The 57,671-nt window shown below is 72.7% G+C and carries 44 protein-coding genes (1 of these 44 running past the window's edge); 27 read left to right on the forward strand and 17 right to left on the reverse strand.

Annotation, left to right across the window (positions count from 1 at the left end; genetic code table 11):
• Positions 1-88: 88 nt before the first annotated feature.
• Positions 89-1,528 carry an NADP-dependent phosphogluconate dehydrogenase gene (gene gnd / locus JK361_RS04100; protein WP_201814266.1) on the reverse strand — a complete coding sequence of 480 codons (1,440 nt, stop codon included), beginning with the start codon at positions 1,526-1,528 and terminating at the stop codon, positions 89-91.
• 271 nt (positions 1,529-1,799) lie between these two features.
• On the opposite strand from gnd, the gene JK361_RS04105 reads away from it, so the two are divergent.
• On the forward strand, positions 1,800-2,969 hold the full coding sequence (locus JK361_RS04105; protein ID WP_201814267.1) for a transglycosylase family protein: 1,170 nt from the start codon (positions 1,800-1,802) through the stop codon (positions 2,967-2,969).
• Here JK361_RS04105 and JK361_RS04110 read toward each other — a convergent pair.
• Positions 2,959-4,212: a DMT family transporter gene (locus JK361_RS04110; RefSeq protein WP_201814268.1), complete on the reverse strand. Its 1,254-nt coding sequence runs from the start codon at positions 4,210-4,212 to the stop codon at positions 2,959-2,961. The genes JK361_RS04105 and JK361_RS04110 overlap by 11 nt on opposite strands.
• A gap of 228 nt (positions 4,213-4,440) precedes the next feature.
• Here JK361_RS04110 and JK361_RS04115 point away from each other — a divergent pair, with 228 nt between their 5' ends.
• The 6 genes from JK361_RS04115 to JK361_RS04140 all read left to right on the forward strand — a co-directional run bounded on the left by JK361_RS04115 (position 4,441) and on the right by JK361_RS04140 (position 13,472).
• Positions 4,441-5,193 carry a (2Fe-2S)-binding protein gene (locus tag JK361_RS04115; protein WP_201814269.1) on the forward strand — a complete coding sequence of 251 codons (753 nt, stop codon included), beginning with the start codon at positions 4,441-4,443 and terminating at the stop codon, positions 5,191-5,193.
• A gap of 40 nt (positions 5,194-5,233) precedes the next feature.
• Positions 5,234-6,424, forward strand: a complete 1,191-nt coding sequence (gene glgA / locus JK361_RS04120; protein WP_201814270.1) for a glycogen synthase — start codon at positions 5,234-5,236, stop codon at positions 6,422-6,424.
• 11 nt (positions 6,425-6,435) lie between these two features.
• A complete protein-coding gene (gene glgC, locus JK361_RS04125) occupies positions 6,436-7,656 on the forward strand; it encodes a glucose-1-phosphate adenylyltransferase (protein WP_201814271.1) in 1,221 nt (406 codons plus the stop codon).
• 125 nt (positions 7,657-7,781) lie between these two features.
• Positions 7,782-10,100 carry a GH92 family glycosyl hydrolase gene (locus tag JK361_RS04130; protein ID WP_201814272.1) on the forward strand — a complete coding sequence of 773 codons (2,319 nt, stop codon included), beginning with the start codon at positions 7,782-7,784 and terminating at the stop codon, positions 10,098-10,100.
• Positions 10,101-10,247: 147 nt separating this feature from the next.
• On the forward strand, positions 10,248-11,579 hold the full coding sequence (locus tag JK361_RS04135; RefSeq protein ID WP_201814273.1) for a wax ester/triacylglycerol synthase family O-acyltransferase: 1,332 nt from the start codon (positions 10,248-10,250) through the stop codon (positions 11,577-11,579).
• A gap of 399 nt (positions 11,580-11,978) precedes the next feature.
• Positions 11,979-13,472: an SDR family NAD(P)-dependent oxidoreductase gene (locus JK361_RS04140; protein ID WP_201814274.1), complete on the forward strand. Its 1,494-nt coding sequence runs from the start codon at positions 11,979-11,981 to the stop codon at positions 13,470-13,472.
• 151 nt (positions 13,473-13,623) lie between these two features.
• Here JK361_RS04140 and JK361_RS04145 read toward each other — a convergent pair whose 3' ends face one another.
• Positions 13,624-14,019: a hypothetical protein gene (locus JK361_RS04145; protein ID WP_201814275.1), complete on the reverse strand. Its 396-nt coding sequence runs from the start codon at positions 14,017-14,019 to the stop codon at positions 13,624-13,626.
• A 491-nt stretch (positions 14,020-14,510) separates the two neighbouring features.
• On the opposite strand from JK361_RS04145, the gene JK361_RS04150 reads away from it, so the two are divergent.
• On the forward strand, positions 14,511-14,684 hold the full coding sequence (locus JK361_RS04150; RefSeq protein WP_201814276.1) for a hypothetical protein: 174 nt from the start codon (positions 14,511-14,513) through the stop codon (positions 14,682-14,684).
• Positions 14,685-14,785: 101 nt separating this feature from the next.
• Here JK361_RS04150 and JK361_RS04155 read toward each other — a convergent pair whose 3' ends face one another.
• Both JK361_RS04155 and JK361_RS04160 read right to left on the reverse strand, forming a co-directional pair.
• Positions 14,786-16,123 carry an amidase gene (locus JK361_RS04155; RefSeq protein ID WP_201814277.1) on the reverse strand — a complete coding sequence of 446 codons (1,338 nt, stop codon included), beginning with the start codon at positions 16,121-16,123 and terminating at the stop codon, positions 14,786-14,788.
• 288 nt (positions 16,124-16,411) lie between these two features.
• Complete coding sequence (locus JK361_RS04160) at positions 16,412-17,422, reverse strand: LacI family DNA-binding transcriptional regulator (RefSeq protein ID WP_236052542.1); 1,011 nt, start codon at positions 17,420-17,422, stop codon at positions 16,412-16,414.
• Positions 17,423-17,677: 255 nt separating this feature from the next.
• Between JK361_RS04160 and JK361_RS04165 the strand changes: the two genes are divergently transcribed.
• The 7 genes from JK361_RS04165 to JK361_RS04195 all read left to right on the forward strand — a co-directional run bounded on the left by JK361_RS04165 (position 17,678) and on the right by JK361_RS04195 (position 27,379).
• Positions 17,678-18,964, forward strand: a complete 1,287-nt coding sequence (locus tag JK361_RS04165; RefSeq protein WP_201814966.1) for an ABC transporter substrate-binding protein — start codon at positions 17,678-17,680, stop codon at positions 18,962-18,964.
• A gap of 5 nt (positions 18,965-18,969) precedes the next feature.
• A complete protein-coding gene (locus JK361_RS04170) occupies positions 18,970-19,857 on the forward strand; it encodes a carbohydrate ABC transporter permease (protein ID WP_201814279.1) in 888 nt (295 codons plus the stop codon).
• Positions 19,854-20,762, forward strand: a complete 909-nt coding sequence (locus tag JK361_RS04175; protein ID WP_201814280.1) for a carbohydrate ABC transporter permease — start codon at positions 19,854-19,856, stop codon at positions 20,760-20,762. Before JK361_RS04170 ends, JK361_RS04175 begins: the two co-directional genes overlap by 4 nt.
• Positions 20,763-20,800: 38 nt before the next feature.
• Entirely contained in the window at positions 20,801-22,060 is a 1,260-nt protein-coding gene (locus JK361_RS04180; RefSeq protein ID WP_201814281.1) for a glycoside hydrolase 5 family protein, read from the forward strand.
• Positions 22,057-24,090 (forward strand): endo-beta-N-acetylglucosaminidase, encoded by a 2,034-nt coding sequence (locus JK361_RS04185; protein WP_201814282.1) that lies wholly within the window; start codon positions 22,057-22,059, stop codon positions 24,088-24,090. Before JK361_RS04180 ends, JK361_RS04185 begins: the two co-directional genes overlap by 4 nt.
• Before the next feature lie 87 nt (positions 24,091-24,177).
• A complete protein-coding gene (locus JK361_RS04190) occupies positions 24,178-27,198 on the forward strand; it encodes an alpha-mannosidase (RefSeq protein ID WP_201814283.1) in 3,021 nt (1,006 codons plus the stop codon).
• Between the two features lie 31 nt (positions 27,199-27,229).
• A complete protein-coding gene (locus tag JK361_RS04195) occupies positions 27,230-27,379 on the forward strand; it encodes a hypothetical protein (protein WP_201814284.1) in 150 nt (49 codons plus the stop codon).
• Between the two features lie 126 nt (positions 27,380-27,505).
• Here JK361_RS04195 and JK361_RS04200 read toward each other — a convergent pair whose 3' ends face one another.
• Complete coding sequence (locus JK361_RS04200) at positions 27,506-28,927, reverse strand: lipase maturation factor family protein (protein WP_201814285.1); 1,422 nt, start codon at positions 28,925-28,927, stop codon at positions 27,506-27,508.
• Between the two features lie 171 nt (positions 28,928-29,098).
• Here JK361_RS04200 and JK361_RS04205 point away from each other — a divergent pair, with 171 nt between their 5' ends.
• From JK361_RS04205 to JK361_RS04215, 3 genes are all read left to right on the forward strand, one after another.
• On the forward strand, positions 29,099-30,340 hold the full coding sequence (locus tag JK361_RS04205) for a DUF6777 domain-containing protein (RefSeq protein WP_201814286.1): 1,242 nt from the start codon (positions 29,099-29,101) through the stop codon (positions 30,338-30,340).
• Positions 30,341-30,592: 252 nt separating this feature from the next.
• Positions 30,593-32,677, forward strand: a complete 2,085-nt coding sequence (locus tag JK361_RS04210; RefSeq protein ID WP_201814287.1) for a SpoIIE family protein phosphatase — start codon at positions 30,593-30,595, stop codon at positions 32,675-32,677.
• A 120-nt stretch (positions 32,678-32,797) separates the two neighbouring features.
• Positions 32,798-33,661 carry an Fpg/Nei family DNA glycosylase gene (locus tag JK361_RS04215; protein ID WP_201814288.1) on the forward strand — a complete coding sequence of 288 codons (864 nt, stop codon included), beginning with the start codon at positions 32,798-32,800 and terminating at the stop codon, positions 33,659-33,661.
• A 16-nt stretch (positions 33,662-33,677) separates the two neighbouring features.
• Here JK361_RS04215 and JK361_RS04220 read toward each other — a convergent pair whose 3' ends face one another.
• The 3 genes from JK361_RS04220 to JK361_RS04230 all read right to left on the reverse strand — a co-directional run bounded on the left by JK361_RS04220 (position 33,678) and on the right by JK361_RS04230 (position 35,691).
• Complete coding sequence (locus JK361_RS04220) at positions 33,678-34,331, reverse strand: zf-HC2 domain-containing protein (protein WP_201814289.1); 654 nt, start codon at positions 34,329-34,331, stop codon at positions 33,678-33,680.
• A 151-nt stretch (positions 34,332-34,482) separates the two neighbouring features.
• Positions 34,483-34,989, reverse strand: a complete 507-nt coding sequence (locus JK361_RS04225) for a hypothetical protein (protein ID WP_201814290.1) — start codon at positions 34,987-34,989, stop codon at positions 34,483-34,485.
• Positions 34,990-35,142: 153 nt separating this feature from the next.
• Positions 35,143-35,691 (reverse strand): sigma-70 family RNA polymerase sigma factor, encoded by a 549-nt coding sequence (locus JK361_RS04230; RefSeq protein WP_201814291.1) that lies wholly within the window; start codon positions 35,689-35,691, stop codon positions 35,143-35,145.
• Positions 35,692-35,939: 248 nt separating this feature from the next.
• Between JK361_RS04230 and JK361_RS04235 the strand changes: the two genes are divergently transcribed.
• The gene (locus tag JK361_RS04235; protein ID WP_201814292.1) at positions 35,940-37,094 is read left to right on the forward strand and encodes a CapA family protein; all 1,155 of its coding nucleotides are present in this window, start codon (positions 35,940-35,942) and stop codon (positions 37,092-37,094) included.
• Here the strand turns inward: JK361_RS04235 and JK361_RS04240 are convergent, their stop codons facing one another.
• Both JK361_RS04240 and JK361_RS04245 read right to left on the reverse strand, forming a co-directional pair.
• The gene (locus JK361_RS04240; RefSeq protein WP_201814293.1) at positions 37,095-38,519 is read right to left on the reverse strand and encodes an amino acid permease; all 1,425 of its coding nucleotides are present in this window, start codon (positions 38,517-38,519) and stop codon (positions 37,095-37,097) included.
• Between the two features lie 109 nt (positions 38,520-38,628).
• Positions 38,629-39,099: a universal stress protein gene (locus tag JK361_RS04245; RefSeq protein WP_201814294.1), complete on the reverse strand. Its 471-nt coding sequence runs from the start codon at positions 39,097-39,099 to the stop codon at positions 38,629-38,631.
• A gap of 91 nt (positions 39,100-39,190) precedes the next feature.
• Between JK361_RS04245 and lysX the strand changes: the two genes are divergently transcribed.
• The gene (gene lysX / locus JK361_RS04250) at positions 39,191-42,466 is read left to right on the forward strand and encodes a bifunctional lysylphosphatidylglycerol synthetase/lysine--tRNA ligase LysX (RefSeq protein WP_201814295.1); all 3,276 of its coding nucleotides are present in this window, start codon (positions 39,191-39,193) and stop codon (positions 42,464-42,466) included.
• Between the two features lie 92 nt (positions 42,467-42,558).
• Complete coding sequence (locus JK361_RS04255; RefSeq protein ID WP_201814296.1) at positions 42,559-43,395, forward strand: polysaccharide deacetylase family protein; 837 nt, start codon at positions 42,559-42,561, stop codon at positions 43,393-43,395.
• 54 nt (positions 43,396-43,449) lie between these two features.
• Here the strand turns inward: JK361_RS04255 and JK361_RS04260 are convergent, their stop codons facing one another.
• Complete coding sequence (locus tag JK361_RS04260) at positions 43,450-44,121, reverse strand: class F sortase (RefSeq protein ID WP_201814297.1); 672 nt, start codon at positions 44,119-44,121, stop codon at positions 43,450-43,452.
• Between the two features lie 331 nt (positions 44,122-44,452).
• Here JK361_RS04260 and JK361_RS04265 point away from each other — a divergent pair, with 331 nt between their 5' ends.
• Entirely contained in the window at positions 44,453-45,325 is an 873-nt protein-coding gene (locus JK361_RS04265) for a hypothetical protein (RefSeq protein WP_201814298.1), read from the forward strand.
• 156 nt (positions 45,326-45,481) lie between these two features.
• Here JK361_RS04265 and JK361_RS04270 read toward each other — a convergent pair whose 3' ends face one another.
• Positions 45,482-46,246 (reverse strand): bestrophin-like domain, encoded by a 765-nt coding sequence (locus JK361_RS04270; protein WP_201814299.1) that lies wholly within the window; start codon positions 46,244-46,246, stop codon positions 45,482-45,484.
• A gap of 31 nt (positions 46,247-46,277) precedes the next feature.
• On the reverse strand, positions 46,278-46,406 hold the full coding sequence (locus tag JK361_RS41975) for a hypothetical protein (protein ID WP_262418603.1): 129 nt from the start codon (positions 46,404-46,406) through the stop codon (positions 46,278-46,280).
• 765 nt (positions 46,407-47,171) lie between these two features.
• Here JK361_RS41975 and JK361_RS04275 point away from each other — a divergent pair.
• From JK361_RS04275 to JK361_RS04285, 3 genes are all read left to right on the forward strand, one after another.
• Entirely contained in the window at positions 47,172-48,137 is a 966-nt protein-coding gene (locus JK361_RS04275; RefSeq protein ID WP_201814300.1) for an SCO0930 family lipoprotein, read from the forward strand.
• Positions 48,138-48,410: 273 nt separating this feature from the next.
• Positions 48,411-49,223 (forward strand): SAM-dependent methyltransferase, encoded by an 813-nt coding sequence (locus JK361_RS04280; protein ID WP_201814301.1) that lies wholly within the window; start codon positions 48,411-48,413, stop codon positions 49,221-49,223.
• Positions 49,220-51,364 carry a putative bifunctional diguanylate cyclase/phosphodiesterase gene (locus tag JK361_RS04285; RefSeq protein ID WP_201814302.1) on the forward strand — a complete coding sequence of 715 codons (2,145 nt, stop codon included), beginning with the start codon at positions 49,220-49,222 and terminating at the stop codon, positions 51,362-51,364. The genes JK361_RS04280 and JK361_RS04285 overlap by 4 nt, the downstream gene beginning before the upstream one ends.
• A 54-nt stretch (positions 51,365-51,418) precedes the next feature.
• On the opposite strand, the gene JK361_RS04290 is transcribed toward JK361_RS04285, so the two are convergent.
• The 3 genes from JK361_RS04290 to JK361_RS04300 all read right to left on the reverse strand — a co-directional run bounded on the left by JK361_RS04290 (position 51,419) and on the right by JK361_RS04300 (position 55,718).
• Positions 51,419-54,316 carry an NACHT domain-containing protein gene (locus JK361_RS04290; protein ID WP_201814303.1) on the reverse strand — a complete coding sequence of 966 codons (2,898 nt, stop codon included), beginning with the start codon at positions 54,314-54,316 and terminating at the stop codon, positions 51,419-51,421.
• A 27-nt stretch (positions 54,317-54,343) separates the two neighbouring features.
• Positions 54,344-54,697 carry a hypothetical protein gene (locus JK361_RS04295; RefSeq protein ID WP_201814304.1) on the reverse strand — a complete coding sequence of 118 codons (354 nt, stop codon included), beginning with the start codon at positions 54,695-54,697 and terminating at the stop codon, positions 54,344-54,346.
• Positions 54,698-54,833: 136 nt separating this feature from the next.
• Positions 54,834-55,718, reverse strand: a complete 885-nt coding sequence (locus tag JK361_RS04300; protein WP_201814305.1) for a LysR family transcriptional regulator — start codon at positions 55,716-55,718, stop codon at positions 54,834-54,836.
• Between the two features lie 119 nt (positions 55,719-55,837).
• On the opposite strand from JK361_RS04300, the gene JK361_RS04305 reads away from it, so the two are divergent.
• On the forward strand, positions 55,838-56,509 hold the full coding sequence (locus JK361_RS04305) for a succinate dehydrogenase (RefSeq protein WP_201814967.1): 672 nt from the start codon (positions 55,838-55,840) through the stop codon (positions 56,507-56,509).
• Positions 56,510-56,511: 2 nt separating this feature from the next.
• Positions 56,512-57,671, forward strand: the 5' portion of a protein-coding gene (locus JK361_RS04310; RefSeq protein WP_201814306.1) for a fumarate reductase/succinate dehydrogenase flavoprotein subunit. 787 nt of this gene lie beyond the right edge of the window; the window shows 1,160 of its 1,947 coding nt (coding positions 1-1,160); its start codon is at positions 56,512-56,514; its stop codon lies off the right edge, out of view.

Below are 57,671 nucleotides of genomic sequence, written 5' to 3' on the forward strand. Positions count from 1 at the left end.
CCACGCACCCGCACCCACGCACCCCCGCCGACACCGGCTTCCCTCGACACCGCCCCCGCCGACATCTAGCCCCCCCGACACCTACCCCCTACGCCGACACCTCCCCCCGGTCCCCGCCCCACAGCGTGTGGAACGCCCCGTCGCGGTCCACACGGCGGTACGTGTGTGCCCCGAAGAAGTCCCGCTGTCCCTGTGTGAGCGCCGCAGGCAGCCGCTCCGCCCGCAGCGCGTCGTAGTACGCCAGCGCCGCCGCGAACCCGGGCGTCGGCACCCCCTGCCGCACCGCCGCCGTCAGGACCTCCCGCCAGTCGTCCTGCGCGGCGGCGATCTCCCGCGCGAACGTCTCGTCGGACAGCAGGCTCGGCAGCTCCGCACGGGCGTCGTACGCGGCGCGGATGCGGTCCAGGAAGGCCGCCCGGATGATGCAGCCACCGCGCCAGATCGCGGACACCGCACCCAGGTCGATGTCCCAGCCGTACTCCTCGCTGCCCGCGGCGATCTCGTGGAAGCCCTGCGTGTACGACACGATCTTCGACGCGTACAGCGCCTGCTCCACCCGGTCCGCGAAGGCCGCCGCCTCCGACTCGCTCAGCGGCGACGGCTTGGGCCCCGCGAGCCCGCGGGACGCCTCGCGCAGCGCCGCGTGCCCGGACAGAGAACGGGCGAAGACCGCCTCGGCGATGCCGGACACCGGAACCCCGAGGTCCAGCGCGATCTGCACCGTCCAGCGGCCGGTGCCCTTCTGCTCGGCCCGGTCCACCACCACGTCCACGAACGGCTTGCCGGTGGCCGCGTCGACGTGGGACAGCACCTCGGCGGTGATCTCGATCAGGTAGGAGTCCAGCCGGCCGGTGTTCCAGGTGCGGAAGATGTCCGCGATCTGCGCCGGCGAGTACCCGGCGACGTCGCGCAGCAACTGGTACGCCTCGCCGATCAGCTGCATGTCGGCGTACTCGATGCCGTTGTGGACCATCTTCACGAAGTGCCCGGCGCCGTCGGGACCGCAGTGCGTGACACAGGGGGCGCCGTCCGCCGCCTTCGCGGAGATCTTCTCCAGCATCGGACCCAGCGACGCGTACGACTCCTTCGAACCGCCCGGCATGATGCTCGGGCCGTGCAGCGCGCCCTCCTCGCCGCCGGAGATGCCCGTGCCGACGAAGTGGATGCCCCGCTCACGCAGCTCCCGCTCCCGGCGCCGGGTGTCCGCGAAGTGCGCGTTGCCCCCGTCGATGATCATGTCGCCGGGTTCCAGCAGCGGGGCGAACTCCTCGATCACCGCGTCCGTCGGCTCGCCCGCCTTGACCATGATGACCAGGCGGCGCGGGCGCTCCAGCGCCGCCACGAAGTCCTCGGCGGTCTCGGCAGCGATGAAGTCACCCTCCTGCCCGAACTCCTCCACCAGCGCCTTCGTCCGCGAGACCGTACGGTTGTGCACGGCGACCGTGTAGCCGTTGCGGGCGAAGTTCCGGGCGAGATTGCGGCCCATGACCGCGAGGCCCGTGACGCCGATCTGCGCTGAAGTGCTCATACCGCCTGCTCCCTGGTTGCCTCGTGACTACGGCTCCGTCAGTACGGGTCCTCGCCCATCCTGACGTGCCGCTACGGCGAGCGCACATCCGACCCGCCAGGCATGTGTACGCAGCGCAGCCGCCTTCTGCCTCACTCACCGGGCGCCCGACTCAAGCAGGGGCCGTTTACGGCCACTTGGCCCCGGCGAGAGGCCGATTTCCCGTCTTGTCATGGCCTGTTCGCGGCGCTTACTTTTGCCGCTCCTGACGCATGCCGAGGGGATTTCGGACATGGCCGCACGCGGCCGGCACCGCCGGTACCAGCCGAACAGGATCAACCGCGCCTCACTCACCGTCACGGTGGGCGGTGCCGGCCTCGCGATTCCGCTGGTCGCCGCCGGCACCGCGAACGCCGCCGACGCCGCCACCTGGAACAAGGTCGCCGCCTGCGAGTCCAGTGGCAACTGGAGCATCAACACCGGCAACGGCTTCTACGGCGGACTCCAGTTCACCCGGTCCACCTGGGAGGCGTACGGCGGCACCCGCTATGCGCCGCGCGCCGACATGGCCACCCGGGCCGAGCAGATCGCCGTCGCCGAGAAGGTCCTGGACGGGCAGGGGCCCGGCGCCTGGCCCGTGTGCTCGGTGCGGGCCGGACTGACCCGGGGCGGCGGCGGCCCCGACGTGCACACCGACTCCACGGCCGCGCGTCCGGCGCACACCGGCACCACGCACTCCACCGCCCGGAAGTCCCATTCCGTCAAGGACGTGCAGCCGCAGACCACTCCGCAGTCGCGGGCGGGCCGCGCCGAGATGTACACGGTGGTGCACGGCGACACCCTCTCCGGCATCGCCGGCGACCACCACGTACAGGGCGGCTGGCGCACGCTGTACGCGGGCAACCGCTCCACGATAGGCGCCGATCCCGACCTGATCGTGCCGGGTCAGCGGCTCAGCCTGAGCGGCACCCACGCCACTCCCGCGCCTCCCAAGTCCCGGAAGCGGAAGGCTCCTTCGGAGCATCCCACCACGCATCACACCCCGCCGCCGACCCGGCACGCGCTCGTCGCACCGGTGACCGCGTCCATCGGCACGGGCTACCGCGTGGCGGGCTCCCACTGGTCGAAGGGCTACCACACCGGCGTCGACTTCCTCGTACCGACCGGCACCCCGGTCAAGGCGGCGGCGGCCGGACAGGTGGTCGCCGCGGGCTGGGGCGGTTCGTACGGCTACCAGGTGGTGCTCCGGCACGGCGACGGCCGCTACACCCAGTACGCCCATCTGTCCGCCATCTCCGCGCGGGTCGGCCAGAGCGTCACCGCCGGACAGCGCATCGGCCGTTCCGGCTCCACCGGGAACGTCACGGGCCCGCATCTGCACTTCGAGGTGCGGACGGGGCCCGGCTTCGGTACGGACGTCGACCCGCTCGCCTATCTGCGGGCCGGCGGCGTCAGGATCTGACGCGCGTACGCTGCCGGCTCAGGGTCGGCAGCGGCGCATGGATGGCCGCGGACAGCAGGGCGTACGACGCGGGGAGCACAAGGTCGTCCGGCTCGTCGCTGTCCTCGGTGTCCGCCCCGTCCCCGGCGGGGCCCGGCACGAGCAGCCCCCGCAGGGCCGGCTCGCCCGGTCCCGCGCCGGTCCCGCGCCGCCCGGCCCGGTTCCTTCCGGCGCGCCCGGCTCCGCGCTGCCGCGGCACACCGAGCCGCGCCCGGGCGGCGGCCGGCACCGTCTCGGCAGCGGCCGGCACCGCATCGGCGACGGTCGGCACCGTCTCCACAGCGGCCGGCACCGTCTCGGCGGCGGCCGACACCGTCTCCACAGCGGCCGGCACCGTCTCGGCAGGGGCCGGTGTGGCCGTGGCCGGTGCCGTCGTGGGCGACAGCCGCTCCGTCGTCAGCATGATCAGGCCGCCCGCCGCCACCACCCCGCAGCCCAGGGCCAGCACGGTGCCCGTGGTGCCGTGGCGGAACGTCTCGCCGAACATCAGGATGCCGACCGCGGCGGCCAGCATCGGGTTGACCACCGTCGCCGTGGCCAGCGGGGCGGCGAGGCCGCCGCCCCGGTAGGAGGCCTGGGACAGCAGGACGCCGGCGACCGTGAACACAGCGATCACCGCGAGGGAGGGCAGGTCGCCCGTGCCGGGGCCGTGGGACCAGTCCACCGCCACGGTCTTGGTGAACACCGACGACATGCCGAACGCGATACCGGACGCGGTGGCGAGCAGCACGCTGCGCACCGCCGGGTGCCGGTGCGCGGCCAGGCCCGCGAACGTCAGTGCCGCCACCGCCCCGCCGGTGACCAGAGCGACCGTCAGCCGCTGCGCCGGGGCGAGGGAGTGCGCGGAGGAGGAGCCGACCAGGGACAGCAGACCGGCGAGGCCCACCGTGGCCATCAGGGCCCCGCGCCAGGCGGTCGCGCCGGCCCGGCGGCCGACGCACAGCGCGGCCATGGGCAGCGCGAAGACGATGGTCAGCGCGCCGAGCGGCTGGACCAGACTGAGCGGCCCGTAGGCCAGTGCCACGACGTGCAGCACACCGCCGAGACCGTTGAGCGTCAGCGCGCCCCACCAGCCCGGCCGGCGCAGCGGCAGATACGCGCTGTCGGGGGAGGACCCCGCGACCTGCTCCTGCGCGATCGCTCCGCCCGCGTAGGCGAGGGCGGAGACGACCGAGAGGAGCACGGACAACGCCAGGGCGCTCATCGCTGTCTCCTCTGCGGGCGGCGGGCGTCCTGGGCCCGGCGCGGCGTACGGTCGGCTTCCATGGCCAACACTCTGCCCGCCCGGGCTCTTCCCGTCGTCGTACCTGAGCACGCCATGCGTCCTACTGCCGATGGAGTACACCGGCCGGACGATCATCCCCTGGAGGGGTGACCGCGGGTGGACACCCGAGGGGCCGCCCCTACTACGGGCCTGGTAGTAGTGCCTGTCGTGGATCTCGACCCCGAACTCGCCGCACTGCGCCCCCTCGGGGGCTTCTTCGTCCTGCGTACCGCGCTCGGCGCGGCCGGAGCCGCCGGCACCCCGCGGCCGCCGACCCTCGCGCAGGGGTACGAAGGGGCGACTTCGGATGTCCACCCGGATCCGGTGGCGTTGCGCGTCGCCACCGTCGGGGAGCGGCTGGGGACCTCCGAGGCGCGGGTCGCCGCCTCCATCGCCCAGCAGGGGCTCGCCGCCCGGCTGTGGTCGGCGGCCCTGGGGTGTGCCGTCCTGTACGGCCGGCTGCCCGACCTGGACCCGCGCCTGCTGCGCTGGGACGTCCTCGCCGCCGCGCCCGACGACCTGTGGCTCACCGAGCTGCGCCCGCTGCCCGGCGACGCGGCCACGCTCACGGCCGCCGTGCTGCACGGTCATCTGGAGCCTCTGGTCGCCGCCTTGACGGACCGCTACGGCGTCGCGGCGGGTCTGCTGTGGGGCAACGCGGGCTCCGCGCTCGCCGCGACCGCCCGGGAACTGGGCCGCTGGGCCCGGGCCCACGGCCGTACCGACGTGGCGGCCCGCACCCGCGCCCTCACCGGTGAACTGTTCGACCACCCTCTGCTGAGCGCCACCGGCGCACGCACCGGCACGGCCTTCCGGCGTCGCAGCTGCTGCCTGTACTACCGGGTGCCGGGCGGCGGGCTCTGCGGCGACTGCTGCTTCACCCGCCCGCCGCACTCTTCCCCGGACGCCGCGTCTGGGTGACCATGGAAGGAACCTGCCGCCGAGACCAGGGGGTTGACGGGTGCGAGTGGGGCTTTTGACCCGGGAGTACCCCCCGGACGTGTACGGCGGTGCCGGTGTCCACGTGGAGTTCCTCGCCCGCGAACTGACCTCGCTGGTGGACCTGGAGGTGCACTGCTGGGGTGAGGGGCGCGGGGCCGGCGTCGTACGCCACCGTCCCTGGTCCGCCCTGGACGGCTCCAACGACGCGCTGCGCACCTTCTCCGTGGACCTCGCCGTCGCCGCCGCCCTCGAAGGCCGCGAACTCGTCCACTCCCACACCTGGTACGCCAATCTCGCCGGCCACGTCGCCAAGCTGCTGTACGGCGTGCCGCACGTGGTGACCGCCCACTCGCTGGAGCCGCTGCGCCCCTGGAAGGCCGAGCAACTCGGGGGCGGCTACGCCCTGTCGAGCTGGGCCGAGCGCACCGCGATCGAGGCCGCCGACGCCGTGATCGCCGTCTCGGGCGCCATGCGGGAGGACGTCATCGACTGCTATCCGGCGCTGGACCCGGCCCGCGTGCACGTGATCCGCAACGGCATCGACACCCGGCTCTACCGCCCCGCCCACGGCACCGACGCCCTCACCCGGCACGGCATCGACCCCGCCCGCCCGTACGTCCTGTTCGTCGGCCGGATCACCCGGCAGAAGGGCGTGCCCCAGCTGCTGCGCGCGGTACGGGACATCGACCCCGGGGTGCAGGTGGTGCTCTGCGCGGGCGCCCCCGACACCCCGGAGATCGAACGGGAGTTCCGGGAGCTGTTCGAGGAGCTGCGCCGGGTGCGGGCGGGCGTGCTCTGGATCCCGCAACTGCTCCCGCGCCCCGAGGTGATCCAACTCCTCACCCACGCTGCGGTGTTCGCCTGCCCCTCGGTGTACGAGCCGCTCGGCATCGTCAACCTGGAGGCGATGGCCTGCGGCACGCCCGTGGTGGCGTCCCGGGTGGGCGGGATCCCCGAGGTCGTCCAGGACGGCCGTACGGGCCTCCTCGTCGACGTGGACGACGACTTCGTGGCCGCTCTCGCCCGGGCCCTGGACACCGTCCTGGCCGACCCGGAGGCGGCCCGGCGGATGGGGGAGGCCGGACGGGCGCGCGCGGTCCGGGAGTTCGGCTGGGACGTGGTCGCCCGCCGCACGGCGGGGCTGTACGGGGAGATCCTCGGGCGGGCTCGGTCCGGCCCGCTCGGGGCATCCATGCCGGAACGAGGGTGAGGGGAGCGGCCATGCGTCGTGGAGGGCCTTCCGTACTCGGGATCGTGCTGGCGGGCGGGGAGGGCAAGCGCCTGATGCCGCTGACCGCTGACCGTGCCAAACCGGCGGTCACCTTCGGCGGCACCTACCGGCTCGTCGACTTCGTGCTGTCCAACCTGGTCAACGCCGACGTGCTGCGCATCTGTGTGCTGACCCAGTACAAGTCGCACTCGCTGGACCGGCACATCACCACCACCTGGCGGATGTCCAGCCTGCTCGGCAACTACGTCACCCCGGTCCCCGCGCAACAGCGCCTCGGCCCCCGCTGGTACCTGGGCAGCGCCGACGCGATCCTCCAGTCCCTGAATCTCGTGTACGACGAGCAGCCGGAGTACGTGGCCGTGTTCGGTGCCGACCACGTGTACCGCATGGATCCCCGGCAGATGCTCGCGCAGCACATCGAGGGCGGCGCGGGTGTGACGGTGGCCGGGATCCGGGTGCCGCGGGCGGAGTCCTCGTCCTTCGGCGTGATCACCCCGGGGTCCGACGGCCGCACCGTCGAACGCTTCCTGGAGAAGCCCGCCGATCCCCCCGGCCTGCCGGACGACCCCGGGTGCGTCTTCGCCTCCATGGGCAACTACATCTTCACCACGAAGGCCCTGATCGAGGCGCTGCACCGGGATGCCGAGGACTCGCAGTCCGTGCACGACATGGGCGGTTCGATCCTGCCGCAGCTGACCGCGCGCGGCGAGGCCGGGCTCTACGACTTCAGCGAGAACCACGTGCCCGGCGAGACCCCGGGCGACCAGGGCTACTGGCGGGACGTGGGCACCCTGGACGCCTACTACGAGGCGCACATGGACCTGATCGCCGAGCGCCCGGCGTTCAACCTCTACAACCGGCAGTGGCCCGTCTACACCCACTCGGGCCAGCTCTCCCCGGCCCGTTTCAACGCGGGTGGCATCGCGAGCGAGTCCATCATCAGCGCGGGCTGCCTGATCCGCGGCCAGGTCACCCGATCGGTGCTCTCCCCGGGCGTGCGCGTCGACCCGGGGGCGGTGGTCCAGGGCTCGGTCCTGCACGACAACGTCCGCATCGGCCGTGGAGCGGTGGTCCGCGGCGCGGTCCTGGACAAGAACGTGGAGGTCCCGCCGGGCGCGACGATCGGCGTCAATCCGGAGCGGGACGCCGAGCTGTACACCGTCTCCAAGGGCGGCGTCATCGCGCTGGGGAAGGGCCGGCGCGTGTCCTGACGGACGCGCCGTCAGCAGCGCTCCGGCGCGACGCGTTTCGCACCATTCCCTCGGAATGCCCGGGTTCATGGCGTCCGGCCTTCAGGATGCAGGCAACGATGTCCAACCTGCGGAGGTCATCCGACATGAGAGGGACCCGGCGCACGAGGCTGTGTCTGGCCGGGGTGATGGCAGCGACCACGCTGATCACCCCTGCCGCACGGGCCGCAGAGCGGGCCGACGGCCGCCTCACCGACCTGGTCAACCCGTTCATCGGGACCCAGAACGAGGGCAACACCTTCCCCGGCGCGGCCGTGCCCTTCGGCATGGTGCAGCTCTCCCCGGACACCGGGCACAGCACCGGCTACGACTACACGCAGAACCGTATCCGCGGTTTCTCCCTGGTCCATCTCTCGGGCGTCGGCTGCCGCATCGGCGGCGACCTGCCCGTGCTGCCCACCACCGGCGACGTCACACAGACGGACCACGCCCGGTACGCGGCCGCGTTCTCGCACGACGACGAGGAGGCGAGCCCCGGCTACTACCGGGTCGGCCTCGCCTCCGGCATCCGCGCCGAGCTGACCGCGACCGCCCGCACCGGGGTGCAGCGCTACACCTTCCCGGCCACCACCAAGGCCAACGTCCTGCTGAACGCGGCCCAGTCGCTGCACAAGCCGGTCGGCAGCACGGTGGAGGTCCTGGACGACCGCACGGTGCGCACCGAGATCACCGGCCACGGCTTCTGCCGCGACACCGGCCCGTACACGGTCTACACCGTCACCCGGTTCAGCCGGCCCTTCACCGCCTACGGCACCTGGGACGGCCGGACCATCACCCCGGGCGCCCGCAGCGGACCCGGCGGTGCCTACGTCCGCTTCGACACCACCCGCAACCGCACCGTCGAGGCGACCACCGCCCTGTCGTACGTCGACTCCCGAGGCGCCGCGACCAACCTGCGCGCCGAGGGCGGCCGGTCCTTCGACGCCGTGCGCCGGCGGGCCCGCGCGGAGTGGGAGCGCCGGCTCGACGGTGTCCGGGTGCGGGGCGGCACGCCCACGCTCCGCCGGACCTTCTACTCCTCGCTGTACCGGTCGTACCTCGCGCCCAACGTCGGCAGCGACGCCGACGGCCGCTACTTCGGCTGGGACCGCCGTACCCACCGGGCCCGGGGCTTCACCTACTACCAGAACTGGTCGCTGTGGGACACCTACCGCACCCAGGCCCAGCTGCTCGCGCTCCTCGCGCCGCGTGAGGCGCGGGACATGGCCCGGTCGGTGGTCGCGGTCGACGAGGACGGGGGGTGGCTGCCGAAGTGGGGCTACGGCCCGGTCGAGACGAACGTCATGAGCGGTGACCCGGTCACCCCGTTCCTGACCACCGCCTACCGGATGGGGCTCCTGAAGGGCTTCGAGGAGCGGGCCTACCGGGCGCTCAGGAAGAACGCCGACGGCGTGCCGCCGGCCGAGTACCCGGGCATCGGCCGGGAGGCCAACGCCGAGTACGTCGCGCACGGGTTCGCGCCCTACGTCAAGGGCCGGCCGTACGCCAAGATGGGCGACTCCGACTACCACCACGGCGCCTCCGTCACCCTGGAGTACGCGCTCGCCGACGCGATGCTCGCCCAGATGGCCCGCGGTCTCGGGCACGACGAGGACGCGGCCCGCTACGCGGCCCGCTCGCGCAACTACCGCAACGTCTTCGACCCGGCCACCGGCTTCTTCCGGGCCCGTGACGCCTCCGGCGCCTTCACCGGCTCGCCCGACCCGGCCCGTGGCACCGGCTTCCACGAGGGCACCGCCTGGCAGTACCAGTGGCTCGTCCCGCAGGACGTGCCGGGCATGGTCGGGCTGATCGGCGGCACGCACGCCGCCAACGAGCGCCTGGACTCCTTCTTCGCCTACGGCCGGCTGCTCGCCGACCCGGAGGGCACGGCCCGCGAGGTGTGGGTGCACGGGGACCCGTACGCCTACTACAACGCCGCCGTGTACAACCCGATGAACGAGCCGGACCTCATCGCGCCCTACACCTACCTCTCCACCGGCCAGCCCTGGAAGACCACGGACGTGGTGCACGCGGCGCTGACCCTGTTCACGGACGGTCCCACCGGCATGACCGGCAACGACGACCTCGGCACCATGTCCGCCTGGAACGTCCTGTCGTCGATCGGGCTCTTCCCGGTCCAGCCCGGCTACGACACCTGGGGCCTGACCACCCCGGTCTTCGACCACGTCGACCTGGCGCTGGACCGTCACTACTGGCCGAGCGGCCGGCTGACCGTCACCGCGCCCGGCACCTCGGCCACCGACCGCTACGTCCAGGCCGTGCGCACGGACGGGACCCCGCTCGGCAGGACCTATCTGACGACGGCCGCGCTGCGTTCGCTGCGCTCCGTCGCCTTCACGGTCGGCCCGCGCCCGTCGGAGTGGGGTACGTCACCCGAGGCGGCGCCACCCGTCCTGAGGTGACCTGAGCCGTCTCCGGAGTCCCGCGGCTTTCAGCGGCGGCGGGACTTAACCTGACGTTAACTGTGCGTAGCTTGATCGTACTTGACCGTAATCGTCTGGCGGAGATTGACTGCTGATCCACCCGTCGCCGACGCGTGAGGCAAGCCCTTGACTTCCGACCTGCTCGCTCCCCTCGATCTGGCCTTCTGGAACATGGAGTCCGACCGGCACCCGATGCACCTCGGGGCGCTGGGTGTCTTCGCCGCGCACTCGCCGACCGCCGGGGCCCACGCCGCCGACCTGCTCGCCGCCCGCGCCGCCGCCGTACCCGGCCTGCGCATGCGCATCCGCGACATCTGGCAGCCGCTCGCCTTCGGCGGCGCCACCCGCGAGACCGACCCGGACTTCGACCCCCTGAACCATGTCCGGCTGCACGCCCCGACCGACGACTTCCACGCGGTCGCCGGCCGGCTGATGGAGCGCCCGCTGGAACGCGGCCGGCCGCCGTGGGAGGCGCATGTGCTGCCCGGCGAGGACGGGGTGTCCTTCGCCGTGCTCTTCAAGTTCCACCACGCCCTCGCCGACGGACTGCGCGCGCTGAAGCTCGCCGCCGGCGTCCTGGACCCCGTCGACCTGCCCGAGCGCGCCCCCCGCGCCATCGAGCCGCCGCGCGGCCTGCTGTCCGACGTGCGCCGGCTGCCCGCACTGGTCCCCGGGCTGCTCAGGGGCGCCCTGTCCGACGCGGGCCGGGCCGTGGACATCGGCGCCTCGCTCGCCCGCTCCACCCTCGGCATGCGCCCGTGCGCCGCGCTCACCTCCACGCCCAGCGGCACCCGCCGCACCGCCGGCGTCGTCGTCGACATCGACGACGTGCACCGGGTGCGCAAGAGCGCCGGCGGCACCGTGAACGACGTCCTCATCGCCGTCGTCGCCGGCGCCCTGCGCCGCTGGCTGGACGAGCGCGGCGACGGCAGCGAAGGGGTCGCCCCGCGCGCCCTCATCCCGGTCTCCCGGCGCCGCCCGCGCACCGCGCAACCGCAGGGCAACCGGCTCTCCGGGTACCTGATACGGCTTCCGGTCGACGACCCGGACCCGCTCCGGCGGCTGGGCGCGGTGCGCACGGCGATGGTCCGCAACAAGGACGCGGGCTCCGATCGCGGGGCCGGCGCGGTCGCGCTGCTCGCCGATCACGTGCCCGCGCTCGGCCACCGGCTCGGCGGGCCGCTGGTCGGCCAGGCCGCCCGGCTGTGGTTCGACATCCTGGTCACCAGCGTGCCGCTGCCCGGCATCGGGCTCCGGCTCGGCGGCCACCAGCTGGCCGAGGTGTATCCGCTGGCCCCGCTCGCGCCCGGCCAGGCGCTGGCGGTCGCGATCTCCACGTATCGCGGGAGCGTGCACTACGGGCTCGTCGCCGACGCGCGGGCCGTGCCGGACCTGGAGGTGTTCGCCCGGGCGGTGTCGGAGGAGGTCGAGGCGCTGCTGACGGCCTGCGACTGCTGACACCCGCGTCCGGCCGGCCGGGTGTGACTGCCGGCACCTGCCTCCGGCCGCTCGGGTGTGCGTGCCGGCGCCTGTCACCGGCCGGCCGGCCGGGTGTGCGTGCCGGCACCTGTCACCGGCCGCTTGGGTGTGAGTACCGACACCTGCCTCCGGCCGGTCGTGGCCGCCACCTCAGCCCCGTGCGGCGCTCGTCACGGGGGGGCCGGACGGTCCCGCAGCAGGCGGACGCGCCGTCGGGGACCCGCGGGCGCGTGGCCGGGGCGGGATGATCCGCAGGTGTGGGCGGGGCCCCTGCGGGAAAGCGGTTTGGTTCCCGGGCCCGCCGCTCCGTAAAATCCGCTGTTCGAAAGCGGGCGCGAGTCGGAGCGCTGCGCGGGTGATCAGGGAAGCGGCAGCGCGATGACGGTGACAGAGGACGGCTCGGCGTCCATGGACGAGGTGGTCTACGGGCCCGGTATCGACCCCGAGCGGCTGGCCGTCTGCCTGAGCGTGCTGGAGGAGCTGGACCGGATCGAGGTCGACCACCCCGACGCGATCGCGGTGCGCCGGGCCACGTCGCACATCTACCGCACGGTCAAGCAGCGCCGCCGCCAGGAGCGCCGGGCCGCCAAGACCGCGCACGACCGCACCGTCACCGAGGCCACCGCGACCGGCTCCGCCGAGCGCATCGACGACGAGACCGAGGGCATCCTGCCCTCCTCCAAGGTCGGGGCCGGCCGGATCGCGGGCATACTCCAGCGCCCGCGTTCCTGCTACGTCTGCAAGCAGCGCTACGTCGAGGTCGACTACTTCTACCACCAGCTGTGCCAGAAGTGCGCCGCCGAGAACCGCACCAAGCGGGACGCGAGCGCCGACCTCACCGGCAAGCGCGCCCTGCTCACCGGCGGCCGGGCCAAGATCGGCATGTACATCGCGCTGCGGCTGCTGCGCGACGGCGCGCACACGACCATCACGACGCGGTTCCCCAAGGACGCCATCCGCCGCTTCAAGGCGATGGACGACTCGGCGGACTGGATGCACCGCCTGGAGGTCGTCGGCATCGACCTGCGCGACCCGGCCCAGGCCGTCGCGCTGGCCGACCAGCTCACCGAGGCGGGCCCGCTGGACATCCTGATCAACAACGCCACCCAGACCGTGCGCCGTCTGCCCTCCGCCTACGCCGCCCTGGTCGAGGGCGAGAGCGCGCCGCTGCCCGCCGGGGAGCTGCCCGCCCACCACGTCATCGGCGCCTTCAACTCCGGTGCGGTCGACGGCCTGGCCGCGCTGCCGGTCGGCACCAGCGGGCTCGACGCGCAGAAGGTCGCCGACCTCGCGCTGGTCGCGGGCAACGCCAGCGTCGCCCGGCACCTCGACGGCACCGCCATCGACGCCGGCGGCCTGCTGCCCGACGTCGTCGAGTCCAACACCTGGGTCCAGACCATCGAGCAGATCTCGCCGGTGGAGCTGCTGGAGACCCAGCTGTGCAACTACACGGCGCCCTTCATCCTGATCAGCAAGCTCCGCCCGGCCATGGCCGATGCCGCCAGGAAGGCGGCGAGCGGACGGGCCTACGTGGTGAACGTCTCGGCCATGGAAGGCGTCTTCGCCCGCGGCTACAAGGGCGCGGGCCACCCGAACACCAACGCCGCCAAGGCCGCGATGAACATGGTGACGCGGACCAGCGCCGAGGAGATGTTCCAGGCCGACGGCATCCTCATGACCTCGGTCGACACGGGCTGGATCACCGACGAGCGCCCCCACTACGACAAGCTGCGCCTCGCCGAGGCCGGCTTCCACGCGCCCCTCGACCTCGTCGACGGCGCCGCCCGCGTCTACGACCCGATCGTGCGCGGCGAGGCGGGCGAGGACCTGTACGGCGTCTTCCTGAAGGACTACGCGCCCGGCAAGTGGTGATCCGCCGGGCGGGTGACGCCCCGGCCGGGGCGTCCGGGCCGGGGAAGCCGCGCCACGGACGCCCGGGCTGACCCCCGGACAGCCGGAGAGCCGGAGAGTCGCAGAGCCGGAGAGCCGGAGAGCCGCTGTGCCGGTGTGCGGCAGCGGGCCCTCAGTCGACCGCGCCGAGCCGCGCGTGGCGGGCCGCCACCAGTTCCAGCACCGTGCGCCAGTCCTCCAGCACGCCCGCGTCGAAGCCGGCCGTGCGGCTCTCCTCGCCGGCCTGGCGCAGCCGCAGCAGATCGTCGTCGGCGGGGTCCGCGGCCCCGCCCACCAGCCGGGAGACCCGCTCCCCGAGCAGGGAGCGCACCGCCTCGGCCGCGCTACGCGCCCGTGCCGACTCGTCGTCCGGGCCAAGCGCCGGCCCGATGCCCCGCACCAGGGCCGCCACCTGGAGCTCCTTGTCGGCGGGACGGCTGCGGCGGAGCAGCGCCGCGGTCCGCAGCGCGTGCTGGTGCCGGCCGGTGTACAGCAGATCCATCAGCTCCTCGACGCTGCGCAGCTCCATGCGTCAGTCCTTCCGCGAGACAGCCGTTGCCGCGTCAGCAGACCATGGCGAGCTTGCCGCCCGGCCAACGGCACTTGAACTGCGCCGGGTCCGGCCGGCGGCTGCTAGCCGGTTCGAAGAAGCGTTCGCCCGTATAGGCCGAGTGGGTGATTCCGTGCGTCGTCCGAGTGGCCGCCATACTTCAAAAAGCCCCATATTAGGGTGTATTGGGGTGCTGCAAGAAGCGTAGGGCTTACAGCTTGTTTGCCATCCCTATCGAGCGGATGGCCGCTCATTTGGTTAATCTGGAGTGGACGGACAGCAGTACGGGGTCCCACCCACACCCATCGTCCGTCCTGGGGTGAGCCGCTCCACAACGGCCTGCACTCACAGAGACACCGGCGCCACCGCGTCCGAAGCGGCCTTCCATCCAGACCCGAGCGGGCGTCCAGCGCCGAAGCGCAGACTGTCCGGTACGCCCCGAGGGTGACCCGACACATAAGGAGTGCGCGGTGACACCGGAGAAGACGAATCGCGAGCAGCGCCCCAAGGAACACACGGAGCGCGCGGGCCGCCGGCCCGGAGAACTCGGCAGCCTCGACGTGTGGGCCAGATCCGCCCCGATCCGCCTCGCGGGCTACGAGGACGATCTGGCCGAGCCGCACATCCTGCCGAGCGTGGACTGACCTCGCCGTCGTCACCGTCGCGATCGCCGCGATCGCCGCGCGCATGGGCGTGCCGGACTCACGCCCATGCCGACTGACGCCCTTCCCTCACCGCCGCGCCGTCACGGTGCCGTCCGCCGCCAGGGGCTCAGCTCCTCCAGCTCCGCCGCCAGGTCCAGCAGGACGGACTCCGTGCCCGGCCGGCCCACGAACTGCACGGCGCAGGGGGCGCCCGAGGGCAGGGTGCCGGCCGGGACGGACATCGCCGGCCAGCCGGTCAGGTTCCACGGCGGGGTGAAGGGTGAATAGGCGGAGTTGGCGAGGACGTTGCGCAGCCAGCCGCGTTCGTGCCACGGGCCGGCCTTCGGGGAGCGGCGGGCCAGAGCCGGGGTGAGCAGCACGTCGTACTCGGTGAAGAACGGTGTCAGCCGGGCCCGCAGCCGGTCCCGGGCCGCGCCGGTGCGGACGGTGCCCTCGAAGCGGCGGCCCAGGGCCGCGTGCACCCGGGTGCGGCGGGCCAGCCGCGCCCGGTTCAGGTCCGCGGCGTCCCTCGCCGTCCCGGCCGTCCAGTGCTGCAGCGCGGTCACGCCGAGGGAGAGCGGGTACGGCGGCTCGGCCCGCCGCACCTGGTGCCCGGACCGGGCCAGCGCCCCGGCCGCCTGCCGCACCGCGGCCGTGTACGGCCGGCTCACGCTCACCCCGGCGACCGGGCTGCGCAGCGCGACGGCGATCTTCCGGGGACGCGGCTCCTCGCGGCGGGCGAACTCCGTGTCGGCCAGGACCCCCAGCATCAGCCGCGCATCCTCGACCGTCGTGGCCAGCGGGCCGTTCTCCGACATGCCGAACCAGTCGCCGTTGCCGATCCCCGCCGGCACCACCGCGTGTCCCGGTTTCAGCGTGACCAGCCCGCAGTTGGCGGCGGGGATGCGCAGCGAGCCCATCCCGTCGTTGCCGAGCGCGAGCGGCACCAGCCCCGCGGCCACCGCCGCCGCGCTGCCACCGGAGGAGCCGCCGGCCGTGCGGGACGGGTCCCAGGGGTTGCGGGCGATGCCGTAGGGGCCCTCCGTGGTGGCGAAGACGCACAGCTCGGGCACGTTCGTCAGGCCGACGACCACCGCACCGGCCGCGCGCAGCCGGGCCACCGTCACGTGATCGTCGGCGGCCGGGGCTTCCGGGGTGGCGGCGGAGCCGATGCGGCACGCCTCGCCGCGCACCGGCAGATTGTCCTTGACCGCCACCGGCACGCCCGCGAGCGGCAGTTGTGCCAGCTCGCCACGGGCGGCCACCTCGTCGGCCTCGGCGAGCGCCGCCTCCGCCCGGACCTTCCGGAACGCCCCGATCCGGCCGTCGAGCCGCTCGATCCGCGCGAGATGCTCGGCCACCACCTCCCGGGGCGTGACCCGCTTCTCGCGGACGGCGGCGGCGATCTCGGCGGCACTCCGGCCGGCCCAGCTGCTCACGGGCGCTCCTAGGCTAGTCGTCGGTTCCGCGCCCGCCGGCTCCCCGGCTACTCGCCGGTATGCAAGGCGCGTAGGGAGAACTGTGCCCGGCCGCGCCGGGTACGTCGAGAGCCCGTTCCCGCCCGGCGGCCCCCGGTACGTCGGTCGGAACCCGTTCCCGCCCGGCGGCCCCCGGTACGTCGGTCGGAACCCGTTCCCGCCCGGCGGCACCCGGTACGTCGAGAGGCCGTTCCCGCCGGTCGCCGGTCGCCGGTCGCCGGTCGCCGGTCGCCGGTCGCCGGTCGCCCGTCATCCGACGGCGGCGGCCGCCGTGCTGCCCCGCACCGTCAGACGCGGCATCGGCACGCGCACCGCCCGCGCCGAGCCACCGTCCAGCAGGGCCGTCAACTCCCGTGCCGCCGTGCGGCCGAACTCCGCGCTGTCCCGGGACAACGCGGACAGCCAGGGCTCGACCATGCGGCACAGGGCCGAGTCCTCCCAGGAGACGACGGAGACGTCCTCCGGCACCCGGCAGCCGAGTTGGGCCGCCGCCGCGACCCCGGCCACCGCCATCACGTCGTTGTCGAAGATCAACGCGGTCGGGGGAGCGGCGGCGCTCAGGACGCGACGGGTGACGGCGGCACCCTCGGCGTCCGAGTAGTCGGTGGTCACCGACCGGACCTCGGTCAGGCCCCGCCCTTCGGCCTCGCCCCGCAGGGCCCGCACCCGGCGCTGGGTGTGCGCGAGGTCGGGCAGACCGGCGATGTGGGCGATCCGGCGGTGGCCGAGGGCGGTCAGCTCGTCCACGACCGACGCCATCGCGCCCGCGTCGTCCGCCCAGACCGTGGACAGCCCGGGGTGACGCTCGTCCGGTGCGCCGCCGATCACCACGGCGGGCAAACCGAGTTCGTCCAGCAGCTCCGGGCGCGGGTCGGCGGCGCGCGGATCGACGACCAGCACGCCGTCCACCCGGTGCTCGGCCCACCAGCGCCGGTACACCGCGCACTCGTCGGCCACGTCCTCCACCACCTGGAACAGCAGCCCCAGATGGCGCTCGGCGAGCACCTCCTGGATGCCGGAGACGAGCTGGAGGAAGAACGAGTCGACGCCCAGCGTGTCCGCCGGGCGGGCCAGCACGAAGCCGACCGTCGCCGCGCCCTCCCCGGACAGGGCGCGGGCCGCCGTGCTGGGCCGCCACCCCAGCTGCTCGGCGACGCGGCGCACCCGGGCACGGGTGACCTCGGAGACGCCGGGGCGGTCGTTGAGCGCGAAGGACACCGCGCTCTCGGACACTCCGGCCCGCCGGGCGATGTCCTTCATCGTGGGCCGGCGGGCGGGGGACCGTCTGGTCGGCACGTTTCTCCCCCTTCCGGGAAGGTGCTCGCTAATGCGCTTGAGTGTCAAGACCCTAAAGCGCATTAGCAGTTGACGGCAAGTTCTCGGCCAGAACCGTCTGACCTGCACTGATGAAGGCCGTATTTCTTTAGCTCCAACGAATGCATTGACTTTCTCCGAACGCACTGGGCAAGGTCTTCGGCGCCACCGACAGCCCGACCCAGCAAGGGAGCCGTGTCCGTGCCCATGTCCCGCAGAGCCCTCGCCGCCGTCGCCGTCGCCCTCGTCCTGCCGCTGAGCGCCTGCGGCTCGGGCGGAGACGACGGCGGCACGACCGACGCCTCCGGCAAGGTGGAGGGCGACATCACCTTCCAGACCTGGAACCTGCGCGCCAACTTCAAGCCGTACTTCGAGGGAGTGATCGCCGACTTCGAGCACAAGTACCCCGGCACCCACGTGAAATGGGTCGACCAGCCCGCCGAGGGCTACGCCGACAAGCTCAGCGCCGACGCCGCCGGCGGCACCCTGCCCGACGTCGTCAACGTCTCCCCGGACCTGGTCGCCCCGCTCGCCAAGGCCGGCCTCGCCCTCGATCTCGACAAGGCCGCCGCCACATATCGGTCCGAGTACCTGGAGGGCGCCTGGGCCGGCCACCGGATACCGGGCATGAGCGGCACGTACGCCTTCCCCTGGTACCTGAACACCGGGCCGCTCTTCTACAACAAGGCCCTGTTCGAGAAGGCCGGACTCGCCCCCGACCAGCCACCCAGGACGTACGACGAACTCTTCTTCGACGCGCTGCGGATGGCGCAGAAGAGCGACGGCAAGGTCGCCACCCTGGCCAACGTGCCCACCATCGAGGACTTCGGCCGTTACGGCGTACCGCTGATGAACGAGCAGGGCACCGGGTTCACCTTCAACGACGCCAAGGGCGTCGAACTCCTCACCAGGTACAAGCAGCTGTACGACGCCAAGGCCCTCGATCCGCAGGCGCTGACCGCCACCGGGGAGTCCGCCGGCAAGAAGTTCCTCACCGGTGCCGTCGCCATGAACCCCGGAAGCGCCTTGGACCTCGGCAACTTCAAGAAGAACGCGCCCGGCCTGTACAGGAACATCGGCATCACCGACCAGATCACCAGCAGCGGGCACGTCAACATGTACGTGATGGGCGTGATGGTCAACTCCCGCACCAGGCACACCCCGGCCGCGGTCGCCTTCGCGCACTTCGTCACCGACGCGCGGAACCAGATGGCCTTCGCCAAGAAGGTCGCCATCTTCCCGAGCACAGCCGGCTCCCTGGACGACCCGTACTTCACCGAGGAGGACGGCACCGACGAGACCCGGGTGCGCATCGCCGCGGCCAAGTCGCTGAAGAGCGCCGTCAACTACACGCCCGTGCTGTTCAGCGAACAGATGAAGACCGCGCTGCGCAACGAGGTGGCCAAGGCGCTCCAGGGCAAGGAGAGCCCCCGGGAAGCCCTCGACAACGCTGTCGAGGCCGCCGACCGGCTGCTCCAGCAGGGCTGACCCCCATGGCCGCGCCCCTCCGCGTCAAGCGCCAGCTCCTGGTCAGCCCCTGGCTGTTCGCCGCACCCGGGCTGCTGATCACCGGCGCCTTCGTGCTCTACCCCTTCGCCTCCACCCTCGCGAACTCCTTCACCGACCGCCGCACCCTGCTCCCCGGCCACTTCGTGGGCCTCGCCAACTTCCGCGAGCTGCTCCACGACGACATGTTCTGGACCGGCCTGCGCAACAGCTTCCTGTACATCCTGGGCGTCGTCCCGGCGCTCGTCGTGCTGCCGCTGCTGCTCGCCCTGCTGGTGCGGAAGAACATCCCCGGGATCACCTTCTTCCGCTCCGCCTTCTACACCCCGGTCGTCGCCTCCATCGTCGTGGTGGGCCTGATCTGGGTGTGGCTGCTGGACGAGCGCGGCCTGGTCAACTCGCTGCTGGAGAGCGTGGGCATCGGCCGGATCGGCTTCCTCAGCGACCAGTGGCTGCTCCTGCTGAGCGCCATGGCCGTGACGGTGTGGAAGGGCCTCGGCTACTACATGATCATCTATCTGGCCGCGCTCGCGAACGTCCCGCGCGAACTGCACGAGGCCGCGGCCGTGGACGGCGCCGGACCGGTGCGCCGCTTCCTCTCCGTCACCGTGCCCGCCGTACGGTCCACGATGGTGCTGGTCGCCGCGCTCTCCTCGGTCGCCGCCTTCAAGGTGTTCTCCGAGGTCTACCTGATGGCCGGCCCGAACGGCGGCCCGGCCGGCGAGGACACCACCCTCGTCATGCTCGTGCAGCGCACCGGCACCGGCCTGACCGGCCGGGTCGGCTACGCCTCCGCCCTCTCCGTCGTCGTCTTCGTCGTCACCGTCGCCCTGATGCTGCTCGTGCTGCGCGCCGACCGGAGGGAGGAGAGGTGAGCGTCCTGGAGAAGGTGCGGCCCGAGCGGCCGGCCACCGCCGCCGCCCGGGAGCCGCGCGTCACCGACGAGCACGGCCGCCGCGTCCGGACCGGGGAACTGGTCTGGCGGTACCTGCTGCTGCTCGCCGTCCTCGCCCTGACCGTCGGCCCGTTCCTGTGGCAGCTGTCCACCTCCCTCAAGGGACCCACCGAGGACATCTACGGCTCACCGCCCAGGTTCCTGCCCGCCCACCCCACCCTGCACAACTACACCCGGGTCGCCGACACCATCCCGGTCTGGGACTACGCCCTGAACTCCCTGAAGGTCGCCGCCGCCAACGTCGTGACCAACTGCGTCGGTTCGGCCCTCGCCGGGTACGCCCTGGCCCGGCTGCGCTACCGCGGCCGGCGCGTCACCACGCTCGTCTTCGTGCTGGCGATGCTCGTCCCCGTCGAGGGCATCGTCATCGCCCAGTTCACCACCATGCGCGAACTGGGCCTGAACAACACCCTGATCGGAGTGGTCCTGCCCGGCGCGATCGGCGCCATGAACGTGCTGCTGATGCGCAACGCCTTCCGCAACCTGCCCTACGAGATCGAGGAGGCGGCCTACGTCGACGGCGCCAACGTCTGGCAGCGGTTCCTGCGCGTCGCCCTGCCCTCGGTGAAGGGGACGGTGGCCGTCGTCGCGATCTTCGCCTTCATGGGCGCCTGGGACGACTTCCTGTGGCCGCTGATCGTCCTCAGCGACCCGTCCAAGTTCACCCTGACCATCGGCCTCGACTACCTGCACGGCACCTTCGCCAACGACGAGCGCCTCGTCGCCGCGGGCACCGTGATCGCCGTGGCCCCGCTCATCACCCTGTTCGCCTGCCTCCAGCGGTACTTCTTCCGCGGGGTCGGCGAAGGGGCCGTCAAGGGCTGACCGACGTCAACCGCTTCCCGAGGACAGCTAGGACATCCATGCCTCCTGACGTGCGCTTCGGCGTCAACTACACGCCCAGCGAAGGATGGTTCCACCACTGGCTCGACTTCGACCTCGACTCCGTGCGCGCCGACCTCGACACGATCGCCGCGCTCGGTCTCGACCACATCCGGGTCTTTCCGCTGTGGCCGTACTTCCAGCCCAACCGCACCCTGATCCGCCCTCACGCCGTCGACCAGCTCGTGGCCCTGACCGACGCCGCCGCCGAACGCGGCCTGGACGTCAACGTGGACGGCCTGCAGGGCCACTTGAGCAGCTTCGACTTCCTGCCGGCCTGGACGCGCACCTGGCACCGCCGCAACCTCTTCACCGACCCGGACGTGACCGACGGCCAGGCCGCCTACCTGCGCACCCTCGCCGCCGCCCTCGCCGACCGGCCGGGCTTCATCGGCATGACCGTCGGCAACGAGGTCAACCAGTTCGCCGCCGGACCCCACCCCGACCCCGACCGCATCACGGCCGAGGAGGCCGCACGCTGGCTCGAGCGGATGCTCGCCGCCTGCGCCGAGGGCGCCCCCGGCCGGCTGCATCTGCACGCCTCCTACGACGCCGCCTGGTACCAGGACGACCAGCCCTTCACCCCCGGACACTCCGCCCGGCTCGGCGCCGTCACCGCCGTGCACTCCTGGGTGTTCAACGGAACCGCCCAGCGTCACGGCCGCACCTCCGTGCCGGCCGAGCACCATGCCGCCTACCTGGTCGAACTGAGCAAGGCATGGGCGGACGAGCCGCACCGGCCGGTGTGGCTCCAGGAGGTCGGCGCCCCCGCGCCCCTCGTACCCGCCGAGCACGCCGCCGCCTTCGCCGAGGCCACGATCGGACACGTCCTGGACTGCCCCGACCTGTGGGGCGTGACCTGGTGGTGCTCCCACGACGTCTCGCGCAGGCTCGCCGACTTCCCCGAACTCGAGTACTCCCTCGGCCTGTTCACCGACGAACGGCAGCCGAAGGACATCGCCCGCGTCCTGGCCGACGCGGCGGCCCACCGGGTACCGCACACCCCAGCGGCACGCGGCACGGCCCTCGTCGTGCCCGCCGAGCCTGCCCACCGCTCCCGCTGCGCGCCCGGCGGCGACGTCTTCGACGCCTTCTTCCGGCTCGTCGCCGACGGCGCCCGCCCGACCACCGTCCTCGACACGCGCGCCGACGACAGGGACCACCTCGACGCGCGCGGCATCACCGAGGTCGTCACTCCCGACCAGGTACTCCCCACCCCCCAAGGAGGCACCCGCTCGTGAACCCCACCAGACGCACCGTCCTGATCGCCGGCACCGCCGCGGCCACCGCCGCCCTGGCCCCCTCGCCGTACGCCTCGGCGGCCCCGCGAGCCGCCGCCGCGACCCCGCCGTACGCCTCGTACTGGTACCCGGACACGCTGCCCGCCGGCAGCCCCGGCCCCGGCATCACCTGGCGCGGCCTGAAGAGCTGGCGCGCGGCCGACGACCCCGACCTCGCCTGCAACGCCGCCTCCGTACCGCTCGCCCCCCGCTTCACCCCGACCCCGGCGAACACCACCGCCCGGGCCGGACAGGCCCGCGTCCAGGCGCTGGTCTCCTTCGGACCGACGTCGGGCAACCCCTCCCAGGGCTCGGCCACCGCCGACTACTACGCCCTCACCCACTGGGCCTACCTCGACGAGCTGGTGTTCTGGGGCGGCTCGGCCGGCGAGGGCCTGATCCTCGCGCCGAACGCGCCCGTCGTGGACGCGGCCCACCGGCACGGCGTCCCCGTCCTCGGGAACATCTTCCTGCCCCCGGTGGCCTACGGCGGACAGCTCCAGTGGACCCGGGACCTGGTGCAGCAGGACGCCGACGGGCACTACCCGCTCGCCGCGCAACTCGTCGAGGTGGCTTCGGCCCACGGCTTCGACGGCTGGTTCGTGAACGCCGAGACGGGCGGCGGGAACACCGCGCTCGGCACGGCCATGCTGGGCTTCATGAGGGAGCTGAAGGCGCTCGCGGCGGCCAGGGGGCAGCGGGTGACCTGGTACGACGCGATGACCGTGAACGGCACGGTCAGCTGGCAGGGCGCCCTGAACAGTCAGAACCAGGCCTTCTTCCAGGCCGCCGACGACATGTTCGTGGACTTCCGGTGGAGCGCGGCCACGCTCGCCTCGTCCGGCACCAGGGCACAGCGTCTGGGCCGCAGCCGCTACCAGCTGTGGGCCGGCGTCGACGTCGAGTCGAACGGGTCCGGTACCTATGCGGACTGGGACGCGATCGTGCCGGCCGGCAAGCCGCACATCGCCTCGATCGGCTTCTACCGGCCCGAGTGGACGCGCAACCACCTGCCCGCCGACCAGCGTGCCCCCGAGGACTTCCACGCCGCCGACGACCGGTTCTGGACGGGACGGTCGCTCGATCCCTCGCGGCCGGACGCGGGCGATCCGTGGCGGGCGCCGGCGGTGTCCGTGGCGGACCGGTCGACGGTGATCTCGGTGCCGTTCGCGAGCGTGTTCAACACCGGACACGGACTGCGCTGGTACGAGGAGGGCACCGTCACCTCGGACGCGCCCTGGAACCACCTCGGGCTCCAGGACCGGCTGCCGTCGCGCCGGTGGGTGGTGCGGACGGCGGGGGAGCGGCCGGTGGTCTCCTTCGACTTCGCGGACGCCTGGCGGGGCGGGAGCAGTGTGCTGGTCACGGGTGAACCGGATCAGCCCGCGGTGGTGGACCTGTACGCGACCCGACTGCCGACCGGTGCGGACACGGTTGTCGACCTGACGTACCGGAGCGAGTCTGGGGAGGTGAACGTCGAACTGGCGGTGGCGACGGCCGAACCGGGTAAGGCGGGGGCGGCACCGCCCTACAGGTATCTGGCCGTGACCCCGGGTGCCCGGGTGAAGCCTGTCGACGGCTGGCGGACCGTGACCGTGCCGCTCGCCGCGCTGTCCGGCACCGTCCACGCCCTCGGCGTCCGGCTCACCGCCACCGGGGGCCCGGTGCGCTGGCGGCTGGGCGGTCTCGCGGTCCGCCCCGGCGGCACCCCGCCGGTTCCCGCCGCGCCCTCCGCCGCCCGCGTCACCGCGGCGAACGGCGGCGATCTCCGCCTCGCCTGGGACCCCGCCCCCGGCACCGTCCGCCACTACACCCTCCACCGCCTCCTCCCCGACGGCACCCGCCGCTTCCTCGGCGCCACCGGCCAGCGCGCCTACCACCTCGCCGGCCTGCGGCCCGAACAGGGAGAGACCACGGCACGGTTCGAAGTGCGCGCCGTGGGGGAGCTCTACAACGCCTCGGCCCCCGTGACCGTCACCCACCCCTGGTAACCACCCCCTGGCCATCACCCCCCGGTGATCAACCCCCCGGCGATCACCCCTTGGTCATCACCCGGAACCCCGCAGGGAGCAGACCGCATGCATGACGACCGCACTCTGGTGGAAGCCCGCCTCAGGCGCGTCCTCGACGAACGTATCCGCCCTGCCGTGTACCCCGAGTCCGTGCCGCTCCAGGTCGCGGTGTGGCACGCGCCCGGCGAGCCCGTACCGGTCGCCGAGGGACTCGCCGCAGAGCCCGAGCCGATGGAGACGGGCGCCCGGTGGGGTGCCCCCTGGGGCACCAGCTGGTTCCGGGTGACCGGGACCGTGCCCGAGGCGTGGGCCGGGAGGACCGTCGAGGCCCTGCTGGACCTGGGCTTCGACGAGAACATGCCCGGCTTCCAGTGCGAGGGCCTGGTCTACCGGCCCGACGGCACGCCGGTGAAGGGCCTCAACCCGCGCAACCAGTGGGTGCGGATCGGCGCGCCCGTCGCGGGCGGCGAGGAGGTGCGCCTGCACATCGAGGCCGCCTCCAACCCCGTCATCCTGGACTACCACCCCTTCCGGCCCACGTCGCTCGGCGACCGGCACACCGCCGGGCGGGAGCCGCAGTACACGCTGGCCCGCATGGACCTCGCGCTCTTCGACGAGACCGTGTGGCAGCTGGTGCTGGACCTGGAGGTGCTCGGCGAGCTGATGGCCGAGCTGCCCGTGGACTCCGCGCGCCGCCACGACGTCCTGCGCGCGGTCGAGGGGGCCCTGGACGCCGTCGACCTCCAGGACGTGAACGGCACGGCGGACCGGGCCCGGCAGCGGCTCACCGGTGTGCTGTCGGCCCCGGCCGTGCCGTCCGCGCACCGGATCAGCGCCGTCGGGCACGCACACATCGACTCGGCGTGGCTGTGGCCGCTGCGCGAGACCGTGCGCAAGGTGGCCCGTACGACGTCCAACATGACCGCGCTCATCGAGGACGAGCCGGAGTTCGTGTTCGCCATGTCCCAGGCGCAGCAGTGGGCCTGGGTGAAGGAGCACCGGCCCGAGGTGTGGGCGCGGGTGAAGAAGGCCGTGGCGGAGGGGCGGTTCGTACCGGCCGGCGGGATGTGGGTGGAGTCGGACACCAATATGCCCGGGTCGGAGGCGATGGCCCGCCAGTTCGTGCACGGCAAGCGGTTCTTCCTCGACGAGTTCGGCATCGAGAACGAGGAGGCGTGGCTGCCGGACACGTTCGGCTTCGCCGCGGGCCTCCCGCAGATCATCAAGGCGGCCGGCTCCAAGTGGCTGCTGACGCAGAAGATCTCCTGGTCGCAGACGAACAAGTTCCCGCACCACACCTTCCACTGGGAGGGCATCGACGGCACCCGGATCTTCACGCACTTCCCGCCCGTCGACACCTACAACTGCTCGATGAGGGGCAGCGAGATCGCCCACGCGGTCCGTAACTTCAGGGACAAGGGCAGGGCCCGGCACTCCCTCGCGCCCACCGGCTGGGGCGACGGAGGCGGCGGCACGACCCGGGAGATGGTCGCCAAGGCGGCCCGGCTGCGCGACCTGGAGGGCTCGGCCACCGTCACCTGGGAGACACCGCGCGCGTTCTTCGAGAAGGCCGAGGCCGAGTACCCCGCACCGCCCGTCTGGGTCGGCGAGCTGTACCTCGAACTGCACCGGGCGACCCTCACCAGCCAGGCGAAGACCAAGCAGGGCAACCGGCGCAGCGAACACCTGCTGCGCGAGGCCGAACTGTGGGCGGCCACCGCGGCCGTGCGCGCCGGGTTCCCCTATCCGTACGCGGAGTTGGACCGCATCTGGAAGACGGTCCTGCTGCACCAGTTCCACGACATCCTGCCCGGCTCGTCGATCGCCTGGGTGCACCGGGAGGCCCGGGCGACGTACGGGCGCGTGGCCGCCGAGCTGACCGCGATCATCGAGGGCGCCCAGCGCGCGCTCGCCGGGGAGGGCAGCACGCCGCTGGTCTTCAACGCGGCTCCGCACACCCGCCATGGTGTCCCGGCAGGCGGTGCCGCGACCCCGGCCGCGGCCGGCGGCACCACGGTCGGCGCGCGCGAGGACGGCGGGTTCACACTGGACAACGGCCTGCTGCGGATCGCCGTCGACGCCCGGGGCCTGGTCGTCTCCGCCTACGACCCCGCAGCCGACCGTGAGGCCATCGCCCCAGGCCAGGCCGCGAACCTCCTCCAGCTGCACCCCGACTTCCCGAACATGTGGGACGCCTGGGACGTCGACTCGTTCTACCGCAACACGGTCACCGACCTCACCGGCGCCGAGTCGGTCACGGCCGGCGAGGACGGCGCCTCGGTGCGGATCGTGCGGGCCTTCGGTGCCTCCCGGGTCACCCAGCTGCTGTCGCTGCCGCCCGGTGAGCGGCGGCTGCTCATCGACACCGAGGTCGACTGGCACGAGACGGAGAAGTTCCTGAAACTGGCCTTCCCGCTCGATCTGCACGCCGAACGGTACGCGTCCGAGACCCAGTTCGGGCACGTGCACCGGCCCACGCACACCAACACCTCCTGGGAGGCCGCCAAGTTCGAGGCGTGCAACCACCGGTTCGTACACCTGGAGGAACCCGGCTGGGGCGTGGCCGTCGTCAACGACTCGACGTACGGCCACGACGTGACCCGCACGGTGCGCGGGGCCGGCGACCGCGGTACGACCACGACGGTCCGGGTGTCGCTGCTGCGCGCGCCGCGCTTTCCCGACCCGGAGACCGACCAGGGCGTCCACCGCTTCAGGCACGCCCTGGTTCCCGGTGCCTCCGTCGCCGACGCGGTCCGCGAGGGCTGGCGGATCAATCTGCCGGAACGCTCCGCGACCGGCGCGCACGACGTCGCCCCGCTGGTCACGGTGGACGACGACGCGGTGGTGGTGACGGCGGTGAAGCTCGCCGACGACGGCAGCGGGGACGTGGTCGTCCGCTTCCACGAGGCCCACGGCGGCCGGGCCCGGGCCACCCTGACGGCCGGTTTCGAGGTCGCGGACGTCACGGTGACGGACCTGCTGGAGCGACCGGTCGCCGGTGAGGAGCCCCCCGCGCGCGACGGAGAGCGGATCGCCGTACGCCTGCGCCCCTTCGAACTGCGGACCCTGCGGTTCCGGAGGCGCTGACTCGCGCCGGGAAGGCTCTCCTCGCGGAGTCGTGCGAGCCCTGGCGGTGGACGCGGTCGTCGTGGCCACGTTCCCGGACGACCAGTTGGACGGCCCCCTGGCCGCCCGGCCCCGCCGGGTCGCGGCGGCCGGCCGCGCCTTCACCGACGTGATCGACTCGGGCGGTGCCGCACGTCGTTGAGTGCGTCCACGACGTCGGCGGTGATGTCGAGCAGGCGGCGCACCGTCGCGTCCGTGCGGAGGCGGGGCGGGGGTTCGAACTCGTCGCCTGACGCCCCACTGGGCGCGGCGACACCGCGGCCCGCCTCTACGGCTTGTGAACGGCTCCCGCCAGCCGCGTCGGCGGCAGGTACTCCCGCACGAACGTCCGCTCCCAGCACGCCCCCGTCTCCCGCAGCTCCCGCCAGCTCGTGTACCGGTACCGGAACAGCCTCGCCCGGACATAGCGGGGCGGGGTGTCCGGCGGGAACGGCGAGCCGCGCAGCAGCCGCAGGGTGTCCCGGTCGTTCTCCAGCAGGCGTTCCACCAGGCCGCCGAACCACTCCCCGGCGTAGCCGGGCGACAGCGCCGCGAACCACATCAGCCAGTCCAGGCGCAGATGGTAGGGGGCGAACTGGCGAGGCCAGTGCCGGGGATCGCCGGGCTTGCCCCTGAACGCGTACTCCCGCCAGTCCGAGTCCTCGCGCGGGGCGGCGTCCAGCGTGCCCTCGACCACCACCTCGTAGCGCACCCGGCTGACGCTGCCGAAGGCGCCGTAGGTGTTCACCAGGTGCAGCGGATCGAAGGAGCGGTTCATCACCTGGCGGCGGGAGATCATGTTCACCACCGGGTGGTAGCTCAGGAAGACCAGCAGTGCGGCGACCGCGAGCACCAGCGCCTCGTACCACAGCGGGGCCGCCGGCACGGGCGGCGCCGTCGTGGGCAGCCGCAGCGCGGACAGGGCCAGCACGATGGTGATCCAGTTCAGCCAGGAGAAGTTGCCGGAGAGCACCAGCCACAGCTGGGTGACGATCATCAGGGCGGCGGCGGCCGAGGCGATCGGCTGCGGGGTGAACAGCAGGACCGGTACGACCAGCTGGGTGACGTGGTTGGCGGCCACCTCGACCCGGTGCAGCGGCTTCGGCAGATGGTGGAAGAACCAGCTCAGCGGGCCCGGCATCGGCTGGGTCTCGTGGTGGTAGTGCAGGCAGGTCAGCTTCCGCCAGCAGGCGTCGCCCCGCAGTTTGATCAGCCCGGCGCCGAACTCGACCCGGAACAGGATCCAGCGCAGCAGGAACAGGACGACGACCGGCGGCGCCACCTCGTCGTTGCCGAGGAACGCGGCCAGGAAGCCGGTCTCCAGCAGCAGCGACTCCCAGCCGAACGCGTACCACGTCTGGCCCACGTTGACGATCGACAGGTACAGCGCCCACGGCACCAGCCACAGCAGGATCCCGGCCCACAGCGGCAGCGCGTAGTCCGCCCCGGCCAGCAGCGCCGCCGACGCCGCGCACCCCGCCCACGCACACGCCGCGAAGAAGCGGTCGGAGTAGTGCAGCTGGAACAGGCTGGGGGCGCGCCGGAACCGCACCCGCGCGGTGAAGCGGGGGATGGGCAGCATCCCGCGCTCGCCCAGCAGGGCCCGGAACTGCAGGGCCGCCGTCAGGAAGGCGACCAGGTACACGGCGGCCAGAGCCCGCTGGAAGACCAGCCGGCTCAGCCAGTCGCCCGGTGCGGTGAACCAGTCCACGGCTGTGCGCGCCCTCCTGTACGGCTACACCGGCTCCGTGCTCGGGTGCACCGGTGCCGGGCGCTCGTCCGCGCCGGCGCCGGTCTCGCCACGGTGTTCCCCGAGTTGCCAGCCAAACCCGTGCAATGCCAACAATAGGGCGTAATCACCCAACGTGATGTGGAGTGCGCGGTGCGGATACCCACCGGAACCATGGTCACGGTCTGCGTGCTGTCGGCGCTGCTCCTCGCCGCCGGCTGCGCGGGCTCCGGCGTCAGGCAGACCCGGGTGGGCGAGTTGGTCTTCCTCCAGGCCGTCGGCGACCGGGGGCCCGAGCCCTTCACCGACTCCACGGCCACCGGCTCCGCGGCCACCGCCGACCCCACCCGCCCGGCGTCGCCCCGCAGCACCGTCCCGGTCTCCGCCGCCGAGCTGGCGGCGCCCCTGCGCGCGGCCCGCACCCTGTCCGGCGCGACACCCGGGCTGTACCGCGGCACCCCGCACGTCGCCGGCTGTGACGTCGAGCGGCACATCGGCTATCTCGCGGCGGACCGGGCCAAGGCGGACGCCTTCGCCCGCGCGGCCGGCGTCACCCGGTCGGCGCTCCCGGAGTACCTGCGGGGCCTGACCCCGGTCGTACTCGGCTCCGACACACGCGTCACCAACCACTCCTACCGCAACCGGCGGGCCACCGGGTACCAGGCCGTGCTCCAGGCCGGCACCGCCGTCCTCGTCGACGACCGGGGCGTGCCCCGGGTGCGCTGTGCCTGCGGCAACCCGCTCGGACCGCCCACGCCGACCCGCGGCGGGGCCGGCGCCCGCGGTACCCCCTGGGCCGGCTACCGGCCGAACAAGGTGATCGTGGTGGCGCCGGCACCCCGGGCCGTCACCAGCATCACGATCGCCGACTCCAAGAGCAGCGCCTGGATCGAGCGCCGGGTCGGCCACGACGTCCGCCGGGACCATGTCGTGCCCCCGCCCGTGCGGGCCGGCACCAGTGCGTCCCCGACCGCGCCGGTGGCCACTCGGTCGCCGGCCACGGGGCAGCCGAGCCCGCACGACAGCCGCCCGGCCGCCGCCCCGGCCCGCACCGGCACGCCGACGTCCTCGCCCGGCAGGCCGCCGTCCCCGCCCGGCGCACCACGGTCCCCGTCCGGTACGTCACCGTCCCCGCCCGGTACGCGGCCGTCCTCGCCCGGTACGCGGCCGTCCCCGTCCGGTACGCGGCCGTCCCGGCCCGGTACGTCGCCGTCCTCGCCCGGCCCCACGGCCCCGGGGCGCGGCCGTACCGATCCCCCGGACGACGCCGACGGCCGGGGGGCCCGGAACCCCGTGGCGCCCACCGAGGAACCCGCGGGCCCAGCTCCCACCCCGGACACCTCCGGCGCCTCACCCGACCTCTCCGGCCCCTCCTCGGGCCCCGACGACGACTGAGAGGGCGCCCGGCCGCCGGGCGTGTGGACGAGGCCGGGCGTGTGGACGGCGGCCGGGCATGCGTCTGGCGGCCGGGCGTGTGGACGAGGCCGGGCGTATGGACGACGGCCGGGCATGCGCCTGGCGGCCGGGAGTATGGACAGCGGCCGGGCGTGCGGACGGCCGCCGCGCGCACGCCCGGCGCTCCCCGCCGGCGCACGGTGCCCGCCGATCAAGTCGAAGAATCCGCCGGATACTGGCAAGGTGGGCCCCATGGCCGATCGGGGAGCGAGCGCCCTGTCACTCCCGGAGGACTGGCCCGCACATCCGGACCCGGTCCTCGCGCTCAACCACATGGGCAGTTTCGACTGGGACCTGGACGCCGGTCTGATGGACATGGACGCCCAGGCCTTCGAGGTGTTCGATCTGCTCCCCGAGGAGTACGACGGGCGCCCGGAGTCCCTGACCGTGCGGGTGCCGCCGCCGGAGGCCGCCCGGCTCGACGCCGCGGTCGCCCGGGCGATCAAGGACGGCAGCGAGAACTACGGCGCCTACTTCCGCATCCGCCGCCGCGACGGCAGCATGCGCTGGACCCACACCCAGGGCTACATCCGGCGCGACGAGTCGGGCCGTCCGAGCCGGGTCGTCGGCATCGTCCGCGACGCCACCCAGGAACTCGCCGACAGCGCGGCCCGCAGTCTCCGGGCCGCCCAGGACGAGGCGTTCCGCCAGCAGACCAGCGTCGTCCAGGTCATCTCCGCGGCCCTCGCCCACGCCCGCAGCGTCCAGGACGTCATCGACGTCCTCAAGGACGCCCACGGCATCCGCCATCTGGGCGCGGCCAGCCTGGTGATGGGCCTGGTCGAGGCGGGCCGGATCCGGCTGGTGGCCGAGGGCCCCGTGGGCAGCTTCGTCCCCGGCACCCGCGTCACCCGGATCGACGAGCAGTACCCCATGAGCGAGGTCGTGCGCACGCTCAGCCCCCGGTTCATCGAGTCCGCGGAGGAGTTCGCGGCGGACTACCCGATCCTCTGGCCGCACATCACCGACCTGCGGATCACCTCGGCCGCGTACCTGCCGCTGATCGCGCAGGCCCGCCCGATCGGCGCCATGGGCCTGCTCTACGACGACCGGCGCGGCTTCTCCGACGAGGAGCGCGCCGTCCTGGTCGCGCTCGGCAGCAGCATCGCGCAGAGCCTCATGCGGGCCATGCTCTACGAGCAGGAGAAGGACCTCGCCCAGGGCCTCCAGCAGGCCATGCTGCCCCGCACCATCCCCAGCGTCCGCGGCGCCGACATCGCGGTCCGCTACCGCTCGGCCGCCCTGGGCCGGGACATCGGCGGCGACTGGTACGACCTGATCCCGCTGCCCGGGGGCACCGGCTCCGGTGGAAGCCGGGTCGGCGCGGTCATCGGCGACGTGCAGGGCCACGACACGCACGCGGCGGCCGTCATGGGCCAGCTGCGCATCGTGCTGCGCGCCTACGCCGCCGAGGGCCACCCCCCGGCCACGGTGATGGCCCGCGCCTCGGTCTTCCTGCACGAACTCGACACCGACCGGTTCGCCACCTGCCTGTACGCGGAGGCCGATCTGGGCACCGGAGTCGTCCAGGTGGTGCGCGCCGGGCACATCGACCCGATGATCCGGCGCAGCGACGGCACCTGCGACCGGGTTCCCGTCGAGGGCGGGCTGCCGCTCGGTCTGTCCGCCGAGTTCGGGCGGCTGGAGTACCCCGTGACCACCCTGGAACTCGACCCGGGCCACACCCTGCTGCTGTGCACCGACGGGCTGGTCGAGCTGCCCGGCACCGATCTGGACGACGGCATGCGCGGCCTCGCCGCGCTGATCTGCGAGGGACCCGCAGAAGTGCGCGACCTCGCCGACCGGCTGATCCAGCTGGCCGAGGAGCGGGGCGGCGACGACGACGTGGCCCTGCTCCTGCTGCGCCGCCGCGCCCGGGAGACCACGCGGCCCGGCGGCCGGCTCCAGCAGCATGTGGCGCCCGGCGACCCGGAGGCCCTCACCCAGGCCCGGCACATGATCCGCACCGCGGTACGCGCCTGGGGGGCCGGCGACCAGGCGGACGAGATCGAGCTGGTCGCCGACGAGCTGATCACCAACGCCCTGCTGCACACCGAGGGCTCCGCGATCGTCACCCTGCGGGCCCTGGACGCCGCGGAACACAGGCTGCGCATCGAGGTCGAGGACTGCTCCAGCGCCCTGCCGCGGCGCCGCGAAGCGGGCGAGAACGGCGTCTCCGGCCGCGGGCTGCTCCTCGTGGACCGGCTCGCCGACAGCTGGGGCGTGGAGGCCCGGGGCGGCGGCAAGGCGGTCTGGTGCGAGTTCCGGCTGCCCTAGGCACGGCTTCCCGTCCGGGCGGCCCGGAACCGGTTCCCGCGGCCGCGACATCCGGCCCGGGCGGGACCGCGGCGTGCTGTCGGTGCGGGCGCTGTCGGTACCCGATGGCACTCTGGACGTATGCCGGAATTGCCCGAGGTACAAGCGCTGACGGACTTCCTCTCCGAGCACCTGGTCGGACTGCGGGTGGTGCGGGTGCTGCCGGTGGCCGTCAGCGTCCTGAAGACCTACGACCCACCGGTCACCGCCCTCGAGGGCGCCGAGGTGACGGCCGTGCGCCGGCACGGCAAGTTCCTGGACATCGAGACAGGGGGCGGGCTGCACCTGGTGGCCCATCTGGCCCGCGCGGGCTGGCTCCAGTGGAAGGAGCGGCTGCCGGACGGACCGCCGAAGCCGGGCAAGGGCCCGCTCGCGCTGCGGGTGGCGCTGGAGACCGGCGAGGGCTTCGACCTGACCGAGGCCGGCACCCAGAAACGCCTCGCCGTGTACGTCGTGCGCGAACCGGGAGAGGTGCCGGGCGTCGCCCGGCTCGGCCCCGACCCGCTGGCCGTCGACTTCGACGAGGAGCGCTTCGCGGCGCTGCTGAAGGCCGAACGGCGGCAGCTGAAGGGCGCTCTGCGCGACCAGTCACTGATCGCGGGCGTCGGCAACGCCTACAGCGACGAGATCCTGCACGCCGCGAAGATGTCCCCGTTCAAGCTCGCCGCGGCCCTCACCCCGGAGGAGACCCACCGCCTGTACGAGGCGCTGCGCGGCACGCTCACCGAGGCGGTCGAGCGGTCCCGGGGCGTGGCGGCCGGCCGGCTGAAGGCGGAGAAGAAGAGCGGTCTGCGCGTCCACGGCCGCACCGGCGAACCCTGCCCGGTGTGCGGCGACACCATCCGGGAGGTCTCCTTCGCCGACTCCTCGCTCCAGTACTGCCCGACCTGCCAGACGGGCGGCAAGCCCCTGGCCGACCGCCGTCTGTCCCGGCTGCTGAAGTGAGCCCGGCCCGGTGCCGTCACCGTGCCTCCAGCGTGACCAGCCGTTTCCCGTCGTCCGTGCGGACCTCGTAGCGCAGGATCTGGTCCGGGTGCAGCGCGCTGGCGCCCATCGTGGTGGTGGGCCGGGTGCCGTCGCCCGGGTTGGTCCACCCGGCGACGACCTGTTCCGTGCCGTCGTCGCCGACCGCGACCAGGCGGCAGGTGTGCGATCCGGAGCCGTCCTTGACCTCCAGCCTGAGGTCGCTGCCCCAGTCCTCGTCCTCGGAGGTGACCTGCGCCCACACCCCGGTGTGCGGATCGGTCGCCGCGGTGACCCGTGCGGCCGGCTCCGCGTGGCCGGAGAAGGCCACGATCCCCGGGCCGGCGACGGCCAGCACCACCGAGGCGGCCAGGCCGTAGAGCATGCGGCGGCGCCGCGCCCGGCGCCGGTGCGTCAGCTCGCCGAGCAGCCGGTCCAGCAGCCGGGGACCGGGCTGTGTCATGGGGTGCACGAAGCGCGGCGTGGCCCGGCGGTACAGCATCAGCTGCCGGGTCGCGGGCCCGAACTCGGTCACGTGTGCCGCGCACTGGGGGCACTCCATGAGGTGGTCCTCGAAGCGGAAGGCCTCCGCCTCGTCCAGCACGCCGAGCGCGTACGCGCCGACGTCGCGATGCCTTTCCAGGGACCTCATGCCGAATCCTCGTGCCTATGGGTGCGGGTGGGGTTACTCCTTGCTCCCACCCGTACGCAGCCGACGGCCGAATCACTCAAGCCACGCACAGAATCACGGACAAGAGATTCGGAGCGGCCCGGCCCGCGGATTGGTGTGAATTCCAGAAGATTCAGAAGAGGTGGATCGCGAGGTGCCCGAGGGGCAGCCCGAGCCGCCAGGCCGGTGTCCACACCTTCGGCCCGTCGTCCTCCCCGAACACCGCGCCGCCGCCCGGCACCGCGTCCAGGTCCGGCGCGAGCAGCTCGGTCTCCTCCAGCCAGCGCCAGGCGTCCCACGCCAGTGCCAGGTCCGGGCAGGGGACGCCGGAGCCGGCCGCCCGCTCGGTCAGCTCGGCCATGCGTGCCCGCACCCAGTCCTGCCACGGCTGGTCGTACGCGGTCAGCGCCAGCCAGTTCTCCAGCTGGGAGATCACCCGGATGCCGGAGAGCTCCCCGTCGGTGTCGGAGAGGAAGACGGTCAGCGCCAGCGCGTCCCGGCCGGCCCGGAACTCGAAGGACGTCGGCGGCATCAGATCGCCGGTGCGCAGCAACTCGTCGGCGATGTACTCGGCGTACAACCAGGCCATCGGGACGGCCAGTTCGTCGCCGTCCGTGCTCTCGTGACCTCTGTGCAGCATCCCTTCCTGCCCTTCCTCCGGTGCGTGCGCGTCGCCCGGGCCGTCGACGGGATCACCGTCCCGCCCTCGCCCGGAACGCGGATGAGGACAGCCCATTGCCCGAACGGGGGCTACAGCAAGGCGCTTTACCGAGGTTTGACCAGGCTTCCGGTTTCACCGCAGGTCGGCCGCATAACCCGGAAGCACCCGGCGCAGGGCGCGCAGCGCGTAGTACGCGCGGGATTTCACGGTACCGGGTGGTATCCCCAGGGCCTGCGCCGCCTCCGTCACACTGGCCCCGCGGAAATACACCAGTATCAGGACGTCACGGTGCTCCGGAGTGAGTGTCTTCACAGCCTCCCGGACATCGAGCATCGCGGCGGCCCGCTCGGCGTGGTCCGCGGTCACCCGCGCGTTCTCGGGGACCTCGTCGCCGCTCTCGGGCGGCCGTGCCTGCCGGGCCCGCCGGGCGTCGATCGCGAGCCGCCGGGCCACGGTGAGCAGCCAGGGCCGTACGGAGTCGAAGTCGTGGGCGTGCAGGGCCTCCGGGTGCTGCCAGGCGCGTACCAGGGTCTCCTGGACGAGGTCCTCGGCGCGCTGGCGGTCCCCGTCGCAGAGCCTGAGCAGCAGCGCGAACAGCGGGCCGCCGTGCTCGCGCTGGAGCGCGGCCAGCTCGTGCTCGGCGGTCGTGGGCCCGGTGGTGAGTGAGGTTCCGGCCGTCATGGCCGTATGGCAGCGCAGGCCGCGGCCGGCGGAAAGATCGCGGACCCGGTCGTGCGACGGACGGTCGATCGGGGCGGCGAACGGTCGGACGAGCGGTACACCGGGGCACCGGACGGCCGGACGAGCGGTACACCAGGGCACCGGACGGGCTAATGAGGCCGCCCGGACTGTTTATCCGGTACATCAGATTCATACCCATATGCCCGTCACGGCTTCGTCTGTATATACGACAATGCTGGGGTGAGTTGATGATCGGACGCAGACAGCAGGTGGCCCTGGCCCTGACCGCCGTTCTCGCGGCCGGGGCGGCCTGCCAGAACCAGCACCAGGAATCCGGCACGAGGGGACAGCCGGCGCCCGCCGTGACCAGCGGCGACGGCGGCTTCACCCTCGTCGCGACCGGCGACGTCCTGCCGCACACCTCCGTCATCGAGCGGGCCGCCTACGACGCCGACCGCAGCGGGCACGACTTCCGGCCCATGCTCTCCGGCGTCCAACCGGTCGTCTCCCGCGCCGACCTGGCGCTGTGCCACATGGGTACCGTCTACGGCGCCGACGGCGACTACACCGGCTACCCCGTCTTCAAGTCCCCGCCGCAGATCGCCGAGGCCCTCGCCGCGACCGGCTACGACAGCTGCTCCACCGCCTCCGGCCACGCCATGGACGACGGCACCGCCGGCATCGCGCGCACCCTCGACGCGATGGACAAGGCCGGCCTGCGGCACGCCGGGACCGCCCGCAGCGAGACCGAGGCCCGCTCGGTCGGCATGCTCCGGGCCGGCCGGGCCAAGGTCGCCCATCTGTCGTACACCTTCGGGACCAATTACCCGCTGCCGCCCGGACGGCCCTGGGCGGTCAACCTCATGGACGCCGACCGGGTGATCGCCGACGCCCGTGCCGCCCGGCGGGGCGGCGCCGACGTGGTCGTGGTCTCCGTGGACTGGGGCACCGAGTGGCAGGAGGAACCCGACCGGCTCCAGCTCACCCTCGCCCAGCAGCTCACCGCCTCGGCCACGAACGGCCGCCCGGACATCGACCTGATCCTCGGCGCCCACGCCCATGTCCCGCAGGCGTACGAGAAGGTCAACGGCACCTGGGTGGTCTACGGACTGGGCGACCAGATCGCCGGCGAGATGTACAACCGCCAGGGCGCCCAGGACCCGCGCGGCAACGAGTCCAGCCTCGGCCGCTTCACCTTCGCCCCGCCGGCCCGTCCGGGCGGCCCCTGGCGGGTCGTCAAGGCCGAATTCCTCCCGCAGTTGTACGACCTCGACGCCGGCCGGGTCGTCGACCTCGACCGGGCCATCGCCCAGGGCGCCGACCAGGAGGCGGTGCGCGACCGGATCGCGAGCGTGGTCCTCAGCCGCGGGGCCGCCCAGGACGGCCTGGTCATGGGGGAGTGATCAGTCGGCGGGATGCCGGGTGGCGAGCACCGAGCGCCGGTAGGAGTAGCCGAAGTAGATCACGCAGCCGATCAGGAACCACACCACGAACCGCACCCACGTCTCCCACTTCAGGAACGTGATCAGCCAGATGGAGAAGACGACACCCAGCGCGGGCACGAACGGCATCCACGGCGTCCGGAAGGTGCGCGGCAGTTCCGGCTGCCGGTAGCGCAGCACGATCACCGCCACGCACACCACCACGAACGCCAGCAGGATGCCGATGTTGGTCAGCTCGGCCGCCTCGCCGATCGGGACGAACCCGGCGATGACCGCGGACGCCGCCCCGACGATCCAGGTCACCCGGGTCGGCACGTGCCGCGTCGGGTGCGTCTTCGCGAACCACGTGGGCAGCAGCCCGTCACGGGACATCGAGAACCACACCCGGGTGACGCCCAGCATGAACGTGAACATCACCGTGAGGATGCCGATGATCGCGCCGACCGCGATCACGTCCGCCAGCGCGTCCAGGCCCACCGACTTGAACGCCGTGGAGAAGCCGCTCTCCGGGTCGATGTCCTTGTAGTTCTGCATCCCGGTGAGCACCAGGCAGGCCGCCACGTACAGGACCATCGAGATCGCCAGCGAGTAGATGATCGCCTTCGGCATGTACTGCTGCGCGTTCTTCGACTCCTCGGCCGCCGTCGACATCGCGTCGTAGCCGAACACCGCGAAGAACACCGTCGCGGCACCGGTGAAGGCGCCGCTGAGGCCGAACGGGAAGAAGGGGTGGTAGTTCGCCGTGTTGATGTGGAACACGCCCACCCCGATCACCAGCAGCACCACCAGCACCTTCAGGGCGACCACGAACGTCTCGAAGCGGGCCGCGGTGCGGATGCCCAGGTTCAGCAGCCAGGCGATCAGCAGACACAGCACGGCCGCGAACAGGTCGACCCGGTGCCCGGTGCCGGTGCCGGGCGCCCCCAGCATCCACTGCGGCAGATCGGCGCCCATCTCCTCGACGAGGAAACTGAAGTAGCCGGAGATGCCGATGGCCACCACGGCCACGATGGCCGTGTACTCCAGCAGCAGGTCCCAGCCGATGAACCAGCCCGCGAACTCGCCGAGCACGGCATAGCCGTACGTGTACGCCGAACCCGCCTTCGGGATCAGTCCCGCGAACTCGGCGTAGGACAGCGCCGCGCAGGCGCTCGCCACGCCGGCGATCAGGAAGGAGACCAGTACCGCGGGTCCGGCCGTGCCGTTGGCCACCGTGCCGGCCAGCGTGAAGATGCCCGCGCCGATGATCCCGCCCACGCCGATCGCGGTGAGCTGCCACAGCCCCAGCGACTTGTCCAGGCTGGTGCCCTCGACGACCTCGGTCTCCTCGATGTGTTCGATGGGTTTGCGGCGGAGAATCCCTTCACCCGGGCGGAGCCTGCCCATGTGCCTCACCTCTTCACCACGGCAACCGCTGACGGCGGATCATGATGTCTCAGGGTCGGCGCCCAGGGAAGACGCCACGCACGGCGCGGGCAGGTGCCGCCGCGGCGCCCTACGGTACGACCGTCACCGGCCAGCGTCCCGACTTCACCAGCCGGACCGCCACCGAGCCGATGATCCGGTGGCCGGCCTGCTCCGAGGCGCCCACCACCACCGCGTCCGCCTTCAGCTCGTCCGCCGCCTTCACCAGCCCGCCGAAGGGGTCCCCGCGGAAGGTGTGGAACTCCCAGCGCACGTCGAATATCCCCTTGACCCGCTCGGCCGCCTCCCTGATATGCGCGATCAGGTCCTCGGCGATCTCGTCGGTCGTCTCCGCCACCGGCGCCCCGAGCGCCGCCCCGGCCGCCAGCACCGGCTGCACGTACACCACGGCCAGCAGCGCGTGCTGCCGCCGGGCCAGACCACCCGCGTACGCCGCGGCCCGCAGCGAGGAGTCGGAGCCGTCCACGCCCACGACGATGACCTTCGGACCGTCCGTGCCCCGCTCGAACGTGTGCGCGGGCTGTTCGTGCTGTTCCGTCACGGCTTCGAATCTATCGGAATGAGCTGTTCCAGCCCATGCGCGGGGCCCGCTCGACGGGCGAGGCATCCGGGGCCTTCCTACAGTCGGAACCATGACTGCCACCGCGGAACCGGCCGCCCGAAGAGGCGCCGGCGGCCCGGGACGCACGCGCGGCGGGCGTCTCGGCCGGGTACCGGAGGCCTTCGCCACCCTCTTCGCCGCACTCGGCCTGCTGTGCGCCCTGCTGGCAGTCATCGCCCCGCTGCGCCGCCCGCTCGGCGCCGTCGTCCGCACCCTCGACCTGCTGCTGGTCCCGATCAGCGCCAACCTCGCCTACGCCGTCTTCCTGTTCCTGCTGGCCGGCGCCACCGCCGCCCGCAAGAAGGTCGCCTGGTGGCTGGTCGTCGTCTACCTCGGCCTGCTCGTCCTCACCGACGTTCTCGGCGCGGCCGTCGGCCTCTATGCCGAGTCGCTGCCGTCGCTGGTGCTGTGCGCGCTGCTGCTGCTCCTGCTGGTGGCGGCCCGCGGGGAGTTCTACGCCGCCTCCCGCCGGGGTGCCGTGTGGCGGGCGCTCGCCGTACTGCTCGCCGGGCTCGCCGTGGCGATCGTGCTCGGCTGGGGCCTGCTCCAGCTCTTCCCGGGCACGCTCCCGGCGGGCCAGCACCTGGCCTGGGCGGCCGACCGGGTGTGCGGCGGCCTGGTCTCGGCCGGCTCCTTCGACGGCCGCCCACCGCACCAGGTCACCTTCGTCCTCGGCCTGCTCGGCGCGCTGGCCCTGCTCAACGCCGCCGCCACGCTGTTCCGGTCCCAGCGCCTGGAGGCCGCCCTGCACGGCGACGAGGAGGCCCGCATCCGGGCCCTGCTGGCCGCGTACGGCGAGCGGGACTCCCTCGGCTACTTCGCCACCCGGCGCGACAAGGCCGTCGTCTTCTCGCCCAGCGGCAAGGCGGCCGTCACCTACCGCGTCGAAGCCGGCGTCTGCCTCGCCAGCGGCGACCCCGTCGGCGACCCGGAGGCCTGGCCGCACGCCGTCGGCGCCTGGCTGGACGGAGCCCGCCGGCACGCCTGGGCCCCCGCCGTGATGGGCGCCTCCGAGGCCGGCGCCCGCGCCTACGCCCGCGCCGGCCTCGGCGCCCTCCAGCTCGGCGACGAGGCGATCCTGCACATCCCGGGGTTCGACCTGAGCGGCCGGGACATGCGCGTCACCCGGCAGGCCGTGCACCGGGTCCGCCGCACCGGAGCCGTCTGCCGCATCCGCCGGCACGCGGGCCTCACCGAACGGGAGATGGAGGAGATCGTCTCCAAGGCCGACGCCTGGCGGGACACCGAGACCGAGCGCGGCTTCTCCATGGCCCTGGACCGGCTCGGCGACCCCGCCGACGGCGACTGCCTGCTCGTGGAGGCCCTCGGCGAGGACGGCAGCCTGCTCGCGCTGCTCTCCTTCGTCCCCTGGGGCCGCGACGGCGTGTCCCTGGACCTGATGCGCCGTGACCGCGCCGCCCCCAACGGCGTGATGGAGTTCATGGTCACCGAACTGTGCGCGGCAGCCCCGAAACTCGGCGTGCGCCGGATCTCCCTGAACTTCGCCGTCTTCCGGTCGGTGTTCGAGGAGGGCGCCCGGATCGGCGCCGGACCGGTCCTCAGGCTCTGGCGCCGGCTGCTGCTCTTCCTCTCCCGCTGGTGGCAGCTGGAGGCCCTGTACCGCTCCAACGCCAAGTACCGCCCCGAGTGGTACCCGCGCTTCATCTGTTACGGCGACACCGCGGCCCTCGCCCGCATCGGCCTCGCCTCCGGCATCGCCGAAGGCTTCGTGTCCGTACCGTCCCTGCGCAAACTCTGGGGAAAGGGGCACCCGAAGACAGGACGGCGGCCCGCCGCCACCGCGGGCCCGCCGTCCCGGCCGGCGCTCGGTCTCGACGGAGGGGACGAGGCCGGACCCGCCGCCCCGGACGCGGGCCTGCCCGACCAGGTCCGCGTCCGGTACCGCACCCTGGACCGGCTGCGCGCCGCCGGCACCGACCCCTATCCCGTGGGCGTCCCCGCCCCCACCCACGCCCTCGCCGACGTACCGCCCGGCGAGGACGTCACCGTCGCCGGACGCGTCATGCTGGTCCGCGACTTCGGCGGCATCGTCTTCGCCGTACTGCGCGACTGGTCCGGCGACCACCAGATCGCCCTCACCCGCGACGGCTGCGGACCGGCGCTCGGCCGCTTCACCGCCGACATCGACATCGGCGACCACCTCACCGTCGCCGGCCGCGCCCGGCCGAGCGACCGGGGCGAGCCCACCGTCTTCGTCACCTCCTGGCAGCTCACCGGCAAGTGCCTGCACCCGCTGCCCGACAAGCGGCGCGGCCTCACCGACGCCGAGTCCAAGGTCCGCCGCCGCCACCTGGACCTGATCACCAGCGCCGACGCCCGCGCCGTCCTCCGCGCCCGATCCGCCGCCGTACAGGCCCTGCGCCAAGGCCTGCTGGACCGTGGCTACCTGGAGGTCGAGACGCCGATGCTCCAGCAGATCCACGGCGGCGCCAACGCCCGCCCCTTCACCACCCACATCAACGCCTACGACCTCGACCTGTACCTGCGCATCGCCCCCGAGCTGTATCTGAAGCGGCTGTGCGTCGGCGGCCTGGAGAAGGTCTTCGAACTGGGCCGGACCTTCCGCAACGAGGGCGTCTCCTACAAGCACAACCCCGAGTTCACGATGCTGGAGGCCTACCAGGCCCACGCCGACTACGACGTCATGCTGGACCTCGCCCGCGAGCTGATCCAGGGCGCCGCCACCGCCGCCTTCGGCTCCCCGGTGGCCCGCAAGGACGGGGAGGAGCACGACATCTCCGGGACCTGGCCGGTCAAGACCGTGTACGGTGCGATCTCCGAGGCGCTCGGGGAGGAGATCGGCCCCGGCACCGAACTGCTGCGGCTGCACCGGCTGTGCGACCGCGCCGGAGTGCCGTACACCGCCGACGACGGCCCCGGCGACGTCGTGCTGGAGATGTACGAACGGCTGGTCGAACACCGGACCGGACCGCCCACCTTCTACCGGGACTTCCCGACCGACGTCTCCCCGCTGACCCGGCAGCACCGCGCCGACCCGCGGCTCGCCGAACGCTGGGACCTCGTCGCCTTCGGCACCGAACTCGGCACGGCCTACTCGGAGCTGACGGACCCCGTCGAACAGCGCCGCCGGCTCACCGAACAGTCGCTGCTGGCCGCGGGCGGCGATCCGGAGGCCATGGAACTGGACGAGGACTTCCTCCAGGCCCTCGCCTACGCCATGCCCCCGACCGGCGGCCTCGGGCTCGGCGTCGACCGGCTCGTCATGTTCCTCACCGGCCGGACGATCCGCGAGACGCTCCCCTTCCCGCTCGTGCGCCGCCGCTGAGCGCGCCGGCCACTCGGCTGTCCGGGTGCATTCCCGCCGCCGCACCGGTGGCGTTGCGGTGCGGCGGAGCCCGACGGGGCGACTGATGAGTCATGCAGAAGGATCAGTTGTTCACGCGCCGCCGGATGCTTCTCGCGGGCGCCGCCGCCCTCGGGACGGCGGGCACCGCCGGAATCGTCCTGGCGGCCGGCGGCGAGGAGACCGCCGGGACCGCGGTGGCCCCGGTTCCCGGCCCGCAGGCCCGCCAGGCCCTCAAGCCCTCCGCCTTCCGGCTCCAGCCGTTCACCGGATACGGACCGCCGCGCACCGCGCCCCGCAAGCTCAAGGTGCGCAGGAAACCGATCCTGGAGATCTCCGGGCGCGGCCGGCGCATGATGCTGACCTTCGACGACGGCCCCAACCCCGCCTACACCCCGCACATCCTGGACACCCTCGCCAAGTACGACGTCCGGGCGATGTTCTTCGTGTGCGGGGAGTGCGTCGCCGACAACCGCGAACTGCTGGCCCGGATGGCCGACGAGGGCCATGTCGTCGGCAACCACACCTGGACGCACCCGCTGCTGACGACGCTGCGCCGCAAGGAGATCCGCTCCGAGATGGAGCGCACCAGCGACATCATCGAGGACACCTACGGCGAGCGCCCGCAGTGGTTCCGCGCCCCCTACGGCGCCTGGAACCGGGCCGCCTTCCAACTGGGCGCCGAGATGGGCATGGAGCCGATGGCGTGGACGGTGGACACCACCGACTGGATGGAGCCCGGCACCGGCACCATCATCGACCAGGTGGAGAGCGGAGCCGCCCCCGGCGTCGTGGTGCTCTCCCACGACGCCGGGGGCGACCGTTCGCAGACCGTCCGCGCGCTCCGGGAATGGCTTCCCTACCTGATCGACTCCGGATACCACCTCACCGTGCCGCCCCGGCGCGTGTGACGACCGCCGGCCCCGCGGCCGGCACCGTCCTCCCGCCCGCCGGGCCGCGGCGGTTCAGGTGACCGCGGCCAGGCGGGCGAAGACGACGACATTCCCGTCGTAGCCGTTCTGCTTCGAGAAACCGCCACCGCAGGTGATGACCCGGAGTTCCGGTGTCCCCTTCGAGCCGTACACCCGGTCGCCGGGGAAATTGTTCTTCGCGAAGACCTCGACTCCGTAGATTTCGAACACCGCGGTCCTTCCGTCCTGGCGCAGGACCTCGACCTGGTTCCCCTTCTTCAGCGCCCCGAGGCCGTAGAACACGGCGGGGCCCTGCTTGTTGTCGACATGGCCGACGACGACCGCGGTCCCCTTCTCCCCGGGCGAGACGGCGCCGGTGAACCAGCCGGCCAGGCCGGGGTTGTCCGGGGGCGGCGCGGCGACCCAGCCGTCCGGGTCGAGGCCGACCGGCACGACGGGTGCGTCCACGTGGATCGCGGGGATCCGGACGCGGTTGACCACGGAGAACGGCAGCGATGCGGGCGCCGGGGCGAAGCTGCCCAGGGTGGCGCGACTGTCCGGGGCCGCCGCCGAGGCAGGCTGCGGCGGGCCGACGTCGAACTCCCCGGAACCGTTCCGGATGAGCGCCAGACCGGTCAGCAGAACCAGCGCTATCACGCCCCAGGGCGCGCGCTTCTTCCGCCGCTCCTCCTCTTCCGCAAGCTCGGACAGCTTGGACGCAGACATTCGCCATCCCCTTTCGACGCGGTCGCGCCACGTCCATCGCGCATGGGAAAACGCTAAATCCCGCGCGGGTGAAGGGCGACGGGGTGATCGGCGAACGGGTGGCCGGGCGACCGTTCCGTGAGCCATCCGAGTTGCCGTTCCCAGATATTTTCTGACGGTCCGTGACCTGCGGCAATATCCGATTGTGTGGTTTTCCGTCGGCGTGTCGGCTCACCAGGACGGACCATTCTCGACATGCGGGCGTGTTCCGCGCGTCTGAGGGTCGTTCCGGGAGGTGTTTCCTCGCCGATCCACCGGGGACGGGCCCCGGTGACCTCCCGCGGAGGATCACATGCGCAACCAACGTGCCCTGGCGGCGGCGTGCACCACGGTCGCCGTCCTCGGGCTCGCCGCCCCCGCGGCCGTCGCGGACGGAATGGGCAACGGGGGCGGCCCGAGCGGCACCGACAGCAACGGTGCGGTCGTCGTCCCCGGCACCGGCACCGGCAACATCGGCACCGGCAACATCGGCACTCTGAACGGGACCGGGGTCGGGATCATTCCCGGCACCGGCATCCTCAACGGAGGGGGCCGCATCCCCGGCAACTTCAACGGCAACGGCAACGGCAACTTCAACGGGAACGGCCGTGGCAACGAGGGCTTCGGCAACGGCCGTGGTAACGAAGGCGGTCGTGGCAACGAGGGCTTCGGGAACGGCCGCGGGAACCAGGGCTTCGGCAACGGCCACGGCAACGAGGGCTTCGGCAACGGCCGCGGGGGTGAAGGAGGCCGCGGCGAGGGATTCGGAGGAGAGGGGCACGGCGACGACCTCAACTCGCGCGACATCTTCGTCACCCCCGACGTCCTGCCGGCCGGAGGCCGCCTCACCGTCATCGTGAACGGCTGCCGGTCCGGTACGGCGAGTTCGGACGCCTTCGGCACCATCCCGCTGGAACCGTTCCACGACGACACCGCGAGGGGTGTCGCCATCGTCGACCGCGACGCCCGCCGCGGCCGGTACTCCGTCACCGTCCGCTGCGACGGCCGCACCCTGACCCGCAGGGACGCCTTCACCGTGCTCGGCGGTGTCGCCGGCGGTCTCGGCGGGAGCAGGACCAGCGGCGCGACGCCCACCGACCTGGCCATCGGCAGTGGCCTGGTGGCCACGGCGCTGATCGGCGGCGGTGCCTTCTGGCTGCGCCGCCGGCACGAGAAGCGCGCCTGAGCCGCGGCCGGCCGGCGCGGCCACCGGATCCGTCCCGCCACCGAACACCCGCACGCCGACAGGCCTTCGCCCCGATTCCTCACGGAAGCGGGGGCGAAGGCCTGTCGTGACGGCCGTGCCGGTCGGGTGGAGGGCCGTGCCGCTGTGGCCGCCGGGCTATCCGGTGACGTTCGGGAACATGCTGAGGAACGGCTCCGCCGTGACCGCGATGCCCCGGCTGTACGGCGCGTCGAAGTCCCAGATGAGGAACAGCATGAAGGCGATGGTCGCCGAGAACAGCCCGGCCAGGATCAGCTCCCGCCTGGTGCGCCGGATCTGCAGGGCGAACACCATGCCGATGGTGATCAGCGCGCCGGTGAGCAGCCCCCACCACACGACCGGTGGCATGGTCGCCCCGGTGGAGTCGGCGCGTGAGTTGCGCGCCTGGTCGGCGGTGGCCAGCTGGTCCAGCAGCGGCTGGTAGGCCTGGGCCTCGAAGTCGTTCTTCGGCCGGTAGTCGGTGACGTCCGCCCGGACCGTCTGGAGCAGCTCGGCACCGCGGTCGGTGAGCTGCCCGTCGTCCGCCATCCGCCGCCACTCGGTGTGGACGACGTGACCGACGTAGGCGTCCACGTCCCCGCGGATGCGGTCACGGACGTCCGGCGGATACACCCGCACCCGCTCCGAGATCTCGTGCAGCGCCTGGGCCTCGGTCTGCACGTGGTCCTGCGCCGTGTTGCGGGCCTCCCACACACCCGCGATGGCCAGGCCCAGCACGATGGCGTAGATGACGCCGATCCACATCGTCATGTACTCGATGACATCCGGGGTCTCGCTGGGATCCTCGTCCTCGGCGGCCGTCCGGTGCCGCACCAGCGTGATGACGACCACGACGGCACAGGCCCCCAGCATCGCGAGGACGAGAACAAGCCAATCCGACAACAGGTGCCTCCAGAAATGAGGGGCCGGCGCGTCAGCGCGGGCGCAGCGCCGCGACGGCGACGATCGCGGGGACGGTGATGAGCAGGACGTAGGTGACGGGGGTGGTGCGGCCGCGCGGCGTGTGGCGGACGGTGTGGGGGTGGTACGCCGGGTAGCTCACCGGCGTCACGGTGGGCCGCGGGGTGGGCGTGGGCCTCGGCGTCGGTTTCGGCTTCGGCGTGGGGGCCGGCCGGGGTGCCGGGGGCGGCGGAGGCGCCGGAGCGGGCCGGGCGGGCGGTGTGGGCCTGGGGTCCGGTTTCGGGGTCGGCGTGGGCTTCGGGGCGGGTTTCGGCGGCGGCGCCGGATGTCTCGTGGGCGTCGGAGTCGGCGTCGGCTTGGGCGGAGGCGTCGGCTTCGGCGGCGGGGTGGGCGTGGGCGTCGGCTCGGGCGGACACGGGGGCGGCGTCGGCTTCGGACAGGGCGGGGGAGTGGGCCAGTGGTGGCCGCCGGCGTAGGCCACCGCCACCGTGCCGTCCGGGCCCGTCGAGGCGTACGCGCAGGCGTCGGCCGACGCGCTGCCGACCGGACAGCCCACCAGGGCCCAGGTCAGCGTCAACAGGGCCAACGCCCGTGCCGTAGGCGCGCATCGGGTCACTTCGGGTCCATGCACGTCGCAGATCATGAGGCGCGGAAGACCTCCGTACGCCCTGGTGAGCCGAGATTGCTCCGAAAGAGGGAGATGGGGTGATCGGTGGTTTGGCGAGCGGAAGGACCCGTATCGGCACGATCCGTCCAGATGTCCCTGCCGTCCGTGGCCGGGCGTGTCACAGGCTCCGGAAAGAAATTCCGGCCGCCGTTGAACACGGCGACCCCTTTGATGCGTACCCATGGCCGTGCGGCGACGCAGCAGGCGCTGCAATATCCAGGCGATAATGGGGAGTTGACGATGAAAGCCTCCTGGAGGACCGCCTCGCTGGTGGCCACGGCCGCTTCGGTGCTGGCGCTGACGACGGCGTGCGGTCAGGACAACGCGGCCACTCCCGCGTCGGCGGCCCAGAACGTCGGGGCCACGGCCGCGGCCGGTGACTACGGCAACCCCGGCAGCGGGACCACGACCGGCGCGGGCAACGGATACGGCGCCGACGGCAGCAAGAGTTCCGCCTCCCCGGCCCCGGTCAGCCCCGCGGGCAAGCTCACCGTGGCGAGCAACCCCGACCTGGGCAATGTCCTGACCGACGGCTCCGGCCTCACCCTTTACCGGTTCGACAAGGACACCGCCAATCCGCCCAAGTCGAACTGCGACGGCGACTGCGCCACCACCTGGCCGCCGGTCCCCGCCGACGACGCCTCCGCCGGCACCGGCATCGACAAGGCACTGCTCGGCGAGGTCACCCGTGCCGACGGCTCCAAGCAGCTCACCGTCGGCGGCTGGCCGGCCTACCGCTACGCCAAGGACGTCAACGCCGGCGACGTCAACGGCCAGGGCGTGGGCGGCAAGTGGTTCGCGCTCGCCCCGAACGGCAAGAAGGCCAAGCTGTCCGATCTGCCCGGCCTGTCCGTCCACAAGGACCCCAAGCTCGGCGACATCGTCGTGGACCGCAACGGCATGACGGTCTACCGCTTCATGAAGGACCAGGCCTGGCCGAAGTCCGTCTCCAACTGCACCGGCGCCTGCCTGGAGAAGTGGCCGGCCGTGGGCCCGGTCGGCGCCGACGACACCAAGGGCGTGAAGAAGAAGGGCCTCATGCCCTTCACCCGGCCCGACGGAGTCAAGCAGATGACCGTCAACTGCTGGCCCATCTACACCTTCTCCGGGGACAAGGCCCCGGGCGACACCAACGGTCAGGGCGTGGGCGGCACGTGGTACGCCGTCTCGCCCGACGGTAAGCCGGTCGGCGCGCCGGGCAACTAGATCACCTCCCCAGGGTCGATCGCCCCGCCCGACCCGGCACGCGGCCGAAGATCCGCCCCCTCCGCACCGCACGGAGGGGGCGGATCGCTGTGTGCGGCGGCGGTCCGCAGGCCCGCGCCGTCGTCACGCAGCGGGGTCGTACGGGCACTTGCCGCAGGCAGTGACCGGGAACGGATGGTCAATTTCCGGTTCGGGTCGCTCCTTTGGCAGGCGATCAGTAGCCTCAGCTCGAACACCGGATCGCCTACACTTGTCCACGCCTTGGAGAGATACATGGAGCGTCCCGCCTGGGCCCCACGGAGCATCGACATCTCGGTGCCGAGCGTCTCGCGGATCTACGACTACTACCTGGGCGGTTCGCACAACTTCGAGGTCGACCGGGAGGCGGCCCGCAAGGCCATGGAGTTCCTGCCGGGCCTGCCGAAGATCATGCAGGCCAACCGGGCCTTCATGCGCCGGGCCGTACGGTTCGCGGCCGGGGAGGGCATCACCCAGTTCCTCGACATCGGCTCCGGCATCCCGACGTTCGGCAACGTCCACGAGGTGGCCCAGGCGGCCGTGCCGGGCGCCCGCGTGGTCTACGTCGACCACGACCCGGTGGCCGTCACCCACAGCCAGGCGGTGCTGGCGGGCAACGACGACGCGGACGTGGTCGCCGCCGACCTGCGCAAGCCCCACGAGATCCTCGCCAGCCCCCAACTGGAGCGGCTGATCGACCTGAATCGGCCAGTGGCCCTCCTGCTCGTTGCCATACTGCACTTCGTGGAAGACGCGGACGACCCGTACGGTGCGGTGGCCGAGCTGCGCAAGGCGCTCGCGCCCGGCAGCCTGCTCATCCTCACCCATGCCTCGTACGAGGGAATCCCCCTGCCCGCCGAACGGGCCGAGGGAGCGGTGGACGTTTACAAGGACATTCGCAACCCGCTGATCATGCGCTCGCGCGACGAGATCGCGCGGTTCTTCGAGGGGTACGACATGGTGGAACCCGGACTGGTGCAGATGCCGCACTGGCGCCCGGATTCGGAGCCGGAGGACGAGGATCCGTTTGCCTTCTCCGGATTCGCCGGCGTGGGGCGTACGGCGTGATCGCGGAGCCGGACGGGCCGGAGGGCAGACTGCGCCGGCTGACCACGATCTGGAGCCGGGCGGTCTTCCCGGTGACCTCGACGTCGCTGACCCGCGCCGAGTTCGAAGAGCAACTCCGCCCGCTCGCCCGCCGGTTGAGCGAGCTGCTGCGTGCCCGCAGCTTCGACGCGGAGGCGGCGAAGGCGGTCGGCGCCGCGCTGGTCGGGGCGCACTGCACCGACCCCGAGGCGCTGACCCGCACGCTGGACTGCGTCGACGCCTACCTGGTCCTGTACTGCGGTGCGGACGGCCCCCAGGACGAACTGCGCATGCGCTCCTCGCGGTTGCAGCACGCGATGGCCGCCGGCTACGCCCAGGCGCTGCGCGAACGCACCCTCGCCGAGCAGGAGGCCATCGCCCAGGCCGCGTTGCGGGCGCAGGGGGTGGTCGCCCAGGCGCTGCACGCGAGCGAGGCCCGCTTCCGCGCGGTCTTCGAAGGCGCCGCCATAGGGGTCGGCATCGCCGACCTCGACGGCAACGTGCTCCAGGTCAACGAGGCGCTGCTGCGCATGTTCGGCCTCTCCGAGCCGTCCCTGCGCGGCCGGCGCGTCCAGGACTGGGTGCACCCCGAGGACGCCCCGCAGACCTGGCGGCTCTACGACGAACTCGTGCACGGCGAGCGCGAGCACTATCACGTGGAGAAGGCCTTCAACCGCCCCGACGGCACGGTCCTGTGGACCAATCTGACGGTCTCGCTGCTGCGCGACGCCGACGGCGAACCGCAGTACCAGCTGGCCCTCATGGAGGACACCACCGAGCGCCGGCTGCTCAACCTCCGGCTGCGCTACGAGGCCACCCACGACGCTCTCACCGGCCTGCCCAACCGCACGCTGTTCTTCGAGCGGCTGGAGAAGGCCCTGAACGCGGGCGAGGGCCAGCGCTTCGGCCTGTGCTATCTCGACCTGGACGGCTTCAAGACCATCAACGACAGCCTCGGTCACGCGGCCGGCGACCGGCTGCTGGTGGAGGTCGCCGACCGGCTTCAGTCCTGCGCGACCGCGCCCGGCGAGATGGTGGCCCGGCTCGGCGGGGACGAGTTCGTGGCCCTGACCACCGGCCCCGGCAGCGCACGCGAGGTCGACGAGCTGGCCGAGCGCATCATGGGCGCGCTGGTCACCCCCATCAGCATCGACGGCCGCGACCTCCTGGTCCGCGGCAGCCTCGGCATCGTCGAGGGCCCGTCCGGCGAACGCACCGCCGCCGAGGTCCTGCGCAGCGCCGACATCACCATGTACCGGGCCAAGTCGGCGGGCGGCAACCGCTCCGAACTCGCCGACCCCGAGGCCGACGCCCGCGCCATCACCCGGCACGGGCTGACCACGGCCCTGCCGACCGCCCTGGAGCGCGGCGAGTTCTTCATCGAGTACCAGCCCCTGGTGCACCTCGGCGACGGCAGCGTGCGCGGCGCCGAGGCCCTGGTGCGCTGGCTGCACCCGCAGCACGGGGTCCTCGGCCCCGACCGTTTCATCCCGCTCGCCGAGCACACCGGCCTGATCGTCCCGCTCGGCCGCTGGGTGCTGGAGGAGTCGATCCGCCAGGCCCGTGCCTGGCGGGAACGCCACGGGGACCAGGGCGCCGCCGGCCCCCTGCGCATCAACGTCAACCTCTCGCCGTGCCAGCTCAGTCACCCCGGGCTGGTGCAGGACACGGTCGACATCCTGGAGCGGGCGGGCGTCGCCCCGGACGCCCTGTGTCTGGAGGTCACCGAGTCCGCGCTCATCGGAGCCGACGACGACCTGCTCAAACCCCTGCGCAGGCTGGCGGAGATGGGCGTCGACATCGCTCTCGACGACTTCGGCACCGGCTACTCCAACCTCGCCAACCTGCGCCGCCTGCCGGTGAGCATCCTCAAGCTCGACCGCTCCTTCACCCAGGGCATGCAGCAGTTCCCCGCCGACCCCGTGGACCTGAAGATCGTGGAGGGAATCGTCACCCTGGCCCACAGCCTCGACCTGGCCGTCACGGTCGAGGGCGTGGAGACCGGCGCCCAGGCCGAACAGCTGCGGGTACTGGGCTGCGACACGGCCCAGGGCTGGTACTACGCCCGCCCGGGCCCTCCGGAGCGACTCCACGACCTGGCACTGGTGGACGCCACGGGCTGAGCGGGCGGCCTGTGCGCGGGGGGCCAGGGCGACGGCCACCCGTCGTGCGGTCGGTCACTCCCGCATCCGGCCCAGCCGGGCGAGGGCCGTGTCGAGGACCAGGCGGGCGAGGACGGCCTGCCACTCGCGGAACGCGACGCCGACGGGGGCCCAGTCGGGGCGGGGGCCGGCGGATACGCGCTCGGCGATGCGTGCGACGAGGTATCCGGTCACTGCCACGACCGGAGGCAGGAACATCGCGCCGGCGATGACGACGACGCCACGCCAGTCGCCGACCGCGCCGGGCGGGGGCGCGCCGAACAGACCTTCCACCAGGTGCACCAGAGCGTAGCTGAGACAGGCGATCGCACCGACCAGATATCCGACGCTCAGCGACGCCCCGGTGACGTCGGTGTCCTCGCCCCACCGGCTCGCGATCCACACGGGCGTCAGCAGCAGGGCGAGCGAGATCCCGGCGAGCCCGGCGACCTCCAGCGCGCCGAACGATGCCGTGCCGGGCTCGACCAGCAGCCACAGCGGACTCGTACCGAAGAGCAGCCACACCGCCACCAGCGGAAGGATCACGGTCAGGGTGCGCTCACCGGCATCCTTCGCCCGGGTGCCGGCCAGCAACGTGCGGTAGGCCCGCTCGTGCCCGCTGGCCCGGAGCAGCAGCGTGGGCGTCAGCGACAGCAGGTACTCACGCAACTCCTCTTCCGTGGTTGCCGGACATGCCGCCAGCGCGCGGCGGACCTCACGCCGTACCAGGGTCTCGTTCAGCACACCCCGGAAGACCCGTTCGGGAGTGTCGTGCCCGCCGGCCCATGGGCCGCTGCCGCGGGTCGAGGGGGCGTCGAGCGGCGGTTCGTCGGCCAGGGCGACCGCGACGGCTGCCCGGATCGTCGGGTGCGCGAACCGGTATCCGCCGCCCGTCGGCACGAGGAAGCCGTGCTCGGCCGCCGCGGACAGGAACGCCGAGAGCCGCCACGGAACGTGGTACTCCACCACCAGCACCACTCGGTCGAACACGTGCCGCAGCAGCGCGAACCCGCCCGCCACCGTGAAGACGACGAAGCTGCCGTAGCCGGCGTCCTGGAGCCACATGCCGGCCGCCGGCCGCCCGGCGCCGGCCAGATACGCGCACCACCATGCCGCCGTCGACAGAGCGGGTCCCAGCACGAGGGCCACGGTGCCTGCCCTGACCAGGACGCGGGTCACGCCCCGGCGCGGTGGAGGCACGGCACTGTCCACCCGGAACGCGACCAGTCCCGCGCCCAGCCCCACGAGGAGGACGGCCGCGGTCATGACACCGGCGATCAGCGCGGCCTTGCCGACGGGGACTCTGGTCAGCGACGCGTAACCGAGTGTCACGCAGTACGCGAGGACGGCTACGCTCCAGACCGCTCCGAGCCCGTTCGGCAGCGCGTGGGTCCAGCGCCCGGCCCAGCGGATCGCCGGTGCGTCCAGCACCCCGCCGTACACCTGGCTGTACCAGAACATGAGCAAGGACCAGGAGAAGAGCACCAGGGCGGACGGGGCCAGCGCATACGCATGGGTGCTCAGGACGAGGCCGGCCATGCCCAGGTCCCGGAGCAGATCCTGCTTGATCTGCGGTGCGTGGAAGCGAGCGCCGGACCGGCGGGCCTCGGCGGGGTCGGAGGCGGCCAGCAGCCCTGCGGTGTCGAAGTACTCCTGCCGTCCCGACTCCATGGCCTTGGCGAGCCCTTGCAGGCCGCGACGGAACCGGCGGGTGCTCCGGGCACGCGGATCCGCCGCGGTGGCCGTCGGCTTCGAGCGGGCGCGGACGGCGGGGCTCGGCCGCTCGGCCAGTGTCACCACGTAGTGCCGCAGCACGGCGTACTGCTCCCGCGTCTGCTGGACGGCCTTCGCGGGCGATTTCAGCAGGCGGTCGAGCCAACGTGTGTCGCCGGAGCGGAAGGCGAACTCCGTGACCTCCTCCATCGACGACGTGTCCCATGCCCGGGACGTGTCCACGGCGGCGGCCACCGAGAGCATCAGCGGTGTGACGCACCACTCGCGTACGTCCGGGTTGTCGGCCAGCAGGTCCCGGATCCGATGTCCCTCGTCGGCGTCGAGCATGTCGACCGCGTCGTCCAGCGCGACGCCGGTCAGGGGGTGGATGTGGACCGTGCCGGTGAATGCCGGGGCCAGCCCGAGCGATGCCGCCGTGACCTCCTGGGCCGCCAGCAGGAACGGAAGTCCGCGGTAGGTGTCGAGATACGTCCGAATCGCCGTCGCCCAGCCCTCCAGAGCGGGCTCCACCACGGCGTCCAGTCCCTCCAGGCAGGGCACCACGCAGCCGAGCTTCAGCAGCGATTCCGCCTCGCCCTCGTCGTTGCCGCTGAACCAGTGCAGCACCCGCCGGGTCAGCCAGGCCGCGAGGTCGTCGGGGGCGGGGTGGCCGGGCGGCAGGACGACGGGCACCGGAACCGGCACGGCCGGATCGTCCACGGACATCAGGTCGCGCATGACCCGGAGCATCAGCGTGGACTTCCCCGCCCCCTGCGCGCCGAGGATCAGCATCTGGGAGCGGCACCGCTGGAAGATCGCGAGGGGTTCGGTGCCCTTGGCCACGGCCGCCGGCGGTGCCGCGTCCACGGCGATCGTCATGGGCGGGTCGATCAGTTGCGAGAGGCGCGGCCGGATCGCGTCGAGCTGTGTCAGCCAGCCCGCCTCGACCTCCTGGATCATCAGGCGCCGCCGGGACTCCTCCCAGCGGGCGGGGACGGCCGGCGGCCGGGCGGCCGCCCGGCCGATCGTGACCCGGGTGACCCGCACCCGGTCCGCAGCGCCCGTGACGACGACCGCGCCGTCGTAGGCGGTCCCGTCCCCGCTGTTGCTCACGTGCACCGTGGGCGGCGGGTCGGGTGCCGCCCCCCGCCCGTGGCCGGCCGTCCCGTCCGGGCCCGGGACCCGCCCGTGGCCGCTGTCCTGTTCTTCCCCTGCGGTCATCACTCGCCCCCTGCCCGGTCCGGACGGTCAGCTGTAGTCGATGCCGGTGACGGAGGCGCTGCCCGGGCCGTGGGACGTGGCGTCTCCCGTGTTCTCGGCCGTCGCCGATCCGCCGCCCCGCCCATGCCGACGGCGTATGCCCGTGATGCTCATGCCGGCGTCGCGGGCGCGCGCTCGTCCGGTTCCCACGGCCCGGTCGTGGGCGGCCGTGCCGGACGGCCGGATCCACGTCCAGGCCAGGGCGACGACAGCGAGAGCCACTTGGACGGACGCACCCGCCAACTGCCCCGTACCGGGGCCGTCCAGCAGCCAGAGCAGAGGTGTGGAGGCGACCAGCGCGACGGCCAGCGCACTCATGATGATCTTCCGAGCCAGGGACATCGTGATCCCCCCGTCAGGTCGTGTCTGGCTGGAGAAACGCCGTCCGCGGACCCATGGTTCCCGGGCGCTCGACCCGACCGGAAGAATCCGATTTCTGTCGCGCAAATGACGGAAAGCGAATGAATGCGATCGGGTGTCAGCGCTCCAGCAGCATCCGCTGCAACTCCCTGGCCGCGCGCGGCGGGGCCACGTCGCTGCGGTGTGCCAGGGCGATCGTCCGATGGAGTCCCGGCCTGGCCAGCGGGGTCACGCGCAGCCCCCGCCCCGCCCGGGCGGCCACCATCCGCGGCACCACGGCGACCCCGAGCCCCGCCCGGGCGAACCCCAGCACCGCGTCCATCTCGCCCCCCTCCACCGCGAACTCCGGCTCGAAGCCGGCGGAGCGGCAGGCGGCGACGGTCAGTTCCCGCAGGTCGTACCCGTGCCGGAACATCACCAGCCGTTCCCGCTCCAGGTCGGCGATCTCGACGGCCCGCCCGCCCCGGCCGGGCACCGGCGCCTCCGGAGAGGACACCACCACCAGGCCCTCCCGCAGCAGCTCCACGGTCGTCAGCGCGGGCGCCTGCGTCGGCAGCGGCAGCACGACCAGCGCCAGGTCGAGCGCACCCCGCGCCAGCTCCCGCACCAGGTCGTGCGAGCCGCCCTCCTCGATCAGCAGGCGGATCCCCGGATACCGGTCGTGGAAGGCGCGCAGCACATCCGGCAGCAGGCCGGTGCACAGACTCGGCGTCGCCCCCAGCCGCACCCGCCCCCGCCGCAGCTGGACCAGCTCCTGCACCTCGTGCCGGGCGGTGTCGGCGTCGGCCAGGATGCGCCGGGCCAGCGGCAGCAGCGCCTCGCCGGCGTCGGTGAGCGTGATGTTGCCCCGGGCCCGCAGGAACAGATCCGCGCCCAGCTCCCGCTCCAGTGCCTTGATCTGCTGCGACAGCGACGGCTGGGCGACATGGACCAGCTCGGCGGCCCGGGTGAAGTGCCGGGTCTCGACGACGGCCACGAAGTACTGGAGCTGCTGGAACTGCATCCAGCAAGAATAGCCTCAGCCTATGGAAACGAGCTGGACCATGTCTTGGACTGATCGGGTTCCGTCCGCCTAGCGTGCTGGGCATGGCTCTGGCAACGCGGACGGACCGACGGCCGTCCATGGCACGCACCGTGTGGGACAGCTCCGTCGGCAAGAAGACGGTCATGGCCGTCAGCGGCGTGATCATGCTGCTGTACCTGGTCGCGCACGTGATCGGCAACCTGAAGATCTTCTTCGGTGCGGGGGAGTTCAACCACTACGCGCACTGGCTGCGCACGGTCGGCGAGCCCTTCATGCACTACGAGTGGACCCTCTGGCTCGTCCGGATCGTCCTCGTCGCCGCCGTGGTCGCCCACGCCACGTCCGCATACCAGCTCAGCCGCCGCGACATCAAGGCGCGGCCCAGCAAGTACGTGCACAAGAAGCCGCGGGCGAGCTACGCGACCCGCACCATGCGCTGGGGCGGCATCATCCTCGGCCTGTTCATCGTGTGGCACATCCTCGACCTGACCACCGGCACCGTGCACTCCGGCGGCTTCCAGGAGGGCCACCCGTACCAGAACGTCGTGGACACCTTCTCCACCTGGTACGGCAACGTCGTCTACATCGTCGCGATGCTCGCGCTCGGCCTGCACATCCGGCACGGCTTCTGGAGCGCCGCCCAGACCCTCGGCGTCGGCAGCCGCACCCGCGACCGCGCCCTGAAGACCGTCGCCGACGTCCTCGCGCTGCTGCTCACGGCCGGCTTCATCGCCGTACCCGTGGGCGTCATGACCGGAGTGGTGAGCTGACCATGACCTACACCGACTACGCGACCGGCGCACCGGTCAGCGACTCCAAGGCCCCGTCCGGCCCGGTCGAGGAGCGCTGGGACAAGCGCCGCTTCGAGGCCAAGCTGGTCAACCCGGCCAACCGGCGCAAGCACACGGTGATCGTGGTGGGCACCGGCCTGGCGGGCGGCTCCGCCGGCGCCACCCTCGCCGAACAGGGCTACCACGTCGTCCAGTTCTGCTACCAGGACTCCCCGCGCCGCGCCCACTCCATCGCCGCGCAGGGCGGCATCAACGCGGCGAAGAACTACCGCAACGACGGCGACTCCGTCCACCGGCTGTTCTACGACACCGTCAAGGGCGGCGACTTCCGCGCCCGCGAGTCCAACGTGCACCGGCTCGCGCAGATCTCCGTCGAGATCATCGACCAGTGCGTGGCCCAGGGCGTGCCGTTCGCCCGCGAGTACGGCGGCCTGCTCGACACCCGCTCCTTCGGCGGCGTCCAGGTCTCCCGCACGTTCTACGCCCGCGGCCAGACGGGCCAGCAGCTGCTGCTGGGCGCCTACCAGGCGCTGTCCCGGCAGATCGCCGCCGGGAACGTGGAGATGCATCCGCGTACCGAGATGCTCGACCTGATCGTCGTCGACGGGCGGGCGCGCGGAATCGTCGCACGGGACCTGATCACCGGGCGGATCGACACCCACTTCGCGGACGCCGTCGTCCTCGCCTCCGGCGGCTACGGCAACGTCTTCTACCTGTCGACCAACGCCATGAATTCCAACGCGACCGCCGTCTGGCGGGCGCACCGGCGCGGCGCCTACTTCGCCAACCCCTGCTTCACGCAGATCCACCCGACCTGCATCCCGCGCACCGGCGACCACCAGTCCAAGCTGACGCTGATGAGCGAGTCGCTGCGCAACGACGGCCGGATCTGGGTGCCCAAGGCGCAGGGCGACACCCGCCCGCCGAGCCAGATCCCCGAGGACGAGCGCGACTACTACCTGGAGCGGATCTACCCCTCCTTCGGCAACCTCGTGCCCCGGGACATCGCCTCCCGCGCCGCGAAGAACGTCTGCGACGAGGGCAGGGGGGTGGGCCCCGGCGGACAGGGCGTCTACCTGGACTTCGCCGACGCCATCGAGCGGATGGGACGGGCGGCCGTCGAGGCCAGGTACGGCAACCT

The organism is Streptomyces musisoli (assembly GCF_016741855.1).
Lineage (GTDB): Bacteria > Actinomycetota > Actinomycetes > Streptomycetales > Streptomycetaceae > Streptomyces > Streptomyces musisoli.

Coding starts and splice junctions, on each gene's coding strand:
- gnd (WP_201814266.1), bottom strand. CDS start 1,528: ATGAGCACTTCAGCGCAGATCGGCGTCACGGGCCTCGCGGTCATGGGC.
- JK361_RS04105 (WP_201814267.1), top strand. CDS start 1,800: ATGGCCGCACGCGGCCGGCACCGCCGGTACCAGCCGAACAGGATCAAC.
- JK361_RS04110 (WP_201814268.1), bottom strand. CDS start 4,212: ATGAGCGCCCTGGCGTTGTCCGTGCTCCTCTCGGTCGTCTCCGCCCTC.
- glgC (WP_201814271.1), top strand. CDS start 6,436: ATGCGTCGTGGAGGGCCTTCCGTACTCGGGATCGTGCTGGCGGGCGGG.
- JK361_RS04130 (WP_201814272.1), top strand. CDS start 7,782: ATGAGAGGGACCCGGCGCACGAGGCTGTGTCTGGCCGGGGTGATGGCA.
- JK361_RS04140 (WP_201814274.1), top strand. CDS start 11,979: ATGACGGTGACAGAGGACGGCTCGGCGTCCATGGACGAGGTGGTCTAC.
- JK361_RS04145 (WP_201814275.1), bottom strand. CDS start 14,019: ATGGAGCTGCGCAGCGTCGAGGAGCTGATGGATCTGCTGTACACCGGC.
- JK361_RS04160 (WP_236052542.1), bottom strand. CDS start 17,422: ATGAAGGACATCGCCCGGCGGGCCGGAGTGTCCGAGAGCGCGGTGTCC.
- JK361_RS04170 (WP_201814279.1), top strand. CDS start 18,970: ATGGCCGCGCCCCTCCGCGTCAAGCGCCAGCTCCTGGTCAGCCCCTGG.
- JK361_RS04180 (WP_201814281.1), top strand. CDS start 20,801: ATGCCTCCTGACGTGCGCTTCGGCGTCAACTACACGCCCAGCGAAGGA.
- JK361_RS04190 (WP_201814283.1), top strand. CDS start 24,178: ATGCATGACGACCGCACTCTGGTGGAAGCCCGCCTCAGGCGCGTCCTC.
- JK361_RS04210 (WP_201814287.1), top strand. CDS start 30,593: ATGGCCGATCGGGGAGCGAGCGCCCTGTCACTCCCGGAGGACTGGCCC.
- JK361_RS04215 (WP_201814288.1), top strand. CDS start 32,798: ATGCCGGAATTGCCCGAGGTACAAGCGCTGACGGACTTCCTCTCCGAG.
- JK361_RS04220 (WP_201814289.1), bottom strand. CDS start 34,331: ATGAGGTCCCTGGAAAGGCATCGCGACGTCGGCGCGTACGCGCTCGGC.
- JK361_RS04225 (WP_201814290.1), bottom strand. CDS start 34,989: ATGCTGCACAGAGGTCACGAGAGCACGGACGGCGACGAACTGGCCGTC.
- JK361_RS04230 (WP_201814291.1), bottom strand. CDS start 35,691: ATGACGGCCGGAACCTCACTCACCACCGGGCCCACGACCGCCGAGCAC.
- JK361_RS04235 (WP_201814292.1), top strand. CDS start 35,940: ATGATCGGACGCAGACAGCAGGTGGCCCTGGCCCTGACCGCCGTTCTC.
- JK361_RS04240 (WP_201814293.1), bottom strand. CDS start 38,519: ATGGGCAGGCTCCGCCCGGGTGAAGGGATTCTCCGCCGCAAACCCATC.
- lysX (WP_201814295.1), top strand. CDS start 39,191: ATGACTGCCACCGCGGAACCGGCCGCCCGAAGAGGCGCCGGCGGCCCG.
- JK361_RS04255 (WP_201814296.1), top strand. CDS start 42,559: ATGCAGAAGGATCAGTTGTTCACGCGCCGCCGGATGCTTCTCGCGGGC.
- JK361_RS04260 (WP_201814297.1), bottom strand. CDS start 44,121: ATGTCTGCGTCCAAGCTGTCCGAGCTTGCGGAAGAGGAGGAGCGGCGG.
- JK361_RS04265 (WP_201814298.1), top strand. CDS start 44,453: ATGCGCAACCAACGTGCCCTGGCGGCGGCGTGCACCACGGTCGCCGTC.
- JK361_RS04275 (WP_201814300.1), top strand. CDS start 47,172: ATGAAAGCCTCCTGGAGGACCGCCTCGCTGGTGGCCACGGCCGCTTCG.
- JK361_RS04280 (WP_201814301.1), top strand. CDS start 48,411: ATGGAGCGTCCCGCCTGGGCCCCACGGAGCATCGACATCTCGGTGCCG.
- JK361_RS04290 (WP_201814303.1), bottom strand. CDS start 54,316: ATGACCGCAGGGGAAGAACAGGACAGCGGCCACGGGCGGGTCCCGGGC.
- JK361_RS04295 (WP_201814304.1), bottom strand. CDS start 54,697: ATGTCCCTGGCTCGGAAGATCATCATGAGTGCGCTGGCCGTCGCGCTG.
- JK361_RS04300 (WP_201814305.1), bottom strand. CDS start 55,718: ATGCAGTTCCAGCAGCTCCAGTACTTCGTGGCCGTCGTCGAGACCCGG.
- JK361_RS04305 (WP_201814967.1), top strand. CDS start 55,838: ATGGCACGCACCGTGTGGGACAGCTCCGTCGGCAAGAAGACGGTCATG.